Below are 57,671 nucleotides of genomic sequence, written 5' to 3'. Positions count from 1 at the left end.
GCTGTAAGAATTCCGTTATTAGTTAGCCAGTTAGCTAAAGAAAATTATGAAATAAGATGCGTCTTATCAAAAAATGCAGAAAAATTAATAAAACCTCTTTCTCTTTCTATTTTAAGTAGAAACCCGTGCATTTTAGAAAATGATCAATGGTCTGACAGTCAATCAACACCTCTTCACGTAGAACTAAGTAATTGGGCTGATATATTAATCATCGCCCCTTTAACAGCGACAACATTAGCAAAATGGGTAACTGGAAATGCTGAGGGATTGATCCCAAGCATCTTAATAGCGAATATAAAGCCAATTATTGTTGCACCAGCAATGAATACACAAATGTGGCTAAATAAAGCTGTCAAAAAAAATTATGAGAATTTACAGAATTACGAAAATGTTTTGACTTTGCAACCAAGTGAAGGACTCTTAGCATGTGATGCTATTGGCATTGGTAAGATACCTCCAAATGATCTAATCCAATTAGCTCTTGAATTTATAGCTTCACACAAACAAAATGAATATCGCAAAGATTTACTTAACAAAAAAATTTTAATAACTGGAGGTTGTACCTCAGAGAAAATTGATGCGGCAAGACACATTACTAACAAAAGTTCTGGAGCTATGGGCCTACTTCTTTCTCAAGTAGCGAAGTTCAGAGGAGCAAAAGTAAAATATGTTCATGGGCCTCTGAAAATCGATAAGAATCTTACTGATGGAATAAAAAGATATGAAATTGAAACTAGTGTTGATTTAATAAGGGCAATTAATAAAGAAATATCAAATTGCGATTATTTTTTCATGAATGCAGCAGTATCTGATTTCAAGATAACCTGCGATACTTCAGCTAAAATTCCGAAAAATCAAATTAATGCTCATTTGAATCAAAACTTTGAGCTAGTTCCAGATATTTTAAAAACAATTAGTAAATCAAAAAAGGATAACCAAGTTTTTGTAGGCTTTTGTGCTTTTACAGGATCTATCGAAGAAGCACGAATGACAATTAAAGAAAAGATTATCCGAAAGGGTTGTGATTACCTATTTGCAAATCCAATTGATCTTGAAGGCCAAGGATTTGGCTTTTTGGCACAAAATGAAGGTTGGCTATTTGATACTAATAATACAGAACACTACATTAACAAAACATCGAAAATTGATTTAGCAAATAAATTAATAACCCAAATTATTTCATTAAAAAAATAAAAAAAAATTTTTAATTTGTATTTTTTTGTAATCTTAATCATTAAAAATAATGTGATAGCTTAAAATAATTCCAGTTTTTTAAAATCTAAAAAGCTACGGGTTGTTTCGAGGATTTAATAGTTCTATCTTTTATGGTCCTTTCCCTTGTAATATCCGTACTGAACTTATTAGATGACCTTTAATCTATCCTCACAGAAATTTACTGCAACTTTAATTATGAGAATTCGTTCTTTCTTAGCTTTTGTTATTTCAATTTGTATAACTTTTGCTTTCGTACCTGCTAATACTTTTGCTTTTTCTGAAAGAGGAAATGCACAATTCACAGATGTTGTTAACACAGGAAAAGCTAATGATTGCCCATCATTAGACTCATCTCTTGTCGGATCAATATCTCTAGGAAATGGAGATAGCCTTAAAGGAATATGCATGCATCCAACAGAAGTTTATGTGAAAGTGCCAGGGACAAAACGAAAAGCTGCAGAATTTGTTTCTACAAAAATTATTAGTCCTAGAAATAACACCACAGTGACAGAAGTTTATGGAGATATAGATTCAGGAACTTTCACTGAAAAGGGTGGTATTGATTTTCAACTTATTACTGTATTAACTCCTGGTGGTTTAGAGGTGCCATTTGCATTCTCAGCAAAAGATCTTACAGCTGATTTACCTTCATCTATTGAGCCAGGCACTGAGGTTAGTGGTTCAACATTTACACCTAACTACAGAACTGGTGACTTTCTAGATCCTAAGGCAAGAGCTAAAAATACTGGTGTTGAATATGCTCAAGGTTTAGTTGCATTAGGAGGAGATGACGAAGAACTTGCAAAAGAAAATATTAAAGTTGATGTAAACGGTACTGGCGTTATTACTCTTTCAATCAACAATGTAGATTCAGACACAGACGAATTTGCTGGTACTTTTGAAGCTATCCAACCTTCAGATACAGATATGGGTTCAAAGGATCCACTTGATGTAAAAATAATTGGGGAGCTTTACGGAAGAAAGGCATAGATCCTACTTAAGAGAAAAAGAGGGTTAAACCCCTCTTTTTTTTTCAAAATTTTTCTATATTAACTAAAAAAATGGAATTACAACAAAAAACTAAAACAGATACTAATGGACTAATACCGCCTTATGGAGGAGAACTAAAAAATTTAATTATCAAAGATAAAAACCTTAAAAATGATCTTATCTCTAAAGCAACTTATGAGTTTGAATGTAGCGAGAGAAATGCATGCGATGTTGAACTTTTGATGGTTGGAGCTTTTTCTCCATTGGAAGGTTTTATGGATGAAAATAACTACAATTCTGTAATTAAAAATAATAGAAATACAAACGGGTTGCTTTTTGGCTTGCCTATTGTATTTGATTCAAATAATGAAAAAGTAAAAGCTGGAGAGACAATATTGCTTACTTATAAAAAACAAAAAATAGCAGTTTTAGAAGTTAGCTCTAAATGGGAGCCTGACAAATCCTTAGAAGCTAAACTTTGTTATGGTACTAATTCTTTAGATCACCCTGCTGTTAAGATGATTTTTAATGAGAGAGGGAGATTTTACATAGGAGGAAGAGTGTATGGTTTCGAACTGCCAATTAGAGAATTTCCCTGCAAAACCCCAGAAGAGGTTAGATCTACACTGCCATCAAATCATGATGTAGTTGCATTTCAATGCAGAAATCCAATTCATAGAGCACATTATGAATTATTTACTAATGCCTTACTTTCAGATAATGTCTCCTCTAAATCAGTTGTTTTAGTTCATCCAACTTGTGGGCCAACTCAACAAGATGATATTCCTGGAAAAGTTAGATATTTGACCTATAAAGAATTAGAAGAGGAAATATCTGATAAAAGAATAAAATGGGCTTTTTTACCTTATTCAATGCATATGGCAGGGCCAAGAGAAGCTCTTCAACATATGATAATCAGAAGAAATTATGGTTGCACCCACTTTATTATTGGTAGAGATATGGCTGGTTGTAAGTCGTCATCAACTGGGGAAGATTTTTATGGTCCATATGACGCCCAGAATTTTGCGAATAAGTGTGCAGATGAATTGATGATGCAAACTGTTCCTTCAAAAAATTTAGTTTATACGAAGGAAAAAGGATATATAACAGCTGAAGAAGCTAAAGAATTTAATTATGAAATTATGAAACTTAGTGGTACTGAATTTAGAAAGAAATTGAGGAATGGCGAACCAATTCCTGAATGGTTTGCATTCAAAAGTGTAGTAGATGTTCTAAGACGCTCTTAATATTGTTTTATTATTAGTATTATAGATTTATTAAAGATTTTTTATCGTGAACAAACGTTGGAGAAACGTAGGACTTTATGTCCTAGCTGTTATTACTGTAATTTTCATTGGTACTTCAGTTTTTGATAAACCAAGTACTGAAAGTTCTACAAAGACCCTAAGATATAGTGATTTTATAGAGGCAGTACAAGATAAAGAAATCAGCAGAGTCCTTATATCTCCAGATAATGCCACAGCCCAAGTTGTTGAAAATGATGGGAGCAGGTCTGAGGTCAATTTAGCACCTGACAAAGATTTATTAAAAATACTGACTGAGAATAATGTAGATATAGCTGTAACTCCTACAAAATTAGCCAATCCTTGGCAACAGGCTTTAAGTAGCTTAATTTTCCCAGTACTTTTAATTGGAGGCCTATTTTTTCTTTTCAGAAGATCTCAAAGTGGTAATGCTGGAGGTGGTAATCCTGCCATGAGTTTTGGCAAAAGCAAAGCTAGACTGCAAATGGAACCATCTACACAAGTAACCTTTTCAGATGTTGCTGGTGTTGAAGGTGCAAAATTAGAACTCACAGAAGTTGTAGATTTTCTCAAGAGCCCAGATAGATTTACTGCAGTAGGAGCAAAAATTCCTAAAGGAGTTCTTCTTGTTGGCCCTCCTGGTACAGGAAAAACATTGCTAGCAAAAGCAGTAGCTGGAGAAGCAGGTGTACCTTTTTTCTCAATATCTGGCTCAGAATTTGTAGAGATGTTTGTAGGAGTTGGAGCTAGCAGAGTTAGAGATCTTTTTGAACAAGCTAAAAAGAATGCTCCTTGCATTGTGTTCATCGACGAAATAGATGCAGTTGGAAGACAAAGAGGTGCTGGTATGGGAGGAGGAAATGATGAAAGAGAACAAACATTAAATCAACTCCTAACCGAAATGGATGGTTTTGAAGGTAATTCAGGAATAATAATAGTTGCTGCCACCAACAGACCAGATGTTTTAGATTCAGCTTTAATGCGTCCAGGAAGATTCGATAGACAGGTAACAGTTGATAGACCAGATTATGCTGGAAGATTGCAGATATTAAATGTTCATGCGAAAGATAAAACCCTTTCAAAAGACGTTGATTTAGATAAAGTTGCTAGGAGAACACCTGGTTTTACCGGTGCAGATTTAGCTAATCTTTTAAATGAAGCAGCAATACTAGCAGCTAGAAAAGATTTAGATAAAGTAAGTAACGATGAAGTCGGTGATGCCATTGAAAGAGTTATGGCAGGCCCTGAAAAGAAAGATAGAGTTATCAGTGATAAGAAAAAAGAATTAGTTGCTTATCACGAAGCTGGTCATGCACTCGTTGGAGCATTAATGCCTGATTATGATCCCGTAGCAAAAGTTTCAATAATTCCAAGAGGTCAAGCTGGAGGTTTAACCTTCTTCACTCCAAGTGAAGAAAGGATGGAATCTGGTCTTTACTCTCGTTCTTACCTTCAAAATCAAATGGCTGTAGCTCTTGGTGGAAGAGTTGCTGAAGAAATAGTCTATGGCGAAGAAGAGGTAACAACCGGAGCTTCAAATGATTTACAACAAGTTGCCAATGTAGCAAGACAAATGATCACTAAATTTGGTATGAGTGACAAAATAGGTCCAGTCGCTCTAGGTCAATCTCAAGGTGGAATGTTTCTCGGAAGAGATATGAGTTCTACAAGAGACTTCTCTGAAGACACAGCCGCAACAATTGATGTAGAGGTTTCAGAACTTGTTGATGTTGCCTACAAGAGAGCTACAAAAGTTTTAACAGACAATAGAACTGTTCTTGACGAAATGGCTCAAATGCTAATTGAAAGAGAAACTATAGATACTGAAGATATCCAAGACTTGCTCAACCGCTCAGAAGTAAAAGTCGCAAACTATATTTAACGCGGAATTTAAATATTTAATGAATAATAAAGAAGATTCTTTTTCGGAGTACCTGAAAATTGAGTCTTTTTTTTTACTTATAAAACCTGATGATAATATTTACTCAAATACCTCTATAAGAAATTCATTGTTTGAAGAATTAGAAAACTTAATAAAATTAGGATTAAAGAATATTGAAATAAGTTGGTCTAATAACGAAAATTGGTTCGATTTTGTATCCGATATCAAAATTAAATATCCAAGAATTAATTTAGGCTCTGCCTCCATAGTTAATAAGCAATCATTAGAAGATTCTTTAAAAATTGGATTAAATTTTTCGATGATGAAATTTTGGGATAAAGATCTTTTCAATTATGCGCAGTCAAAAAATTATTTATTAATTCCTGGAATTAATAATTTAAAAAATCTTAAGGAAGCGATAGATTTAAATTGCAACATTATCAAAATTTACCCAATACAAAGTAAAGATAGTTCGATAAATATACTCAACTATAAAAATATTGATTTCATTGCGGCTGGAGGACTATCAATCAATGATTTAAAAACTTATAAATCTTTAGGGTATAAAGCAGTTGTAATTGGAGATAAAGCTATCAAAAATAAAAAATTTGATCCAAAAATATATGAATGGCTTAAAAATAATTAAGTTAAGGATAAATATAATTTATTCAACAAAACTACTTCTTATTTATTAAGTCACATTGAGCATGATTTAGAAGCAAATGATCAGCAAGTACTAAAGCTACCATAGCATCAACCATGGGAACTGCTCTTGGTAGAACGCATGGATCGTGTCTCCCTTTTGCTTTCATAAGTACTTCTTTACCTTCAGCATTTACTGTTTTCTGTTCTTTCCCGATGGTTGCTGTAGGTTTAAAAGCTATCTTCATCTCGATATTTTCACCATTACTTATTCCGCCTTGTATACCTCCTGAATTGTTTGATGTTGTTCTTAACTTACTTATATCATCAGACTTGATGAAGGCATCATTATGTTCGCTTCCTTTTAAATAAGTTCCAGAGAAACCTGAACCTATTTCAAAGCCTTTCGTAGCAGGCAAAGACATCAAAGCCTTTGCTAAATCAGCTTCTAATTTATCAAAAACAGGCATTCCAAGACCAGAGGGAACATTTCTTACTAGACATTCAATAACACCACCGCAAGAGTCTCCTTGGCGCTTTAATTCCTTAATTCTCTGGATCATTTCTGTTGATACCCTTACATCAGGACATCTAACAATATTAGAATCAATTTTTTTGAGAGAAATTTTCTCTTTATTTATATCAGAATCAATATCATGTATACGCTTTACCCAAGATAGTATTTCAGTGTTACAGAAGGTTTTTAATAATTGTTTTGCTACAGCACCAGCAGCTACTCTCCCAATTGTTTCTCTAGCAGAGGCTCTTCCACCGCCAGAACTTGCCTGAATTCCATATTTCAGATGATATGTACCATCTGCATGAGAAGGTCTAAATACCTGCTCCAAATTATTATAATCTCCTGGTCTTTGATCCTTATTTCTTACCAACATTGCTATTGGAGTTCCAAGTGTTAACCCTTCCTTTATCCCACTTAATATTTCAATTTTATCTTCTTCATTTCTGGGTGTTGTAATGTCACTTTGGCCAGGTCTGCGCCTATCTAATTCATTTTGTATCATTCTTATATCTATTTCTAACTTAGGAGGACATCCATCAAGGATAACTCCTACTGCACCACCATGTGATTCTCCAAAAGTACTAACACGAAAAATTTTTCCAAAACTACTACTCATAGAAATATCAAATGTTTTATCTATATATAAACATTATATGAAACCAATTGAAAATTAAACAAAAAAAAGCCCCCAAAAGGGGGCTTATAAGTTTAAGAACTTTAAGCTTAACCGATAGCTGGAGCTGAAAGAGCTACTGTTGTAGACTCAGCTGCTGCTAGATCAAGTGGGAAGTTGTGAGCGTTACGCTCGTGCATTACTTCCATACCTAGGTTTGCTCTGTTAAGAACGTCACCCCATGTAGGAACAATCTTACCGTTTGCATCAACAACTGACTGGTTGAAGTTGAAACCGTTAAGGTTGAATGCCATTGTGCAGATACCCATTGAAGTTAACCATACACAAACAACTGGGAATACAGCTAGGAAGAAGTGAAGACTTCTGCTGTTGTTGAAACTTGCATATTGGAAGATCAAACGACCGAAGTAGCCATGAGCTGCAACGATGTTGTATGTTTCTTCTTCTTGTCCGAACTTGTAACCATAGTTCTGAGATTCTGTCTCAGTTGTTTCTCTGATTAGAGATGAAGTAACAAGTGAACCGTGCATAGCTGAGAATAAAGATCCTCCGAACATACCAGCAACACCAGCCATGTGGAATGGGTGCATAAGAATGTTGTGCTCTGCCTGGAAAACAAACATGAAGTTGAATGTTCCAGAGATACCTAGAGGCATTCCGTCAGAGAATGAACCTTGACCGAATGGGTATACAAGGAATACTGCGAAAGCTGCTGAAACTGGTGCAGAATATGCAACACAGATCCAAGGACGCATACCTAAACGGTATGAAAGCTCCCACTGTCTTCCCATGTATGCTGAGATACCGATTAGGAAGTGGAAAATTACAAGTTGGTAAGGACCACCGTTGTATAACCACTCATCTACAGTAGCTGCTTCCCAAATTGGGTAGAAGTGTAGACCAATAGCGTTAGATGAAGGAACAACTGCACCTGAGATGATGTTGTTTCCATATAGGAATGAACCAGCAACTGGCTCTCTAATTCCGTCGATGTCTACTGGTGGTGCTGCGATGAATGCAACGATGAAGCAAGCCGCTGCTGTAAGAAGGCATGGAATCATTAAGACGCCGAACCAACCAACATAAATTCTGTTGTTAGTTGATGTTACCCACTCACAAAACTGTGGCCAACCTTTTAACAGCGAAGAACGCTGCTGCTGAATAGTTGTCATGAGTTCGTAAAGTATGTCTCTAAAGTGAGACGAGTAAATAAAAACGGAAAATTATTCCGCTTCGAAGATTTTAGACCAAAATCGCTAAAAATGTGTAAATATTTTTTCTTTAAGTAAACTTATTTTTTGGAAAACAGGAGAAAAGAACTTCCATGTCTTAAGATTTTCTTTGTTATTGAGGATTCAACTTGGTAATAATCGAATGGCTTCTTAACGGAAAAAGATCTAGAGAGGTGGTTTCCTTAAGAGAGGCAAAGCATAGAAGACTGCAATTAGAGGCTTTTGGAGCTGTTATTTATTGGAGCGAAAGAATTTAGATTTTTAAGTTTTAAAAATTAGAAAAAAAATAAAAGTTTTAAATATTAAATAAACTTATCTATAAAATAAAAAATACTTATTAGATTTCAATGATTTATTGTTCCGGTTTCTTAATTTAAAAACTTTCAAACTCTTTAACCCATTGTTTTTTGGAACAAATCACTTCTTTTTTTGTGTAGCTCATGGCAATTTTTTTTTCCTTATAAGCAACTTCTCCAATAAAAACAGGCCAAATCAATTGGTCCCTTTCATATTTGTGGATTAGTCCTTGGCTATCCAGAAATAATGGATCTCCTTTTTTAATCATTTTCCAATCTTGGTTTATTCTCTCAGGATGAATTATGCCATCAATATCTCCCTTTTCATCTCTTGGATAATCTATACTCCCTTGATGAACGTGAACCACTAATTCCTTTGGAAGTTCTATAAGTTTATTTTTTAATTTATCTATCTCTTCCCTTAGGGAGCTAATTATTAGAGAGAATCTATTTATAATGTTTTGATCATAAAAATTTTGTGCGACAGCTCCTATTTCAATAACTAAACCACATGGCCAAGCTTCTACAAGAAAGCCTGTTTGGGCTTTATCTTTTTCGTGTAAATAAATAGGCAATCCAAATTTGTTCTGCAATAATGCAGCTAAACAAAAATCTTTGGATCTCCTCCCATACATAACAATGCTTGTTCCCATATTTGCAGTAGTAGTGTGCAAATCGATTGCAATTTGACAGGGTTTAGATCCGTCAATTCCAAATTCATCTAATAAAAAATTGGCTCTATTAGTTTCATAAAAGCTATTCTTGTGTTGATCAAAATTCTCACTTTCTTTAAAAGATCTATTTAAATCTACATCTATATATCTGCAACCTTTTTCATAGGCAGCAGGATTCCCTATGATGTACTCATACTCAATACCATTATTTAAACTATTTTCCTTTCTATTAAATTGCTTAACAGCCCAAACAGGATTAATTTCATTCCCATGAGTGCCTGAAACGATAAGTATTCTTTGAACAGTCATTTTTTCTTTAAAAATAAAATTTTATGCAAAATAAATACCTTATAAAGGCCTCCAGAAAATTCTGGTTTTGGTTTTGGACCCAATTAATGAATGGCTTCGCGCCATCAGATTTACATGGTAATTATAAAAGGCCTAAAGGTATAACTATTAATAGTGAATACGATATTAATAATGAAAATGGACAAATTTATTTATTAGTAGGTCATTCTTGTCCATGGTGTCAAAGAACTTTACTCGTACACGAAATAAAAGATTTATTTAAAAAAGTTAAAGTAATTTTTTTAAAGGCAGATATTGAGCATGGCGAATGGATTTTCAATACAAAGATTAAGGGATGTATAAGACTTTCAGACCTTTACAAAAAGGCTAATAAAAAGATTATTTTTAGAGCGACATTACCTCTTTTAATTAGCTTTGTAAAAGATGAAGTAAATATTCTGTCTAATGAAAGTTCACATATTATTAGACTACTCAATTCAATAAAAAGTGAATCGAAATATCAGGCATTAAGTATTAAAGACGGTAATCAAAAATTTTTAGATTTAATTAATAACAGCATTAATGATGGCGTATATAAATGTGGTTTTGCCAGAAACCAGTCAGCTTACGAAAAAGCAAGTAAAAATCTTTTCGCAGCTATAAATGAAATTGAAAATTTACTAAAGAAAAATAAAGGGGACTGGATATTTGGAGAAGATTTAACCTACGCAGATATTTACCTTTTCCCAACGCTTATAAGATGGGAATTGATATATAGCAAACTTTTCAAATGTACTGAACAAGAACTATCAAGTTTTGAAAAGATTATTGAATGGAGATTAAAATTCTTTAAATTATCTAACGTAAATAGGACATGCTTCGACAATGAATGGAAAAAAGATTACTACAAAGCTTTATTCCCTTTAAACCCAAATCAAATAATCCCAGTTTTACCACCGCTAAAGGAAATAATCAAAGTAGAGACCTAAAAAAATAAATAAATCAATTTCAAAAAAAAATGATGTTGTAATGAACACTTATTTAGTTCATAGATAATGCAATTTCATTAGAAATTAACTATGTTATGTATGTCTACTAAAGTACGAAAAGCTTAAAATGAAATCCATTGACGAACACATCCAAAAAGATCAATCGGAAATCGAATCTGCAAAAGCAGAGGGCAATCTTCCAAAGGTCAGACATTTAACTGAAGAGCTAAAAGAACTCGAAGAGTATAAAGATCATCATCCAGATGATAAACATGACCCTAATGCTTTGGAACTATTCTGCGATGCCAACCCGGATGAACCAGAATGTCTTGTTTATGATGATTAATTTTTCTTTCGATAAATAATGCACAATAAAAAAAGGGCTTTAGAGCCCTTTTTTTATTTATTAATTCTATTAGTAATCTCGATTAAAGTCGGATGGACTTCCTGTTAGTGAACATACAACCGACTCTTCATTTTTCATTTCCTTGACTTCTACTATTGGTCTTCCCATTTTCTTCAAAACCTCAATATCTTGAATGGTTTGACATCTAGCTATTATTTTTCCTTGTTGATCAAAGCAAGTATAGAAATTCATATTGTGTTTAAAGATGTATCTTATTTATGACTAATTTTCATTATTAAATCAAGTGTTTTTTTTACAAAAAAATTTTAAATTTAAGTTAGATCCTTTTCCATACTTCAGAAAGCAGTGAAGATAAACCTTTTTTTAAAGATGAAGAAATAACTAAAACTTTCTTTTTAGATAAATCTTCTAACTTTTTTGAAATTATTTCCAAATAATCATCATCTACCAGCTCCATTTTATTCAATACTATTATCCTCTCCTTATCTAAAAGACCTTTTCCATATTTTTTTAATTCCTGCTCAATTATCTCAAAATCATGTAAAGGATTTTCTGCAATTGCATCAATTAAATGAACAAGTATCTTCGTTCTTTGGATATGCCTTAAAAAATCATGGCCTAAACCTACTCCATCAGCTGCCCCTGATATTAATCCAGGAATATCCGCAAAAAGACAACCATTCCCATCAATTTTTCTTACTACACCTAGGTTAGGTATTAGAGTTGTGAAAGGATAATTTGCGATTTTTGGACTGGCAGATGATACAACAGAAATCAAGGTACTTTTTCCAGCATTTGGAAGACCTATAATCCCAACCTCTGCAAGAAGTTTTAGTTCTAATTGAACCTCCCATAGCTCACCATCTTGCCCTTCAGTGAATGATTCTGGAGCTCTATTCTGATTACTTAAATAGTAAGCATTACCATGTCCACCTCTTCCACCAATGGCAATAGTTAAACTCTGTTTATGTTTAGTTAAGTCTCCTAAAATAATACCTGTTTTAATATCCCTTATTTCTGTACCGCAGGGTACTTTAAGGATTGTATCTTCACCTGAAGCACCTGATCTCTTATTAGGACCTCCTTTGCATCCATCTTCAGCAATTATTTCACGTTTGAATTTGAAATCTAATAATGTTTGAAGATTATTATCAGCCATCAAAATAACTGAACCCCCTCTGCCACCATTTCCCCCTGAAGGTCCTCCAGCAGGAACGAATTTTTCTCTTCTAAATGAAACTATTCCATTTCCACCTTTTCCAGCTTTAAGAATAATGTTGGCTTGATCAATAAATTGCACTTAATACGTTTATTAAATTGTTTTCTAGGTATTTTAAATTTTATTTTATCCACGCAATACTGCAACCAGGACCACCCTCATTGTTGGCTGCATCTTCAATCTTATCAACATAATTTAAACCTGATAACCAATTTCTTAGTCCTTTCTTTAATTTCCCTGTGCCAATTCCATGAACAATCCATAACGGTCCATGAAATTTTCTAATTTTCTCTTCAATAATTATTTCGGCTTCATGAACTCTTAACCCTCTTACGTCAATTGTATTTTTACTCGTTCTAATTTTAGAAAAAGAAAAATCTTCTCTTGTAGAGTTGATCTCAATTTTTGACCTTTTGAAATTAGGCTTTTCTCCATTAATACCTTCAAAGTCATTTACAGATAATGTGCTTCTAAATGAACCACATTTAATTTCATAAAAACCACCTTTTTTATCTAAATCTACAATTTGTCCCGTACTATTTAGACTTTTAATCTTTACAAAATCGCCTACCTGAGGGTTCCATGATATTGACTTTTCAGATTTTTTTTGGGTTAAATGTTCCGTCTCAATTTCCTTTAATCTTTTTCCAATAATTCTCGTATCCTCTCCATTAACATTTTTATCTCTTAATTTTTTAATCAAATCTATCACCTCTTTTTTAGCAGATATAATATGTTTTGATAATTTAGACCTTTCAATTTCCTGGATTTTTTGAGCATTTATTTTTTGATATTCATAATTTCTCTTCAGTTCATCATGTAATATTTCAGTCCTTGCAATCAATTCTGCAGCAGCTTCTGCAGAATTTTGTTGTTTAATCCTCTCTTCCTCAAGTCCTTTAATAATATTGTTAATGTTGTCAACTTCTTTTGGCTTTAGATAATTTGCAGCTTCATTTAGTATGCTTTCATCGAGACCAATTCTCTTTGAAATTGACAAAGCATTACTTCTCCCAGGAATACCCCAGTTGAGTATATATTTTGGCTTCAAAGATTCCTCATCAAAGGCAACTGATACGTTTTCAAATCTTGAGTCATTATATTTTAAAGCCTTAATATCTCCATAATGTGTAGTTGCCAAGGTAATATCAGATTTATTTGCAAATTCTTTTAATAAAGCCATCGCAAGAGCACTCCCTTCAAGAGGATCTGTGCCAGATCCAATCTCATCTAACAAAACAACTGATAATCCTTTCTTATAATGAAGTGAATCTAATATCTCTTTTATGCGGGATATATGCCCACTGAAGGTAGATAAATTTTCTTCTAATGATTGATTATCCCCTATATCCACATATATATTTGGACAAAAAGGGATAATAGGATTATTAGTTGAAGGTATCAATAATCCTGCTCTAGCCATAAGTAAAGACAAGCCCAAACCTTTTAAAGCTGCTGTTTTACCTCCAGTATTTGGACCTGTAATGGCTACAACCTTAATATTTCTATTTACATAAAAATCGACAGCTACTGGGGCAGGGGCTCCTTTTTTCTTATGTTCCCAAATCAATAATGGATGAGAAAAACCAATTAAAGAAATAATAGGATTTTTCTCAAATGTTGGAGTTTTCCCTCCAATCCATTTCGAATATCTTGAACGAGTTAGAGCATTTTCTAATCTTAATAAAATGGATGACATTTCAATAAGATTTTTTGAATTATCACTAACAACCTGAGACCATTTCTTAAGCAATTTAAATTCTTCTGCTGTGATCCTAGCCTCTAAAGAAGCAATCTTATTACCTTTAGTTACTACACTTTCAGGCTCAAAATATACTGTATTTCCTGAAGATGAAGAGTCATGAATTATTCCTTTAAATTTATCTACATAATTAACTTTCACTGCTAAAACAGGCCTTCCATATCGATCTCCAATAGTAGTATCTTGCAAATAAGCTAAATTCTTTTGAATAAATTTCTCAACTAATATTTTTCTTTCAACTTTCTTAGATAAAAATTCTTTTCTAAGAATAGATAGTTCATTACTAGCATTGTCTGAAATCCTTCCATTCGATTCAATGCCTTTTTTAAAAATCGTTTCAATATTCTGATGGTCAATTAAATTTTTTGTGAATGATGAAATATAAGGCCTATGTTCAAAATCTAATAACATTTTTTTTAAATTTCTTGCTGCAGCAATTGTTTTCGCTATTTCTAACAATTCAGAAGATGAAATTACACCTCCCTTCGAACAAATTTCAATATTTCTACTAATATCAAAAACACCAGAAAAACTAATTGATTTATCTAAATTTTTTTCTAGCTCATTAATTTCAACAGTTTCATTCAAAAGTCTTTTAGATGCCTCGTATTCTGAAGGTATAACAAAACTTAAAATTGATCGTTTACCCATTTCCGTTGAGGCAAATGAAGATAAATGCGTTTTTAATGAATCCCACTCTAAAAGGTTTATAGATTCTTCTTCTAAGGTGTCATCTGAATATGATTTTTTAGAATAACTTTTCTCTTGCATACAAAAAAAAAGAATCAAACATTCGATTGAATCCCTTCTGGAGGAACATAAAGCATCTCAAGCCAGTTTCCTTCAGTATCCTTCATATAAAAAGATGCTGTTCCATCTCTATGCTCATGTAAAGGACCAACTTTTACACCAGAATTTTTTAAATCATTTTGAATATTTTCCACTTCTTTTTTATTTTCAAAATGAAAAGCAAAGTGAGGTCCTGCAGCTTTGTAGCTAGGGCCTAACAACGCAAGTCCATCTTTCCCTTTACCTGCCTCTAAATAAGACCAATCTTTATCATCCCAAACCAAATTCATACCCAGCTTAATATAAAAAGATTTCGCCCTTTCGAGATTCTCTACTCTTAGCGCAATGTGACCAATCCTATTTACACCTTGTGAAAACTTCAAAACAAAGCAATTAATTTATTTCTTATCTAAGAATAAACCAAATTTTTGTTAATAATGAGTTTTTAAGTATCCTGCAACCATTGAGATGCATCACAAGCATGATAAGTGAGGATTAATTTTGCTCCTGCTCTTTTAAAACTAAGCAATGTCTCTAAAACAATATCTTTTTCATTAATCCAGTTCTTCATGGCAGCAGACTTTACCATGGAATACTCCCCACTAACGTTGTATGCAGCTATGGGCTTATTTGAAAATGTGCTTAGTCTATAAACAATATCCAAATAAGAAATTCCTGGTTTTACCATCAAAATATCAGCTCCTTCATACTGATCCAATGCAGATTCAATTAAAGCCTCTTTTGAATTGGCAGGGTCCATTTGATATGTAGATTTATTGTTTGGAATTACTTTCTTATTATTTTCTCTAGGAGCCGAATCTAAAGCAGTTCTAAACGGACCATAATAAGCAGAAGAATATTTAGCTGTATAACTAATGATACCTACATCACTAAATCCTTCATTATCAAGAGCAGTCCTAATTGCTCCAACTCTCCCATCCATCATGTCACTAGGGCCGATAAAATCTGCTCCAGCTCTAGCTTGAGTTAAAGCTTGTTTTTTTAAAATTTCAATCGTTTCATCATTCAATATTTTTCCAGTTTCATCAACTAAGCCATCATGTCCATCACACGAGTAAGGGTCCAAGGCAACATCTGTCATTATTGCCATTTCTGGAATCTCTTTTTTTAATATTCGAATAGCTTTAGGTATTAAACCGTCCTCATTAAAACATTCTGCTCCATCTTCAGTCTTTAAGCTATCGTTAATTTTTGGGAAAAGAACCACACATCTAATTCCCAATTCCCATGCCCTAGTAACCTCCTTTAATAAGCCATTAATATCCCATCTGTAAGTTCCGGGCATTGCGGAAATTTCCTCTTTGAAATCTTTTTCATGAATAAATAATGGATAGATAAAGTCCGATGCCGCCAAATGGTTTTCTCTAACCATTTCTCTAATTGCCTCAGTTCTTCTTAATCTTCTTGGACGAATAATCGAATTCATTTGAATATTATTAAATTGAAAAATATTTATCTAATACATTAATCGCTTGTCTCGCACATGAATCAATCAGAGACTAGTTTTGTTCAGGAAAAGTAACTAAAATTTATTAAAAAAAAGAAAAAAGTTACAAAAATATTTTGCACAAACTTCATTTTTCACAAATTTACGTCATAAAGAGATAATATCTTTTAGTTAAGTATTTATTTTAAGGAGAGTATCTTTGAAAATAATTAATGGATTTCATCTAAAGAATGTAAGAGGAGATATTCTTGGAGGGATCACAGCCGCAGTGGTGGCTTTACCTCTCGCTCTTGCTTTTGGTAATGCTGCGTTAGGACCTGGCGGAGCAATTTATGGACTATATGGGGCAGTAGTAGTTGGTTTCTTAGCAGCATTGTTCGGTGGAACACCTGCTCAGGTTAGTGGACCTACAGGTCCCATGAGTGTAACTGTTGCTGGCGTAGTAGCAGGCTTAGCAGCAGTGGGGGTTCCAAGAGATCTCTCTGCAGGGCAAATTTTACCTTTAGTGATGGCAGCGGTAGTCATTGGCGGCTTACTGCAAATATTATTTGGGATTCTAAAACTTGGAAAATACATTACTTTAGTTCCATATTCTGTTGTATCAGGATTTATGTCTGGTATTGGAGTCATAATCATTGCACTTCAGATTGGACCACTACTAGGTATTAGCACTCGTGGTGGGGTAGTCGAATCTTTATCTACTGTATTTTCAAATTTCCAGCCAAATGGTGCTGCTATTGGAGTGGCAATAATGACTCTAGGTATAGTATTTCTAACTCCTAGAAAAATAAGTCAATGGGTTCCTTCTCCTCTATTGGCCTTATTGATAGTAACTCCAATATCAATTTTAATTTTTGGAGACGGAGCTATTGATAGAATTGGAGAAATTCCAAGGGGAGTTCCATCTTTAAATTTCCCAAGTTTTAATCAATATTTCCCAATTATTTTCAAGGCAGGATTAGTCCTAGCAGTACTTGGCGCCATTGATTCCTTACTGACATCTCTCGTAGCAGACAATATCTCTCAAACAAAACATAATTCCGATAGAGAACTTATTGGTCAAGGGATAGGAAATGCTGTAGCAGGTCTGTTTTCAGGTTTACCTGGAGCAGGAGCAACCATGAGAACAGTTATAAATGTTAAATCTGGAGGATCAACTCCCATTTCTGGTATGGTTCACTCAGTTGTATTGTTGATAGTTTTAGTTGGTGCGGGACCTTTAGCTGAGCAAATACCAACCTCATTGCTAGCAGGAATTCTTATAAAAGTAGGCCTAGATATTATTGATTGGGGATTCTTGAGGAGGGCGCACAAATTATCTTTAAAAACATCAGTAGTAATGTACGGAGTACTTTTAATGACTGTTTTTTGGGATTTAATTTGGGCAGTTCTAGTAGGTGTATTCATAGCAAATATGCTCACTATTGATTCAATAACCGAAACTCAACTAGAAGGTATGGATGAGGATAATCCTTTATCAAAAGATGATCAAGCAAAAAATGCATTGCCTGCTGATGAAAAAGCACTTCTAGATAGATGTGCAGGAGAAGTAATGTTGTTTAGGCTAAAAGGACCACTTAGTTTTGGAGCAGCTAAAGGTATATCTGAGAGAATGATGCTTGTAAGAAACTATAAGGTTTTGATATTAGATATTACGGATGTACCAAGACTTGGAGTCACGGCTACTCTCGCAATAGAGGACATGATGCAAGAAGCAAAAAATAATTCCAGAAAAGCATTTGTTGCTGGTGCAAATGAAAAAGTAAAGGATAGATTAGCTAAGTTTGGAGTTGAAGGCATTATTGAAACGAGAAAAGAAGCTTTAGAAACTGCTCTAAATGAAATAGCCTAGTAATTTATGGAAATAAATCCAATTCTGCAAAATGTATTAGCCCCGCCAGTTCTTTTCTTTTTGATTGGAGCAATATCAGTACTTTTTAAATCTGATTTAGAAATACCAGCTCCATTACCTAAACTCTTCTCTTTATATTTACTCTTAGCTATTGGGTTTAAAGGAGGCATAGAGATTCAAAAAAGTGGTTTCACTAATCAAGTAGTGCCTACTTTAAGCGCTGCAATACTGATGTCACTAGTAATCCCTCTGATTGGATTTTTAATTTTAAGATTTAAGTTTGATGTCTTTAATTCAGCCGCGATAGCAGCAGCATACGGATCTATTAGCGCTGTTACATTTATTTCCGCAGAAAGTTTTTTGGAAAGTCAAAAAATAGCTTTTGATGGCTTTATGGTTGGCGCCTTAGCTTTAATGGAATCTCCTGCAATAATTGTTGGATTATTACTTGTAAAATTTGCAGCTCCCAAAAATAGACCAAAATCAAGAAAAATGCATCTAAGCGCAATATTACACGAATCACTTTTGAATGGATCAGTTTATTTATTGCTCTCAAGCTTGATTGTAGGATTTCTCACTGCTTTCAGTAATCCTTCAGGAATTGAAAAAATGGAGCCTTTTACTGGACAATTATTCTATGGAGCAGAATGCTTCTTCTTGTTAGATATGGGAATAGTCGCTGCTCAAAGATTGCCAAGACTGAAAAATGCGGGTTCGTTCTTGATTGGATTTGCCATTTTCATGCCTTTATTTAATGCATTTATTGGTGTTATTGTTGCAAGATTTTTATCTTTAGGACCTGGAAACGCACTTTTATTTGTGGTTTTATGTGCAAGTGCCTCTTATTTAGCAGTTCCTGCAGCGATGAGGATGACAGTTCCAGAAGCTAAATCTAGTTATTATATTTCAACTACACTAGGTCTAACTTTCCCATTCAATATAGTTCTCGGCATTCCCATATATATGAGTTTAGTAAATACTATTATCCCACTTTCCCCTTTATAAAAATGAAAAGATTAGACTTAATATTTAGTGAAAGAGAACTAGATGCAATCATTAAAACATTAGAAAAAGCAAATGTTCCTGGATATACAGTTATGAAACACGCTACAGGCAGAGGGCCTGAAAGAGTTGTGACTGAAGATATGGAATTTACAGGATTAGGAGCAAATGCTCATGTAATTGTTTTTTGTGAGCAAGAATTAATAGATAAAATGAGAGATAACATCAGGGACGATTTGAGCTATTACGGAGGAGTCGCTTATATTTCTGAAGCAACACCCCTCTAAATTTAAGAAAAAATATTTATTTTTAAGAATGAATCCAATCTACTCTTATATTTTTTCTACTATTTAAATATCTATCAATTGACATTGCGGCAATACATCCATCAGAAGCTGCAACTACGGCCTGCTTAAATGGTGTATTTCTTATGTCTCCAATAGCCCATACTCCATCAGAATTTGTAGACATAAAGTCATCGACAATAACTCCTCCGTCTTCTTTTAAAGCAATTTGATCGCCTAAAAAATCAGTAATCGGCTTTGAACCACTCATGTAGACAAACACTCCATCTAAATTTAAATTAATAGGATTTTCCTCTTGCTTATTTTTTACAACAACCCCATTAACACCCATATCATCACCTAATATTTCCAATAATCTTGTTCTACTCCAATGTTTTATATTTGAATTATCCATTAGTTCCATAGCTTCTTCATTATCTGATTTAGGATCACTGGATGTAATCCAATGAACAGTTGATGCGAATTTAGTTAGAACAGTTGCCTCTTCAATTGCCTCTTTATTGACTCCAACAACGGCAACTTCTCTATTTTTATAAAAAGCCCCATCACATGTAGCACAATAACTTACTCCTTTGCCAAGAAAATCTGCTTCGCCCTTAAATGATGCAGGTCTACCCATAGCTCCGCTTGCAAGTACAAGTGCTCTAGCTTTAAAAGTACCTTCAGGTGTATAAACCATTTTCCATTCTCCACTAGTGTCTATTCCAAACACTTGTGCTCTTCTGTAGTCCGTTCCATATTGCACAGCCTGTTCTCTCATTAAAGTAAGTAATTTCTCTCCACTTATATCAACTGGAACGCCTGGATAGTTAGCTATTTGATGAGTAATTGCTAAGGCGCCGACAGAAGGGTTTTTATCTAAAATTACTGTCTTTAAATTTGAACGAGACGTATAAAGTGCGCAAGTACATCCGGCCGGACCTCCTCCGATAATAACTACATCTGACTCAATGATTTCCAATTTTAAAAAACTCCTTTTTTAGTAGTTAATTAGATGAGTTCTTGGTTAGAAGATATTTTTAAAGTAAATACCTGAACCTTTATATAGATATAAGTTAAAAGAAAAAAGAGAAAAAAGCTTAATATAGAAACAAACTTACATAGGAAAAACATAAAAAATTGATTATCAAAATGATCAGTTACGTGAAATGTTCTGTATTGATCTATTATTAGGTCATATCGAAAATCAATTGCCGTTGAAACATTATATTTTTCATGACCAACTCTGATTACCTTTTAAAAGCTGCCATTAAGAAAGTAACCGAAAAATTAAACGAGATATTGGTTGAAAAAATTGAAGAAGCAACAAATATTGCTCAAGATGCTCCAGAAATTCTCAAAAAAGAATTTGATAGTTTAAAAGAATCCATAATCGAAGAAGCATCAAGACTGGAAAAAGCAGAAAATATTCAAGAAAATGAGTCTACAAATACTTATCAAGATTCCAAAATAAAAAAAGCTTTAAATGAAATTGAAGGTATCAAAAAACAAATTGATCTCTTTAATAAAACAATAAATAATCAAATTAAATGAGTTATCACATTCTTAATTATCGTTTAAAAAAATTTCATAGGGCCTTTCTTATTTGGATAACTCTGATTTCGCTTTTAATGAATTTATGGATAGATAATATTAGATTTACAATTTTCCAAACTAAGAATAATGAAAAAAGTAGGGTCCAAATTATAAGAGCTAGGTGGTTTACTAATCAATTAATAAAGCTTGGATCAGCATTTATTAAAATTGGACAATTATTATCAGCAAGGCCTGATTTAATTCCTAATACCTGGATACAGGAATTGTCTAAATTACAAGATCAAGTTCCTAATTTTTCATTTGCGCAAGTTGAAGAAACTATAAGAGAGGAACTGGGATCTAAGTTTAATGAAATAGATCAAATAATATGTGATCCGGTTGGATCAGCATCACTAGCTCAGGTCCATAGGGCGACTTTAAAAGATGGTAAGAAAGTAGTATTTAAAGTCCAAAGACCTAATTTAAAAGAATTGTTTATTATCGATTTGGGCATAATGCAGCAAATAGCCGGGTTATTGCAAAAAAATAAGAATTGGAGTCGAGGTAGAAACTGGGTTGAGATTGCCAAAGAGTGTAGGAAAGTTCTCATGAAGGAGCTTGATTTTAATTGTGAAGCACAATATGCAGCAAGATTTAGACAGCAATTTCTTGAAGATGAAAATGTTGCAGTTCCTGAAGTAATTTGGGATATGAGCAGTGAAAAAGTCCTTTGTTTAAGTTATCTAGAAGGAACAAAAATAAGCGATTTAGAAAAATTACAATCACAAGAAATTGATTTACCAAAAATCGCAGAAATAGGAGCCATCAGTTATTTAAAACAATTAGTAAATTATGGTTTTTTTCATGCAGACCCTCATCCAGGGAATCTAGCAGTTTCAAATGAAGGTAAATTAATATTTTATGATTTTGGAATGATGGGCAATATCTCAAATAATCTTCAAACAAGATTAGGGGGAATGGTTAAGGCTGCTGCTTTAAGAGACGCCTCATCACTTGTCAGTCAATTACAAAAAGCTGGGCTAATTTCAAAAGATATTGATATAGGACCAGTCAGAAGATTAGTCAGATTGATGCTTAAAGAAGCCTTAACACCGCCATTTAGTCCAAATATTATTGAAAAATTATCTGGAGATTTATACGAACTTGTTTATGAAACTCCATTTCAACTACCAGTAGATTTAATCTTTGTGATGAGAGCTTTATCAACTTTTGAAGGAGTTGGTAGAATGCTTGATCCAGGGTTTAACCTTGTATCAGTTACCAAGCCTTATTTAATAGAACTTATGACTTCAAATAATCAAACTCCCAACGATTTAATTAACCAATTTGGAAGGCAAGTAGGTGAACTAGGATCTAAAGCTGTTGGCATTCCCAAAAGAATAGATGAAAGTTTAGAAAGATTAGAGCAGGGCGATTTACAATTGCAAATAAGAATGGGAGAGTCTGATAGGCAATTCAAAAAAATGTTTACTGCTCAAAAAACTTTAGGCCATTCAATTCTTATAGGAAGCTTATCAATTGCATCTGCTTTACTAGTAAGCAATAAACAAAATAATTTTGCATTGTTGCCACTTTTTTTTGCACTACCAATAAGTATTGATTGGATAAAGTGTCAATTAAGTATGAGAAAAGGCTCACGTTTAGAAAAACTTAAGCGCTAAAAAACTATATATTTTTGGGACCTAAACCTAAAGCTCCAGCGAATCTTGCTTGATTTCCTAATTCCTCCTCGATTTTTAAAAGCCTATTATATTTTGCAATCCTTTCACTTCTGCTCAAAGAGCCTGTCTTGATCTGACCCGATCTTGTGGCAACAGATAAATCTGCAATTGTTGTATCTTCAGTTTCACCACTTCTATGACTAATAACACTTGTGAAACCAGACATTTTAGCTAACTCAATAGCTTCCAAAGTTTCAGTTAATGTTCCAATTTGATTTACCTTTATTAGGATTGAATTAGCAGATTTTTCCATAATCCCTTTCCTTAATCTTTCTGTATTAGTAACGAATAAATCATCACCTACAAGCTGAACTTTATTTCCTAATTCTTTATTTAATTCTGACCAGCCCTCCCAATCATCCTCAGCTAAACCGTCCTCTATTGAAACTATTGGATAATTAGAAACTAATCTTGAAAGATAGGAAATCATTTCAGAACTATTTAAACTTTTACCTTCATATTTATAAATACCATCACTATAAAATTCAGTACTAGCAGCATCTAAAGCTAAGGACACCTGCTCACCAGGCTTAAATCCGGCTTTTTGAATTGCTTCTAATAATAAGTCCCCTGCTTCTTCGCTTGATGACAAATTAGGTGCAAATCCACCCTCATCCCCTACAGCAGTAGATAGACCTTTTTGATCAAGCAATGATTTTAATGTGTGGAAAATTTCAGTACCCATTCTTAATGATTCACTGAAATTATTAACTCCATGGGGGACAAGCATAAATTCCTGAAAATCAAGACTATTTGGTGCATGAGCACCACCATTTATTACATTCATTAATGGGACTGGAAGGAGATTGGATAATGGATCTCCAAGATACCTATATAGTGGAACGTCTAAAGCATTTGCTGATGCACTGGCAGTTGCAAGACTTACTGCAAGGATTGAATTTGCTCCAAGGTTAGATTTATTAGGAGTTCCATCAATTTCAATCATTAATTTATCTACTGCAGTTTGATCTAAAGCTGACAAACCACATAAAGCCGGGGATATTGTTTCATGAATTTTATTAACAGCATTTAAAACACCCTTCCCCATATATTTGGAACCACCATCCCTTAATTCATGTGCCTCATGAGCACCAGTGCTAGCTCCGCTGGGAACAATTGCTCTACCACTTGCACCACATTCCAAAAATACTTCTGCCTCTACAGTTGGATTACCTCTTGAATCAAGGACTTGCCTTGCTTCAACAGTATCAATAAGAAAATCAATAGTTTCTTTCACAATTTAATTATTACTATTTAAATCCTATTAATAGCTGAACTATTTGGCTAATATCTGAAATAAATATGTTAAACAATTATAATTTTTTATTTCATAACAGTTTAGATATTAGTTAACACTTTTATTAATTCCAAAGTCCCTGCAACCCATCTCATAAAAATATTTTTGAAATTCATCTTACAATTTGAAAATTATTGGATGATTATTAATGCAGATCCTATTTAGAATATTAATTAATAATCAACTGTAGTTTTTATAGTTTATGAGAGAAACCCTTACATCCAGTCCTGAACTATTTAGCGATATCAGTTGGAATCTTCTTTTATTAGGGGAAGAAACCGCAAAAAAATGGGATCATAGCGAATTTAATATTGAACACATAGTTCATACATTGTTCTCATCAAGTGAATTCTTTGCTTTCATTGAAAAATTATCAATAGACCAAGATACAGTTTTAGACATAACAGAAGATTTTTTAGAAGAGACACCAACAAATGAGTCAGATATTTTTACTATCGGAGAAGATTTAGAAATTTTATTAGATAACGCAAATCAGATTAAAACTCAATGGGGATCGAGATTAATAGAAATCCCTCATTTACTAATTGCTCTTGGAAGGGATTTAAGAATTGGAAATTATGTTTTTGAAGAAGGAAACCTTTCAATGGAAAAATTAGAAGAAGAATTAAAGTTTTACCCAAATATTAATCAATCAAAAGATTCTTTTAATTATGGGAATGTAATTGAAATAAATAATCAATCTAATTTTGAATCTGACAAAGAAACTGTAGTTAAAGAAGAAAAATTGAAAAAAGCTATTGTTCCATTACCGAAAAGTAAACTTCAAATTGAAACCAAAAAACAAGTTAGAAAAGATGAAAATGCTCTTTCAATTTATGGAAAAGATTTAACAGAATCAGCTAAAAAAGGCTTACTGGATCCCGTTTTAGGAAGAGAAAATGAGATCAATAATTTAATGAGGGTACTCTGCAGAAGAAACAAAAATAACCCTATACTTATTGGCAATCCTGGAGTTGGTAAAACCTCAATTGCAAAATTACTTGCTCAATTAATTGTAGACAAAAAAGTTCCTGATACTTTAAAGGACTTAAAAATTATTTCACTTGACTTAGGTGCATTAGTTTCTGGGACCAAATTTAGAGGTCAACTAGAGGAAAGACTAAGCTTAATTATGCAGGAACTTAATAATCCAAACCAAGGAATGATTCTATTTATTGATGAAATTCACTCAATATTAAGTTCTGACAGATCTTCTACCGACATCAGTAATATCTTAAAACCTTTACTAGCTGAAGGAGAACTTAGATGTATCGGTACAACAACACCTGAGAAATTTCGTGCAACTATTGAAAAAGATCAGGCATTAAATAATTGTTTTCAAAAGATAGCTGTTAATGAACCTTCATTAGAATTAAGCGCAAAAATATTACAAGGGATCAAAAAGAAATATGAATTACATCATGGCATAAAAATTTCTGAAGAGGCTGTAAACTATTCTGCGAAATTGGCCGATAGATACATCAGCGATAAATGTCTCCCTGATAGTGCAATAGATTTAATTGATGAAGCAGCTGCACAGTTGAAAATCGAGTCTAATAATATGCCTCAAATCATTCTCGAACAAGAAAACAAACTTAATAATATTGATGAAAAATTGAACAATTTGCAAGGAGAAAATATCGAAGCTCAAGAAAAACTATTGAATAATAGAAAACAATCAGAGGCAAAATTGAACGTTCTTTTGGATAATTGGAACAATTTACGTGAAGAAATGGAAGAATTATCTATTTTAATGAGAGAAGAAGATAAGCTAACCAAACAAATAAAAGATAAATCAAATCGCGAAATTGAAAATGATCTAGATTATTTAGAAAAGCTTGAAGAAGAGTTAAGTGAAATAGAGAATGACATACAAAAAGTTGAAGAGAATTTTAATAAAATAAAGAAAAATAGAAATTTCCCTTTTAAATATCAAGTTGAACCTGATGATATTGCAGATGTTATATCAAAAATCACAGGTATTCCAATTTCTAAAGTAGTTTCAAATGAACGTAAGAAATTAGTCAATCTAGAAACAGAACTAAGTGAAAAAGTTATTGGACAAGAAAAAGCCATAGAAGCTGTTTCTGCTGCAATTAGAAGAGCTCGAGTTGGTATGAAAAGTCCTAAAAGACCTATTGGATCTTTTTTATTTATGGGTCCTACTGGTGTTGGTAAAACAGAATTAGCAAAATCTCTTGCAACAGCTTTATTTGATGAAGAAGACGCACTTTTAAGATTAGACATGAGTGAATATATGGAGAAAAATGCCGTAGCAAGACTTTTAGGAGCTCCCCCAGGTTATGTTGGTTATGAAGAGGGAGGTCAATTAACTGAAGCTGTAAGACGTAAACCCTATTCAGTAATACTTCTCGATGAGATAGAAAAAGCACATGCAGAAGTATTTAATATCCTTTTGCAAGTCTTAGATGAAGGAAGATTAACGGACTCTCAAGGAAGGACAGTAGATTTCAAAAATACGGTAATCATTATGACAAGTAACCTAGCTGGTAAATCTATACTGGAGTATTCTCAAAAGATTTCTAAAAGTGAGGGAAAGTTAGAAAAAGATCAACAAACTCTAGATGATTTAATTAGTAATGCATTGTCTTCAATTTTTAGACCTGAATTTTTAAATAGAATTGACGAAGTGGTAAAGTTTGATCCATTATCTATTGATGAACTTCAAAAAATAATTATTCTACAAACAGAAGATTTAAAGAACCTGCTACTTGAACAGAAAATAAATATCGCTATAGACAAAAAAGTTATCAACAAAATTGCAAATGATTCTTACGAGCCTGAATATGGTGCTAGGCCACTTAGCAGGGAACTTAGAAGACAAATAGAAAATCCCTTGGCTGCAAAACTTTTAGAGGATAACTTCAAAAATAAAAAAAATATAACAATTAAACTTAACCCTGCTAAAAAAGATGAGATCGTTTTCAAACCTAGCTGAGGAGTAAATCAATAAGCTAAAATAAAAACTAAAGCATAAAGCTTAATTTCAAAAAAATTTTGTGACAAGTCCTACTACCAATAAAGAACCTCTTAAAAAGGATTCTACTGAAGTTGATGAGCCTAAAAAAAAGAATAATTTTTTTAGATCTACCTACGATGAGCTTAAACTTGTCGTGTGGCCTAACAAACAACAACTTTTTAGCGAATCAGTAGCAGTTATAATTATGGTATCTTTTTCTGCTGCAGCCATTGCTTCTGTTAGCAGATTCTATGGATGGGCAGCCTCGCAAATTTTTGGTTGATTATCTCCCTAATATCCATTAATAAAGATCTTAATTAAGCTTCCAGAAAAATGAGTAATGAATTAACTACAAACCTTGCTTCTTCAAAAGCAAATACAAGCATAGCAAGATGGTATGCAGTTCAAGTAGCATCAAGCTGTGAAAAAAAAGTAAAAGCGACTCTTGAGCAGAGATCAGTAACTTTAGGTGTCAATAATAGAATCATTGAAATTGAAATTCCCCAAACTCCAGGAATTAAATTAAAAAAAGATGGAAGCAGGCAAACTACTGAAGAAAAAGTTTTCCCAGGTTATGTCCTCGTAAGAATGATTTTGGATGAAGATACAATGATGGCTGTTAAAAGTACTCCAAATGTAATTAACTTTGTCGGTGCTGAAGACGGTAGAAGCAGCGGAAGATCTCGAGGTCATATCAAACCTCGACCATTATCAAGACAAGAAGTTAATAGAATCTTTAAGCGCGCATCAGAGAAAAAGGCTGTAATTAAGTTAGATATTGAAGAAAAAGATAGAATCATTGTAACTAGCGGTCCATTCAAGGATTTCCAGGGAGAAGTTATAGAAGTTTCCGGAGAAAGAAATAAATTAAAAGCATTACTTTCAATATTTGGGCGCGAGACTCCTGTAGAATTAGAATTCTCCCAAATCAATAAACAAAATTAATTTCTAATTGTTCTTGTTTATCTAGTAAAATTATGATTTTCTACTCCAGCTTAAATTATCTAATCTAATGGCAAAAAAAATTGTGGCAGTTATCAAGCTTGCTCTACAAGCAGGCAAAGCAAATCCTGCTCCTCCTGTAGGGCCAGCTTTAGGACAACATGGTGTCAATATCATGGCATTTTGCAAAGAATACAATGCAAGGACACAAGATAAAGCTGGTTTTGTAATTCCAGTCGAGATTTCTGTTTTTGAAGATAGAAGCTTTACTTTTATCACAAAAACACCTCCTGCTTCCGTCTTAATAACAAAAGCAGCTGGTATAGAGAAAGGTTCAGGTGAATCCGCAAAAGGCTCTGTTGGGAATATAAGTAAAGCTCAATTAGAAGAAATAGCCAAAACTAAGCTTCCTGATCTAAACTGTTCTAGTGTTGAATCAGCCATGAAAGTAATTGAAGGTACTGCTCGTAATATGGGCGTCTCTGTCACTGATTGAGTTCAATACACAATTTCTCACTATCTAGGGGAGGTTAGTTAATAACCGTTTGCACCCAATATTATTATGAAAAAACTATCTAAAAGAATGGCGGTTCTATCAACAAAGATAGAAGATCGCATTTACGCACCACTTGAAGCTCTTAGTATTATCAAGGAAAATGCTAATGCAAAATTTGATGAAACTATTGAAGCACATATACGTCTAGGTATTGATCCAAAATATACTGATCAACAATTAAGGACCACTGTTGCATTACCACATGGTACTGGCCAGAGCATCAAAATTGCAGTAATTACAAGCGGTGAGAATGTATCGAAAGCTAAGGCTGCTGGTGCAGATTTATTTGGCGAAGAAGATCTTGTAGAAAGCATCAACAAAGGAAATATGGATTTTGATCTACTTATTGCAACTCCAGATATGATGCCAAAGGTTGCAAAATTAGGAAGAGTTTTAGGACCTAGAGGTTTAATGCCTAATCCTAAAGCTGGGACAGTAACTAATGACATTGCTAATGCAATAAAAGAATTCAAAGCTGGTAAGCTCGAATTTAGAGCAGATAAGGCTGGAATCGTTCATGTCCGCTTTGGAAAAGCAAGTTTCACAAAAGAGGCTCTATTTGACAACTTAAAAACCTTACAAGAATCAATTGATAAAAATAAACCAAGTGGAGCTAAAGGAAAGTATTGGAAAACTTTTTATGTAACTTCCACAATGGGGCCTTCAGTTCAAATTGACATAAATGCTGTACAAGATTACCAACCTGAAGGTTAACGCTTTGTAGTATAATTTAATTGCAATAATACGGCCAAAGAAAGTAGGTTGATTTAGTTATTCTAAATTTTTAATTCCTACCGAGGACTCGTCTTAAATTATTTCTTTTTGGATCTAATAAAAGCGGCCTCTTTAAAAGAACTTTGCCGCATTTCCTGCTCTCCCTAAATTACGATCCAAAAAACATCAATGGGCCGAACACTAGAGAATAAGCAAAAAATCGTTACTGAGATTAAATCTCTTTTAGACGACTCGGAAATGGCTGTAGTTCTTGACTATAAAGGTTTAACTATCAAAGAGATGTCAGATTTGCGATCTAGATTGCAAACAACTAACGGCATTTGCAAAGTTACTAAAAACTCATTAATGCGCAAAGCTATTGATGGAGATAGTAATTGGAACGATCTTGAATCTTTACTGACCGGAACAAATGCTTTTGTCTTAATTAAAGAAGATGTTGGTGGTGCTGTCAAAGCAATCCAATCTTTTCAAAAAGACACCAAAAAATCCGAGACCAAAGGAGCTTTATTTGAAGGTAGACTTCTTAGCGATTCTGAAATAAAAGAAATTGCAAGTCTTCCATCTAAAGAAGTATTGATGGCAAAAATTGCTGGCGCTCTTAATGGCGTTGCAACAAAAATTGCGATCTCTATTAATGAAGTACCTTCTGGACTTGCTAGATCACTTAAACAACATTCTGAAAAATCAGAATCCTAAATTCAAAAACTAATTAACTTTTAAGAAAATGTCCGCAAAAACTGAAGAAATTCTTGAATCATTAAAATCTCTATCACTTTTAGAAGCATCTGAGCTTGTAAAGCAAATTGAAGAGGCTTTTGGTGTATCTGCTGCAGCTTCTGCAGGTGTAGTTATGGCAGCTCCAGGAGCAGCTGGCGGTGACGCAGATGGTGGCGCTGCTGAAGAAAAAACTGAATTTGATGTAGTTCTCGAAAGCTTTGATGCAGCTGCAAAAATCAAAGTACTTAAGGTTGTAAGAAATGCAACTGGTCTAGGTCTTGGCGACGCAAAAGTACTTGTTGAATCTGCACCAAAAACAGTAAAAGAAGGAATTGCTAAAGCAGATGCCGAATCTTTAAAGAAAGAGATTGAAGAAGCTGGCGGTAAAGTTACACTTAAGTAAGAGAATATTTTTTCAAGCCGATAGACTTTATATCGGCTTCAAAAATTATGAATATTGATAGTATTGCAATTGAAGCTGCAACAGATGGAGCCTGCAGTGGTAATCCAGGTCCAGGTGGTTGGGGTGGACTAATAATTTTTGACGACAAAAGTGAACTAGAAATAGGTGGTTCCGAGCAAAATACTACCAATAATAGAATGGAACTCACTGCGGCTATAAAAACACTAGAGAAATTAAAAACCTATAAATTAAAGGAGAACTTTAAATTAAGAACTGATAGTAAATATGTAATAGAAGGTTATACAAAATGGATTACTAATTGGAAGAGAAATGGGTGGAAAACAAGTTCAGGAAAATCAGTTCAAAATCTTGATTTATGGCAAAAAATTGATCAATTAAGAATTAATGGCCTTGTAATGGAATATGTTAAGGGTCATAGTGGTGACAAACAAAATGATAGAGTTGATAAAATAGCAACCAACTATAGCAAAGGTATATCTTTAGAAAGTAAATTAAAGGAGTCAGAATCTTCAGCTGACTTTTTTGAAAAAAATGCCCCTTCAGAAATTCAGGAACTATTTTCAAGGAATGAATTAATTCAAAAATTTGCTGACAAAAAGTATTTGTTAAGTTCACCAGAACTATGCACATTATTAGGTAAAGAAAACCACTTAAAAATCAAACTATATTCACTTTTTGAATGGCGTAATTGGAGATTGATTCCTAAAGATAAAAAATATTGGATAATAGAAAAAAAAGAAGCCTAATTTTTTATGAATGAACAGAAAGGGATATTTAAAAATCTTTATAAAAACTTGATTACCCCCGTATTAAAAAGAGACTCTGGAATTGATGCAGAATACTTAACTAACTTATCTCTCAGCCTTTTATCATTCAGTTCAAGAAAATATAATTGGCCTGTAGTTTCATCTATCTTAAAAAATCTAAATGAAGAATTTTCTATAGTCGATAAAAGATTAAATCAGAGCATATGTGGTATAAATTTTTGTAATCCAATTGGTTTAGCTGCGGGTTTTGACAAAAATGGAAATGCTGCAAATGTATGGAAAGATTTTGGTTTTGGATTTGCCGAACTTGGTACAGTAACCAAATTTGCTCAGAATGGAAATCCCAAACCAAGATTGTTTAGATTAGCGGAGGAAGAAGCAGCATTAAATAGAATGGGTTTTAATAACAATGGTGCTGAAAATCTAGTTAAAAACTTTGTAGAACAAGGAATTGAGTTTAAAAAAAATAGAAAGAATATTTGTTTAGGGATAAATTTTGGCAAGTCTAAAATTACAGATTTATCTCAAGCAAAAGATGATTATTTAACTTCTCTAAAATTATTAATTCCATATTGTGATTATGCAGCAATAAACGTAAGTTCTCCAAATACTGAAGGACTAAGAAAGTTGCAGGATCCGATTCTTCTAAAAGAACTTCTTAGAGAAATTAAAAACTTACCTAATTGTCCACCATTATTTGTAAAAATTGCGCCAGATTTAAGCCTTAAAGATATTGAAGATATTTGCCAGTTAATAATTGAGGAAAATATCGATGGGATAATTGCTACTAACACCAGCATAGATAGATTAGGTCTTGAAAATAGGAAGATCAGTCAAACAGGATTATTACTTTCTGAGGAAAATGGAGGATTAAGTGGAAAACCTCTACAAAAAAAAGCAAATCAAATAATAAAACATATTCATAATATTGATAAAAAGATTATTTTAATTGGCGTTGGAGGAATCGATAGTCCAGAGTCGGCTTGGGAAAGAATTTGTTCTGGAGCATCATTAATTCAACTTTATACGGGATGGATATATAAGGGGCCACAATTAGTCCCCAATATACTTGACGGGATTTTAAATCAACTCAATAAACATCAATTATCTAATATAAAAGAGGCCATTGGATCAGATTTAAAATGGGTTAAATAAAAATTAGAAAATAAATAATGAACAACCCGAAAACTTATGATTACTCAACATTAGCCATGCAAATATCAAACTTAAAGCATGGAGGAAATGTATATGCAAATGCAAAAAAATTAAATTTATTACCCTCTGACATCATTGACGCAAGTGCCTCTTTAGTACCCTTTGATCCACCTCAAATACTAATAGATTCATTAAATGCTGGAATTAAAAATCTTGGATTTAGATATTACCCAGAGAGAAACTTGAATGATCTGAAAGAAATAATCGGTAAATTTCATGGGATAAATCCAGACAATATATTGCCTGGAAATGGAGCTTCTGAACTAATAACCTGGGCAGGTTATGAAGCATCCAAATTTGGAATAAGTTGTATTCCTTCTCCATCATTTGTTGATTACGAAAGATCTTTAAATTGTTGGAATAGCAAATTTATACATTGCGAATTACCAAAAAACTGGAATGATATATTTCCTCAATCATTTCCGCTGCATCCAAAAGGTGATGTTATTTGGATAACAAATCCACATAACCCTACCGGCCAATTATGGGAAAAGAATTCATTGGAGGAAGTTGTAAAAAAATATAAATTAGTTATCTGTGATGAAGCTTTCTTATCTATAACACCTAATGGAGAGAAAGAATCTTTAATCCCATTAACCCAAAGATTTGACAATTTATTAGTCTTGAGAAGCTTGACCAAAATCTTCAATATTCCTGGTCTTAGATTAGGTTACGTTATTGGCTCATCGAAAATACTAAAACAATGGGAAATCAATAGAGATCCTTGGCCTTTAAATTCATTTTCTATTAAAGCCGGAATTGATCTACTAAGTAATAAGAAATTCTATGAACAGTGGACAAAACAGATTCACAGCTGGATAAATATTGAAAAAAAAAGAGTATTTGAAAAATTATCCAAAATAGAGAACCTTAAAGTTCATAACTCTTCAACCAACTTTTTTTTAATAGAAAGTAAAAAATCCTTGTTGCCTAATATAAAATACTTAGAAAATAAGGGAATATTGCTTAGAGAATGTACTTCATTTAGATTTCTGGATGAAAAGTGGGCAAGAATAAGTTTGCAGAATAGGAAAAATAACACTCTTTTATGTAAAGAAATTCAGAATTCCTTTAAAAAATAATTAAAAAATTTTCTAATCTCAATTTTAGATTTGATTTTATTATTATTTTCCATGTTCTTCTTCATAATATCTAAAATTTCATAGTAATATTTTCCGTTTTTTGATTTTCTCTTAAAAATTCTTTCTATAGTTTCTTCAAAAACTTCTTTAGAAATTTTACTTTGATTCATTAAAACTGAACCTCCACTTTCGGCAAGAATCATTGCATTTTTCTCCTGGTGATTATTTTTAGAATAAGGAAATGGAATTAAAATTGAAGGTTTTTCAGTTTCTATAAGTTCATTTATTGTTACTGCACCAGATCTCGATATTACAAGATCACAGTTTTGAATCAAAGCTGCGATTTCATTAGTAAATTTCTTTTGAACATAATTATTGGAATTTTTTACATTAAAGGATTGTTGATTACATTCGCCAATAATATGAACTATCCGAAACTGTTTTTTCATTAAAAATTCAAGAGATTCGTTAAGAATGTGATTTATAGCTTTTGCTCCTTGGCTACCTCCCATAACAATCAAAAGAGGTCCCTTTCCTTTTGGGACCCATTCTGGCACGAGATGGGATTTATAGAATTGATCCCTTAAAGGAGTCCCAGTGAAAATAGTTTTACAGTTTCTTAAATAAGAATTTGTTTTCTTAAATCCTAGAAAAACATAGTTACACAAAAAACCAAAATATTTCGTGACCATTCCTGGAATTAAATTTGATTCATGAATAATGACAGGTATCCTGAGAAGTTTTGAAGCAACAATAGTAGGTGCTGATATATAACCGCCAGTCGTAAAAACTAAGTTAATTTTTTTTTCTTTTAAGATCCTAATTATTTGAAAAGTTGACATCAAAATTTCTATATATTGATAAAACAAAAAAATATTTTTTCTTGGTGTCTTTATATTCAAAGTCCTTAAATTATATTTTTTGGGAATAAAATCTGCATCAAGTCTGTGACTAACACCCAACCAATGAATATTCCATTCATCTTCCACTTCTTTAGAAACTGCTAAGGCTGGGAAAATGTGCCCCCCTGTCCCACTGGCTGCAACTAATAAATTATTTTTTTTAGACATAAAAACCTAAAATAGTAGAATAAAATAACTAATAATTAATATGCTTAATTTAAACTTATTCAAGAATATAGGCTTTCTTCTCTACTTATTTGTTTATCTTATTATTCCCTATTCAGCAATAACGCAAACTTTGAAAGTTGATTTTATAAGAAATCTAGAAAACTCCTTAAATACAAGAGATTTAGAATTCATTAGAAAAAATTTTAGAAATGAAGAAAGCCAAAATATACCAAAACAATTTTCAAAGATTATTAATGATTTCCCTAACAGCAAATGGAAGATCAAAAGATTAAAGACTAATATTCCAGATCAAGATATTTTGCGAATAAAAGTTTCTGGGGAAAAAATAGTTAAAGGAGAAATATATATACTCGAATCCAAATTTGATTATTTATTTTCAATCCTAAATGGAAAAATAGAAGAAGGAATTATCAAAAATTTATTCACCACAATAAGAAACGATAATAAAAAAATAGATATTAGTTTTAAAATTCCTGATAGAGTTCTTACTGGTTCAAAATACGATATCGATATAATTCTAAATAAGCCTCTTGAAGAAGAGATTATTGCTGGAGCTATAAAACCTTATCAAGTTAATTCATTGTTTGAACAAGAAATATTATTGGAGCCATTGGCATCTGGAGGGATTTTTAAAATAACAAGAGCCCCTTCAAAACCAGGGATACAAATTTGGTCAGGAATCATAGCTCATCCTGAAGGAATGATTACTTTCACAAAGAGCATTGATATTGTTGATGAGATATAGCCTAAGCGTCGTTTAACGCAGCCACACCTGGTAAAGTTTTACCTTCTAGGAGTTCCAAACTAGCCCCACCTCCGGTAGATATATGAGACATTTTCTCAGCTAATCCTGCTTTTTCAACTGCTGCAACTGAATCTCCACCACCAATTATTGTACAAACTTCAGAAAAAGCACTTAAGTCCGCAAGAGTCGTAGCTATTGCATTTGTACCGTCTGCAAATTTATCAAATTCAAAAACTCCCATTGGACCATTCCAAATAATTGTCTTACATTCTGCAAGAGCATTCTGAAAAACTTTAATGGAATCTGGACCAATATCTAGACCCATCCAATTTCCACTAATTGCGTCAATTTGAGATATTTTACTATTGGCGTCAGGAGAAAATTCATCAGCCAAAACAACATCAGTGGGTAATAATAATTCTACTCCTTTTGCTTTTGCTTTTGCTTCTAAATCTTTAGCAAGCTCAAGTTTATCTTCTTCTACAAGGCTCTTTCCGACATCTAAACCTCTAGCTTTATAAAAAGTGAAAATCATACCTCCGCCAATCATGATTTTGTCACACTTATCTAGTAAAGAATCAAGTACTCCTATTTTGCTACTAACCTTTGACCCTCCAACTATTGCTGCCAATGGGCGATTTGGGGAATCTACTGCTCCTTGTAGGTATTTCAATTCTTTTTCTAAAAGGAATCCAGCTACTGAGGGACTTAAATAATTTGTAACACCCTGAGTTGAAGCATGCGCTCTATGAGCAGCACCGAAAGCATCATTTACATACATATCTGCATGTGATGCTAATTTTTCAGCAAACTCCAGGTCGTTCTTTTCCTCTTCACCAAAAAAACGAACATTCTCAAGTAAAAGAACATCTCCATTAGATAAGCTATTTGATTGTGCAACTGCTTCATCACCAATACAACTGTTAGTAAGAGCAACATGTTGCTCCAACAATTCACTTAATCTTGCTGCTACTGGAGTTAATCTCATTTTTTCATTTACCTGACCCTTAGGTCTACCAAAATGAGCAGCTAAAATGACTTTTGCAGAATGATTAATAAGATATTCAATAGTTGGGATCGCTGCACGAATACGCGTATCGTCGGTTATTTGACCGTCTTCATTTAATGGAACATTAAAATCTACTCTTACAAGAACTTTTTTTCCTTCTAAATGTGTCTTATCAAGACTGGAAAGAGATAATTTTGACATTAAACAAGCTATATTTATAATCTCAAGACCCTAACGTTAATTTGGGCTTATTGGGTTAAAAAGTAGTTACTGTTACCTATGCCTTAATAAATTTTAAGAATTAACGATTATAAAAATTTTTAGTTATTAAATTTATACTAAAATTTAGAAGTAAATACTTTTGAAAGTTATAAAAACTAAAAGAAATACAAAATTTTTATTTGATTTATTGAAGTGGACATACCCAAAATCCAATGGTACCCAGGCCATATCGCAAAAGCAGAAAAGAAATTATCTGAAGTTATCAATAAAGTAGATTTAGTTATAGAAGTTAGAGATGCACGAATTCCTTTGTCAACAGGACATCCACACTTAAATAAATGGATAAATAATAAAAAACATATTCTTGTCATTAACAGATCAGATATGATCTCCCCGAATACAATCAATAGTTGGAATAAATGGTTTAATGCTAAAGATCAATATCCTCTTTGGTGTGATGCTAAAAGAGGAATAGGGATTAAAGAAATTTGTAAGTCAGCCAAAGATTCTAGGTCGTCAATCGACGATAGAAGAATCTCTAGAGGAATGCGAATTAGGCCAATTAGAGCCCTTACACTTGGTTTTCCAAACGTAGGAAAGTCGGCATTAATTAATAGAATCGCAAAAAAAAGAGTTGTAGATAGTGCTAGGAAAGCAGGCGTGACTCGTAATTTAAGATGGATAAAATTAGAAAGTGGTATAGATCTGCTAGATGCTCCTGGTGTTATACCTCCAAATTTAGAAGATCAAAAATCAGCACTTAATCTTGCACTGTGTGACGATATTGGAGAAGCTGCTTATGAAATAGAGAGTGTCGCAATTGGATTTATCAAAATTATATCCACTCTCAACAAAGATAAGAATGCGAATATCTCAGTTAAACAAATATCTAATAGATATGGAGTTGATATTACTAAAGGCTTTAAGAGTCCTTCTGCTTGGATCGACGAAGCAGCTTCAAAACATACCTCAGGCGATAAAAGGAGAATGTCTCATAAGTTATTGGAAGATTATAGAAATCAAATGCTGGGTAAAATTGCTTTAGAAGTCCCACTATGGAATTAAATAATCAAAATTCTTTCGGCATTGGAGAAGGTGAGCTTATAGAAATTATTTATGAGCTACCTCTTCCTATGAGACTAGACAGATGGTTGGTAAGTAAAAGGCCAGAACAAAGTAGAGCAAGAATTCAACATTTTATAAATTCAGGTTTAGTACTTGTAAACTATAAGACTGCGAAAGCAAAGACCCCATTAAAAAATGGCGACAATATTCAAATATGGATGCCTCCTCCAGAACCTCTTATTTATTTGAAACCTGAAAAAATGGATTTAAATATCCTTTTTGAAGACGAGCACATCATAGTAATTAATAAACAATCAGGACTAATTGTTCATCCAGCCCCTGGACACAAATCTGGAACTTTAGTGAATGGATTACTTTTTCACTGTAAAGATCTACCTGGAATTAATGGTAAACTAAGACCTGGGATTGTTCACAGATTAGATAAAGATACCTCGGGATGTATGGTTGTTGCAAAAAGCCAAGAGGCATTAGTAAATCTCCAGAAACAAATTAAAGAAAAAATAGCATCACGCGAATATATTGCAGTAATTCATGGAGCACCGAATTCTGAAGAAGGCCAAATAGTGGGAAACATTGGCAGAGATAAATTAAATAGATTGAAATATAAAGTAGTTGAAGAAACTTCAGGAAGGTATGCCTGTACCTATTGGAAATTAGAAGAAAGATTTGGCAATTACTCATTAATGAGTTTCAAACTAGATACGGGGCGAACGCATCAAATAAGAGTACATTGCGCTCACATTAATCATCCAATTGTGGGTGATCCGTTATATGGAAGATGTAAAAAACTACCATGTAAATTAGATGGCCAAGCTTTACACGCCATTAAGCTTGGACTTATACATCCAATAAATGGTAAAGAAATGATATTTGAATCAGAATTACCATTAGATTTTCAAAAATTACTAAGTGTTCTTAAAGTTAAATAAGATTCAAAGATGAATTTAGAAGCGATTTTGTATACGTGTTTTGAGTTTTAGTGAATATTGTAGAACTTTCTCCTTCATCAACTATCTTTCCGTGATTCATAACTAGCAACCTATCACAAAATCTTTTAGCAATGCCCAAATCATGAGTAATAAAGATAATCGTTAAATTCATTTTTTCTTGCAAGACTCTAAGTAATTCAAGAATCTCTATTTTTACTGAAGCATCCAACATATTAACGCTCTCATCACAAATCAAAATTTTTGGTTTCAACAATAGCGCTCTGGCTAATGAAATTCTTTGCAATTGACCACCAGATAATTGGCTAGGATAAGAATTAAAAAAATCATTATTTAAGGGAAGATTCAAATTTCTAAACATTAATTTTATTTCTTTTTCGATTTTTCTTTTATCTGAAATTTTTTGAATAAAAAATATATCTTCCAAAATACTTTTAATTGTCATTTTCGGGTTCAAACTTGAAAAAGGATCTTGAAAAATAATTTGCACTTTATTGTTCTTTTTAAAAGATTTATTTTTTTTCGATGCATGATTTTTATCATAAATTTTGATTTCACCACCTCTTACTTTAAGAAGTCCAATTAAAGCCCTACATAATGTACTTTTACCACTCCCTGAAGAACCAACTATTCCAAGAGTCTCATTCTCATATAACTTGAAACTAACTTCATTTAAAGCCTTATTCCATTTATTAATGAAAATTGAAGAATTTAATTTATACCAATGTCTTAGGTTATTTACCTCTAGAACGACCTGATCTCGCGCATTATTTTTAATATTTGGTTCTAATACTATTTTTGAAGCATTTACTAATTTTTTCCCGATATCTGATTTTGGTGATTGAAAGATATCTAATATATTCCCTTTTTCAACAATCGATCCCTTTTCAATTATTGCAACTTTTTTACACCACTTTGCTGCAAGATTAATATCATGACTAATTAAAATTAAAGTTGTATCAAATTCATTACATAGATGAATTATTTCTTGCATAATTTCAAAACTTGTTTTGGTATCTAAGCTTGTTGTAGGTTCATCAGCTATTAATAATTTAGGTTTCAAAGCAAGTGCCATTGCTATAGAAACTCTCTGTCTCATTCCGCCGCTAAATTGATGTGGGAAAGAATCAAGTCTACTTTCTTCAATTCCGACTTTTTGAAAAACTTCTCTTACTAATTTTTTAATAGCTAAAGATGATTTAGTTTGATCATGTGTTTTAAATAATTCATATAAATGATCCCCAACTCTCATTAGCGGATTAAGTTTTTTTATAGAGTCTTGATAAATAAATCCAAAATTCTTTCTTCTAAATAATTGTGCATCTTTGTTGTTTATTTTCCTAGGATCTACATTAGAAATCGATAGATACCCTTTAGAAGTGGCCTTTGCAGGCAATATATTTACTAATGTTTTTGCAAAAGTGGTCTTTCCACATCCAGAAGGTCCTATTATGGCCAAATGATCTCCACTATCTATTTCCAAATTAAAATTTTTGATAATAGGTTGCTGTTTTAGACCATATTTAACAGTAAGATTTTTAACTACAATAATTTTTTCTTTATTTTTTTCCATGATTTATAGCAAATTTTTCTAGACATAAATAAAATACATCTAAAGCAATATAAAATGTCCGAGGCAGCTGCAAATTCAAAAGAAAAAAACGAAATTGAAGTTTCCAAAACTATTTTGCCTGAAAATAAAAAATATGAAAGTGAATCTTTGAATTATCAAATAAACATTCCAGATTGGCTTCTTAAAGATATACATAATTTTGAAAAATCAAATAAAGAAAATGATGAGAATCAAAACCTTATAGTAAAGGCTTTTAAACTTGCTTATAAAGCTCATGATGGACAATTCCGTGCGAGCGGCGAGCCATACATTATCCACCCCGTTGCTGTTGCAAATCTCCTTAAAGAAATAGGTGCTAGTTCATCTGTTATTGCTGCAGGCCTTTTACATGATGTAGTTGAAGATACTGGCATTGATTTATCCGAAATAGAAACAAATTTTGGATTAGAAGTAAAAATACTTGTAGAGGGTGTAACAAAATTAGGCGGCATACACTTTAACAACAGGACTGAAGCACAAGCTGAAAATCTTAGGAAAATGTTTTTGGCTATGGCCAGCGATATCAGAGTTGTCTTAGTTAAACTTGCAGATCGACTTCATAACATGAGAACAATTGAATGGCTAAATGATGAGAAAAAACTAAGAATAGCGAGAGAAACAAGAGAGATTTATGCACCATTAGCTAATCGACTAGGAATAAACAGATTTAAATGGGAATTAGAAGATTTAGCTTTTAAATTCCTAGAGCCTAAAGAATATCTAGATCTTAAAGATCAAATCGCCGTTAAAAGAAGTGATAGAGAAAAAAGATTAAAAGTAACTTTGAATCTTATGAAGGAAAACTTGATTTCAGCGGGTTTGAAAAATTTTGAAATAACAGGAAGGCCAAAACATCTTTATGGCATCTGGAGCAAAATGGAAAGACAACAAAAGCAATTTCACGAGATTTATGATGTTGCTGCCCTAAGAATTATCGTGGACAATTCAGATAGTTGTTATAGAGCTTTAGCAGTTGTTCATGATACTTTCAAACCAATTCCAGGTAGATTTAAAGACTATATAGGATTACCAAAACCCAATGGATATCAGTCCTTACACACTTCTGTGATTGGAAGACATCGACCTATTGAAGTTCAAATTAGAACTACTTCGATGCATCAAATTGCTGAATATGGTATTGCTGCTCATTGGCAATATAAAGAGGGTGGTTCTCCTGCTAAAAGTAATGCCGAGAGATTTAATTGGCTAAGACAATTAGTAGAATGGCAACAAGAAGGTAATGAAAGGGATCATAATGATTATTTAGCTTCAATTAAAGAAGATTTATTTGATGAAGAAGTATTTGTAATCACTCCAAAAGGAGATGTTGTTGGTTTAAGGAAAGGATCTACCGCGATAGATTTCGCCTACAGAATCCATTCTGAAGTTGGAAATCACTGTAATGGAATAAGAATTAATGAAAAGCTTTCTCCATTATCTACAGCACTTCAAAATGGTGACTTCATAGAAATTTTGACAAGTAATAATGCTACTCCAAGCTTAGATTGGCTGAACTTTGTAGTTACGCCAACTGCTAAAAATAGAATTCGCCAATGGTATAAGAAAAGCCATCGTGATGAAACGATTAAAAGAGGTAGAGATTTACTTGAAAAAGAAGTAGGTAGAAACGGTTTTGAAGCATTACTTTCTAGTGAAGCCATGAAAAAAGTTGCAAATCGATGCAATTTAAAAACTACTGAAGACCTTCTTGCATCTCTTGGTTTTGGTGGTTTAACTTTGCATCAAGTATTAAACAGACTAAGAGAAGAAATAAAATTACAGACAGAAGATGTAAAAAATGATTCTGACTCTGAAATAGCAAAATCTCTTAAAAGTAATAATAATTTATCCACTAATCAATCTAATACAGCAGCTAAATCACCAATTTCCGGGATAGAAGGTCTTGATTACAGAATAGGTAAATGCTGTTCCCCACTCCCAGGCGAGGATATTATCGGAACTGTGTCGCTCGGCAACCATGGGATAACTATACATAGGGAAGATTGTGAAAATGTAATACCAATTCCAATAGAGAGAAGATTACCTGTCGGTTGGAATCAAGATAATAAAACTGGCGATAATAAGTTTCCAATTCAGCTACGAATAGAAGTAATTGATCGAGTTGGAGTTCTTAAAGATATTCTTATGCGGTTATCTGATAAAGGTATAAACGTTAGTGATGCCAATGTTAAAACTGCTTATGGTAAACCAGCTATTATAAATCTTTGTGTAGGTCTTGAAAGTTATAATCAACTTCACAAAACAATTGAACAAATTAAATCGATGGCAGATGTTTTAGATATCGCCAGAGTTGGACAAAGTTAATTTTAAAATCAGATCAATCTATCTTTTAATTTTTATCTTGTAGATAAAGAAAACAATACTGCCGCAAATCAAAGCTAATAAAATACCTACACAAGATGAACCTAAGAGTAATTTTAAGGAAAAAATTCTACCTTGTTTCCATAAGTCATCAATAACTAAACTTTTTTCAAGAATTTTATTAGAAGGATTATTTAAAAAAATCGAACCAACTTTATAGTTAAAATAATAAAGTGGAATATAAGTAAAAGGGTTGCTGATCCAGGTACCAATTGCAGCTAGAACAATATTTCCCTTAGCTATTTTCGCAAAAAATACTCCCATTAAAGTCTGAAAACCAAAAAATGGAAAGCAACCACTAAATACCCCTATAGCTAAACCTTTAGCATTAAAGAAAGGACTTCCATTCTGACTCCTAAATAATGATAGAATTTTCTTATTGGTAATATCTCTTTTAAATCTCATTCAGAAAGAAAATTTCAAAATTAAATTCTTGATAATCTTACTTAATTATCCATAACAAAGCGAGAAATGGATTCGATAGTTACTACAGAAGATACGATAGCAGCAATTGCTTCAGCTATAAGTATTGGGAAGGGAGGAGTTGCGATAATAAGAGTATCAGGGAAAGACGCAATAAATTCTTGCAAAAAGATTGTTCAAACTAAATCTAAATATGCATGGGAATCACATAGGGTTTTTCGTGGTTTTATTCAGGAAAATAAAAAAAATAAATTTATAGATGAGGTTTTAATTTTAGTGATGAAATCCCCAAATAGCTTCACAGGAGAGGATGTAGTTGAACTTCATTGCCATGGCGGAATTATCATAGTAAATAAAGTTTTAAAGATATTATTATCTAGTAATTCTAGAGTTAGACTTGCAAACCCAGGAGAATTTAGTCAAAGAGCTTTTCTTAATGGAAAAATAGACCTTACTCAAGCCGAGTCGATTAATCAATTAATTAATGCAAGCAATACCAGATCAGCAGAGTTAGCTTTTAGCGGGGTTCAAGGAGAAATAAAGAAAAAAATTGATGATATTAAAAATGACCTTATAAATCAACTTTGCGAAATAGAAGCGAGAGTTGATTTTGAAGAAGACTTCACAGATTTTGATTACACCAAATATCTAAAAAACATTAAAAAAGTCAAAGAAAAAATAGAATTACTTATAGAAAATGCAAAAAGAAATTCATATATTCACAATGGAATATCCATTGCGCTTATAGGTAAAACAAATGTTGGTAAAAGCTCTTTATTAAATTTGCTTGCAAAAAAAGAGAAAGCAATCGTAACTAATATTCCTGGAACAACTAGAGATGTTATTGAAGTTAATTTAACTATTAATGATATTCCAATGAAAATAATTGATACTGCTGGCATAAGAGAAACTCATGAACAAATTGAAAGTATTGGAATTAAAAAAAGTTTTGGGAAAATAAAAGAGTCAGATTTTATAATTTATATTTATAGTCTTGAAGAAGGATTTAATGAAGAAGACAAAAAAATAATACAAGAAATTCCTAAAGAAAAATTAATTACTATTTTGGGCAATAAAAAAGATTTAATTGATTGCAAAAATATTAATTCAAATGAGTTAAAAAACACAATTCTTATGAGTATTAAGAATAATGATGGTGAAAGATTATTAATAAACACAATTATAAAAAAATGCGGATTAAAACAAGTAGAAAATATCAATATATTTTTAAACGAAAGACATCTAACAAATTTGTCTGCTTGCTTATCTAATTTAAATGATACTGATGAAATAATTAAAAATAAATTGCCATTTGATTTGTTATCAATTGAGCTGAGAGATGGAATTCAAAACTTATCTAAAATAACTGGTCAAGAATTAACTGAGGAACTTCTAGATAATATTTTTTCTAAGTTTTGTATTGGTAAATAAATTTGAGTTAAATTACATAGTGATATATAGTTGATTCTCTAACTTCAGTTTAATTTTTATTAATTAATTATTTCTTAGTTTAGTGGATTTAAATACTCCAATAATAAGTAAAATCATTGATAATTGGATCGATGAAGATATAGGTAGGGGAGATCTTACAAGTTCCTCTATTACAGAAGAGAATGGTAATGCATATTGGATTGCAAAAGAAGAGGGTATATTCTGCGGGGTTGAAATTATAAAAGAAATTTTTAGAAAAATTGATTTAAAAATCAGTCCAAAATTTAATATCTCTGATGGAGATAAATTTGTTAAAGATCAAAAACTCTTAGAAATATATGGGCCTTCAAAAAGTTTACTCGCTAGTGAAAGGATCAGCTTAAATATCGCAATGCATTTATCTGGAATATCAACATATACAAAGAATCTTACAGATAAATTAGAAGGCACAAATATAAAATTAGCAGATACTAGGAAAACGACTCCTGGCTTAAGAATATTTGAAAAATATGCATTCAAATGCGGAGGTGGCGTGAATCATAGAATGGGATTATACGATGCTGCTATGATCAAAGAAAATCATATTGCATGGACAGATAATCTTAAGAATGCAGTACAAAATATTCGCCTAAATTCGCCTTTTACAACTCATATTATAATTGAAGCTGAGAATATCGATCAGGCAAAAGAAGCAGTATTAGCAGGAGCGGATAGTGTCTTATTAGATGAACTTAGTCCTGAAATAATCAAAAAAAACGTTCAAGAATTAAGAGAGTTATCAATTAATAGTCTACAAAAAGAAGTCAATAAAAATTTGATAATAGAAGTTTCTGGAATAAACCCTCAAGAAATTAGTAAATATCTAATAAAAGGTATTGATTTGATTTCAACAAGTTCTTCAATTACCAAAAGTAATTGGATTGATTTGAGTATGCGTTATATTAATTAATCATATAGATAAATAATTGAATAATTAATGCTAATCATTTTTAAAGAATTAACAAAACAATTTGAACAATCTCTTTTAGATAGTCTTGAAAAAAATGATAAAAAAGGAGAATTCGCAATTCTTAGCAAGAATTTAATTACACAATCATCAAAAGAGGAATTTGGTGATTATCAATGTAATGTTTGTTTAAGTTTATCTAAAATATATAAAAAGAACCCAAGAGATATTTCTAATGATTTTATTAACCTTTTAAATAAAAATAAAAGCATAGCAAAATTATGTAAGAGTCTAGAAATAGCTGGACCTGGATTTATAAATATAAAATTAAAAGATGAGGTTCTAATAAATGAAATTAAGTCAAATATTCAATGCAATAGGGCTGGCATACCTCTAATTAGAAAAGATTTAGATAGTGGTTTGTCCAATAAAGTTATTGTAGATTTTTCTAGCCCTAATATTGCTAAAGAAATGCATGTAGGGCATTTAAGATCAACAATAATAGGTGACTCAATATCTAGAATTTTCGAGTTAAGAGGTTATGAAGTATTAAGACTCAATCATGTTGGTGATTGGGGAACACAATTTGGCATGCTTATTACTCAGCTCAAAGATTTATATTCAAATGATCTAGAAGAGATAGGAAAGATCAAGATAAGTGATTTAGTTGAATTTTATAAAGAATCAAAAAAAAGATTTGATAACGAATCTGAATTCCAAAAAAGATCTAGAGAGGAAGTAGTTAAGTTACAAAGTGGAGATATTAAATCGATGAAAGCTTGGAAATTATTATGTGATCAATCAAGGAAAGAATTTGATGAAATCTATAAAACTTTAAAAATAAAAATAGAAGAAAGAGGTGAATCTTTTTATAATCCCTTCTTAAAATCAGTTATTGATGATTTGAATTTCGTAAAAATATTAGTAGAAGATCAAGGAGCAAAATGTGTATTTTTAGATGGGATGACTAATAAAGAAGGCCAACCTTTACCGCTAATTATTCAAAAAAAAGATGGAGGTTTTAATTATGCCACCACAGATCTTGCTGCTATAAGATACAGATTCAATAAACCTCCTAATGGCGATGATGCTTCAAGAATTATTTATGTAACTGATCATGGGCAAGCAAATCATTTTGCTGGAGTTTTTCAAGTTGCAAAAAAAGCAAAATGGATCCCAGAAAATTGTCAAGTAGACCATGTCCCTTTTGGGTTAGTTCAAGGAATTGATGGCAAAAAACTAAAGACAAGAGAAGGTGAAACAATACGCCTAAAAGATTTATTAAATGAAGCAGTTAGAAGAGCAAAAGAAGATTTATTGAAAAGATTAGAAGATGAAGATCGTTATGAGACCAAAGAGTTTATAGCAAATACTTCACGAATTATTGGATTAGGAGCTGTTAAGTATGCAGATTTAAGTCAAAATAGGATTACTAATTATCAATTTAGTTTTGATAAAATGCTTTCCCTTAATGGTAATACTGCTCCTTATTTGTTATATACACTTGTAAGAATTTTAGGAATTAAAAGAAAAATTGATTTTGTTTATGAATCTAAAGATTTTCAGTACGTAAATTATGAACATAAATCTGAGTGGAAACTTATCAGAAAATTACTTAGGTTCGATGAAGTCATAATTTCTATTGAAAAAGACTTAATGCCAAATAGATTATGCAATTATCTGTTCGAGCTATGTCAGACTTTTAATAGATTCTATGATCAAGTTCCAATCCTCAAAGAAGAAAAAAATATAAAAATCTCTAGGCTTAATTTATGTGATCTAACTGCAAAAACACTAAAATTAAGCTTAGATATTTTAGGAATTGAAACTTTAGAAAGAATGTAATGAATGATTTTGATCCATTAAATAATCTTTTCCCAAAACCAAGAGAAGAAATAATAAATATGCAGTCTTACTCTGCACCTTTAGAAAATAGAAGAAATTTACTCCGCTTAGACTTTAATGAAAATACTTTAGGTCCAAGTCCTAAGGTTTTAGAGGCATTAAAAGCGATAAAATTAGATGAGATATCAATTTATCCAGAATATAATTTTTTAAAAAAATTTTTATGTGATAAATATCTTGATTCAAGAAAATTTGGTAATGATGAAATCGGAATTTTCAATGGAGCAGATGCAGCAATAAATGCAATTTTCAATTGCTTTGGAGAAAAAGATCAGATATTTCTAACCACAAATCCAACTTTTGGTTACTATTCTCCTTGTGCAGAAATCCGAGGAATGAAAAAAATAAGTTGTTCTTACATTGGAGAAAATTTTCTATTCCCCATCGAAGAATTTAGGGAAAAAATAATAAAGCATAATCCAAAGTTAATATTTATTTGCAATCCAAATAATCCAACAGGAACTGTTCTAAGCTCTCATGAAATAATTAATTTAGCCAATATCAATAACGATTCATTAATAGTTGTTGATGAACTATATGAAAAATTTAATGGAGATAGTCTTCTTGAATCGATAGATTTTGAAAAGAATAAAAATATACTAATAATCCAATCTCTTTCAAAAACTGCAGGTCTAGCTGGTTTAAGAATAGGTTTTACTTTTGGCAATAAAAGTTTAATTCAGTACATTAATAAAGTTACAGGACCATATGATGTAAACAGCTTTGCTATAACAGCTGCATTAGCAGCACTTAAAGACAAATCATATATTGATAATTATGTTTTAGAAGTAAAAAAGGCGAGGGAATGGATTTTAAATAAATTTAAATCAACAAAAATCAGAACTCACTTTAGTGGAGGTAATTATTTCTTAATTTGGCCAAAAAAAGATCCTAAAATCTTAATACAACAGATGAGAGAAAAAGGTATTCTTATTAGAAGTATGGAAAATAAAAAAGATATCGATAATTCTATAAGGGTTAGTATTGGAACAAAAGAACAAATGATTTTTTTCTGGGACAATTACAAAATATTAGATTTAAAAAATTAATTACTGAAAATATAAATTGTATTTTGATCGATTCTTTTAGGTTTTATTTGAAAATCTTTTCCAACATATTTTACTTTAAAATCTTTCATATTTTCGATAAATAAATCAGCATTTGAGAAATCACATTCTTTATTAATTTTTTTACCGCGTTCAAAGTGCACAGGAATAACTACATTAGGTTTTAGAAGCTTAACTATTTTTGAAGCTTCTTTACCATTGTAAGATTTTATTCCTCCTCCAATTGAAATAAACAATATATCTGGACTAGACAAAATAATTTGACTGTTTATATCAATATCACCAGCAGCTCCTCCCATATGAACGATTTTAAGATCATTCTGCTCCCAACTCCAAACAGTTGCCATCCCAAATCTTCTTCCATCTAATCTGTCATGTGGTACAGAAATTCCATTTAATAAAATATCCTCAAATTGATAGATTCCTGGTTCAACGAACATTAATTGATCATTAGGGTTATATCCTTCATCTGGAAGCCTAGAACTAGCCAAAATAAAATCTACGTTGACTTCTTTTGGCTCCTTTAAATTACTTGCACAACCTATTGCTTTAAAGGGATTTATAAGAATAGATTTATCTGAACTAGTAATTAAAAAACTACTATGTCCCAAACTTTTTATTCCTAAGTTCCTTGCCAATAATGAGGTAGGTAAAAAAGAGCTAACTAATATCAAAAATAAAAAGTTTTTAATTTGAGAAATCATAATATTAATTTTTTTTTATTTTACTTTTGTTCAGCCATTTTTAGAAAATTACTAATTAATTTATGACCAAATTGCGTCAACACACTTTCAGGATGGAACTGTACCCCATGTAAATGTTTATATTCTTTATGAGAGATAGCCATAATTGTTGAGTCTTCTAAAGTCGCAGTTATGTCGAAACAAGATGGTAAACAACTTGAATCAACTATAAGACTATGATATCTAGTAGCCACAAATGGAGTCTCGATATCTTTAAACAATCCTTTTTGATTATGAAATATTTTGGATGTCTTACCATGCATAAGTTCTTTCCCAACTATAACCTTACCTCCAAAAGCTTGGGCCAAAGCTTGATGACCTAAACAAACTCCCAAGGTCGGAATATTTTTAGATAATTTTTTTAGTATTGGAAGACAAATTCCAGATTGATCTGGATTACCTGGACCTGGAGATAAGAGAATTCCAGCAGGATTTAGTTTGATAATTTCTTCTAGAGTAATTTCATCATTTCTTTTAACTATTAATTCTTTAGTTATTTCATGCTCAACTGAAAGTTCTCCTAAATATTGAACAAGGTTATAAGTAAAACTATCGTAATTATCAATAACAAGAAACATAGTTATGTGGATTTAAAATAACAACTTAATTTTAGGAACAAAGATATATACAGCAATAATAACAGAATTAATGGAAGCTAATAATACTGCACCTGCAGAAGTATCTTTTGAAATTTTAGCCAAAAAATTAAATTCTTTTTTCACTATTAAATCAACAATTGATTCAATAGATGTGTTCAATATTTCTAATATTAAAACAGACATTATTGTTGCAATCAAAATAACATAATTACTTAGACTAATTTTGAGTAAAAAACCAATTATTAAACTTGTAACTGCAAAAATTAATTGAATTTTAAAATTTCTTGAAGTTTTAAATACATAACAAATACCACTGAAAGCATACTTAAAACTTATAAATACATTACTAGAAGTTTTGTATGATTCTTTTCTATTTTCTAAATAGTTTATTTTTTTTTCCATTGTTTTTTAATCTAATCGAGTAATTAAATATTCTTGGAAATTTAACATATTTTCTAAATCATGCTCATTATTGTGTTCCCATCCCAAAAGATGTAAAAATCCATGACTAGCTAACCAGATCATCTCTCTATAGATTGAATGTTTATATTCATAAGATTGCTCAAGTGCCATCTCTAATGATATAAATATATCTCCCAACTCTATATGATCTAAATTATTTAGAGATTCATCAGAAATAATTGGAAAAGATAGAACATCAGTTGGACCATTTTTTTGCATCCATTTCTTATTCAAAGAAGCAATTTCTTGATTAGATATTATCTGTAGGCCTAATGAAAAAGATTTTTTTTCAAAAATATAATTTGGCAATTCATAATCCTTTTTTTTTAATATTATATTTATCCAAGATAAAAAAACTCTCTCCCAAAAAATAGATTCAAAAATAAGCTTACTTTTAGTATCTTTTAACTTATTTGAATATTGAGAAAAATCATTACATTGAAAAACCAAATCTAAATTTATTTCAGAAATAATTTGTTCTGTCATACATTCTTATACAGGAATATTGGGCTTACCTATTGTGGCTACAAGTATTAATATCCCAATTAAAACTAAAAAGGTTATTGAAAAATGAGAAATACTTTTTGAACCTTTCCTTACCATATTTCTCATAGCAAGCTTTATAAAGCTTGGAGGAGCAACTTTTTTTTCAATATTTTCGTTTTTATTTTTCATTATTTATTCAATAGATTCGTTAGAAGAAATATTTATGCGTAATAATTCATGAATAAATGGTTCAAGTTCACCATCTAAAACATTATCTAAGTCGTTAGTCTCCTGCATAGTCCTGAGATCTTTTACCATTTGATAGGGATGGAAAACATAATTTCTTATTTGATTGCCCCATGCAGCTTCCACAATATCACCTTTAATATCAGCAACTTCTGCAGCTCGTTGTTCTTTAGCAATCACTAGTAGTTTAGACTTAAGAAGTATCATAGCTTTTTCTTTATTTTGTAATTGAGATCTTTCTTGGGTACATCTTACTGAAATCCCTGAAGGCAAATGAACAATTCTCACCGCTGTTTCTACTTTATTAACATTTTGTCCTCCAGCCCCACCGGATCTACTTGTTGTAATTTCTAAATCTTTTTCAGGTATATCAAGTGAAATATTATCATCTAATTTTGGCATAACCTCAACCCCAGCAAAGCTGGTTTGTCTTTTACCATTAGCATTGAAAGGAGAAATTCTTACTAATCTATGAGTTCCTTTTTCATGTTGTAGATATCCGTATGCATATTTTCCATCAATTTCAAACGTTACACTTTTAATACCCGCTTCTTCGCCTTGAGATAATTCATTAATGACAAGACTCATTTGATTATTATCGGCCCATCTTGAATACATTCTCAATAAGATCTCTACCCAATCCTGCGCATCTGTTCCACCCGCACCTGCATTAATAGAAACTACTGCTCCTTCCTTATCGTATTCACCACATAACAATCTTTCAAATTCCCATTTATCTAAATTCTCTCTTAATTTCTTTAGGCCCTGCTTGGATTCCAAAATCATTTCCTCTTCTGGTTCTAAAGAATAAAGCTCAAGAGAGGCATTAGCATCAGAAATAAAAGTTTTCCATTTATCCAACAATTCGAGTTGAGCCTTAACATCATCAAGGATTAACATTTGTTTTTTCGCTTCTTCTTGATTCTCCCAAAATTCAGGCTGAGCAGAAATTTGCTCTAACTCTCTCCTTTTCGCTTTTAATCTTGGAACGTCAAAGACAATCCTGAGCATTACCCAGGCGCTCTGTTAGTTCCGAAAGATCTTTTTTGAAATCTGTAATATCTATCAAAATAGAATTTAATCGTTATTTATAATCTAACAGGCACTTTTGTTTAATAGTATAAACTAAGTATTATTTTAAAAAAATGTCCAAAGTTGAAATTTATACTTGGCAATATTGCCCATTCTGTATTCGAGCAAAATCTCTACTCAAGAAAAAAAATATAAATTTTACAGAATATAAGATTGATGGCGATGCAGATGCCAGAGCATTGATGACTGAAAGAGCTGATGGTAGGAGAACATTACCACAAATATTCATAGATAACGAGGGTATTGGAGGCTGCGACGATCTCTACACATTAGAAAATGAAAATAAATTAGACGCATTATTAGCCTAGATCTTATGAAATTTCTATTCGTAATAGATCCAATAAAAAATATAAACCCCTTAAAAGATTCATCCGCTGCTTTAATGCAAGCATCATCCAAAAAAAATATTGAAATCTGGAGTTGTACTCCTCAAGACCTTGAAGCTAGAGGTGATGAAGTATGGGCTTCTTCCGTAAAAGTTGGAGTCAATCCGTGGATTTCTTTCAAAGAGAATGATTGTATCCCTCTCGCCGAATTTAATTGCATTTGGATGAGAAAAGATCCCCCTGTTAATGAGGCTTATTTGTATGCAACACATCTTTTAGAAGTTGCCGAAAGAAAAGGAGTAAAAGTAATTAACAAACCTTCATCATTAAGAGCATGGAATGAAAAGTTAGGTGCTTTGAGATACAGCCACTTAATGGCACCTACAATAGTTGCGAGTAAGGTAAAAGATCTTATTAATTTTGCAAATATAAATAATGAAGTAGTTATAAAACCTCTGGGAGGAAAAGGTGGTCAAGGTGTTATAAGGATAAATAAAAATTCTCCAGGAATTAAATCAATCATTGAATTAATCACTTCTCAAGAAGAATTACCCGTTATGATGCAAAAATTTATTCCTGAAGTCATAGATGGTGATAAAAGAATAATTATCGTAAATGGTGAAGCAATTGGATCTATAAATAGGATTCCTCAAGGAGGCGATTTTAGGAGTAACTTAGCGATGGGAGGGAAAGCTCAACCAACAATATTAACAGAAAAAGAAAAAAGTATCTGCTCAGAATTATCTCAACACTTTAAAGATGAAGGTTTATTTTTTGTAGGTATTGATGTAATAAATGGAATGCTGAGCGAGATTAATGTTACCAGTCCAACAGGTTTAAGAGAAATAGAAAATTTATCCAATAAGAATGTTTCAGTGGAAGTAATTGAAAAATTAGTGGAAATTATCTAGGATTTTTAGCGAAAAATATTTGTTTTACTATAGTTTCAAATTTTAATTTAATCTCATCTATTTCTTTATCTAAAACTGAGCCTGAAACTATACCTGAACCGGCAGTAAATTCAATATTTTCTTCAATATATCTTGCACCTCTTATGGCTAAAAGAAATGATGCATTTCCTGATGCATCAACCCAACCCATTGGAGAAGCATAATTTCCTCTAGGAAAAGACTCAAGAGTGTTTATCCAATCCAATGCTGCATTTTTTGGGTATCCACAAACAGCCGGAGATGGATGTAAGTTTTTAAGTAATTCAAAAGGACATAAATTTTCAACTTTTGAGAAAATAAGTGTTTGCAAATGAGAAATATCTCCGAATGAATTTACCTTGATATCACTTTTTTTAAAGTTTTTTATTTTTGAAACTTCTAAACATTTAATCAAATACTCTGTTACATAATTATGTTCCTTTAAGTCTTTAGTACTTTTTAGTAATTTCTTAATATTTGAATTAGTAGAGATAGTTCCAGCGAGAGCCTCCAAAGTTAAATTAGGTTTAGTAAAAGAAAATACTTTTTCTGGAGATGCTCCAAACAAAATATCCTTACTATTTCTTTTCCAAACGTATCTGCATGTATTTGAATGATTCTTTTTTAATCTTTTTAAAATTTCTACTAAATCTAATTTATTTTTAAATTTTATTTTAATCCTATTCGCTAAAACTATCTTTTCGAGAATACCTTTTTCTACTAATTGAATTCCTTTATTTAATACTTTTTTCAAATTTTTATTAGAAGTTTCTAAGGAGTGCAAGAAATCATCAATAATAGGAAAATCAAAACTAGTTTTTAAGCCAGATGATTTTATTAATTCTGGCTCAGAATTAATAACTTGATTTCTAATTGTCCATATTTCTTCAATTAATGTTCTTAATGATGATTTACCTTCAACATGACCATTGATTCTTAACCAGCAATTCTTATCACTTTTAGTAATTAATATTTTTGGCAAGATGGCTTCCAAACAAGGGATATCTGAAGGTAAATTCTTATTATTCAAATTTTCAGAAAAAGAAAATAAATATATTATTTTTGAAAGTGCAGAATTATGTGATTCATTAGTTAAGTTAATTAAATTTTTAAAATTCTCAGAATTAAACTCTTTTGCCACCTCAAATCTTTTTGGACCATCCAAAGTAACATATTTACATTTCTCAAAAGCAATATATGAAATACCATTAGATTCCTCCCAAAATGAAGAAAAAGAATATTTATTTATCAACAATTCATATACTTGTAATAAATCAATAAAAGGAATCTCAACACAAATACTTACTAATCCAGAATTCTCCACTTTCTTATCGAAAGAGGAAAATATATCTTTTAAAAAATCTGTTAAGTTTAAATCATTTTTCATTACTTATTGAAAATAACTAAAAATCATGCAATAAAGTAAAAAATGTAACTCAATTTATAAACTACATTTAATAATGATCGAATTTTATGAGTTAAATAAAAATGGACGAAGATAAAAAAAAATTATGGAAACAAGCGATAAAATGGCCTCTTTATTCTGTTGCCATACTTCCGGTTTTAATAACAGGGGCTTATATACTCAATCAATATGAGAAGGTAAAAATTTATAATTTGATTGCATTTACTTTAGCTGCAATTTTTATATTACTTTGGGAAAACCTAACTAATGATTTATTCGACGCAGAAACAGGAATCGATGAATTTAAATTCCATTCAATTGTAAATCTTATAAAAAATAAAAAAATAATTTCATTTATTGCATATTCATCTTTAGTTATTGGTTTAATAATAATTTCAATTATTTCATTATCAACAAGTATAAACATTTTGATTTTGGTAGCATCTTGCTGCTTCTTAGGATATTTATATCAAGGACCTCCTTTTAGATTTGGCTATCAAGGTTTAGGAGAACCATTATGCTGGCTTGCATTTGGACCTTTTGCCTACTCCGCAGTCTTAATTGCATTAAATCCTTTTAATATTTACTTCGAAGATATTCCCTGGAAAATTTCTTTATTACTTGGATCAGGACCTTCATTAGCAACAACTCTTGTATTATTTTGTTCTCATTTTCATCAAATTTCTGAAGATAAAAAGCATGGGAAAAATTCACCTTTAGTTCGCCTAGGAGCAAAAAAAGGTTCTCAATTTGTGCCTTGTATAATTTTTACAATATATATTTTTCAACTTTTAACTATAATTACTGGATTTATTCCAGTGTTTTGTATCCTTTATTTGATTAGTTTTCCTCAAGCAATAATACTTATAAATTTATTAAGATCTTCATATAAAAAACCTTCTGCAATAAAAAATTCCAAATTCGTCGCAATAAAATTTCAAACTCTTAATGGAGTTGGCTTAATCACAGGATTAATCTTTAATTATTTGATTAATAAATGAACTTAATATTTAAAAAAAAATCTTATAGCTTTAAGTTATCCACAAAAGTAGAAAATTCTAAAACGACTTATCTTACAAAACTTGGTTGGATAATTAAATTAACAAGTAATGATAAAAAAATTGGGTTTGGAGAAGTTTCACCACTTCTAGAAGAAGACTTAAAAAAATGTGCAAAACAACTAAATATGATCCCTGAGAATGTAGAAGTATTAAATTTATCTGAGCAAATAAATATTTTTCACCCATGCATTCAATCTGCAATAAATTCTGCATTAGCTGAGATAAATGGAAAAATAATTTTTAAAGAAAACTATGCCTTTGATGAAATTGATAAAACAGCCATACTTTTAAAGTCTAAAAATGTAATTTCAGAGCTAAATGAAATTAAAAAAAAACAATCTAATATTGGAAAATCATTAACCATAAAATGGAAAGTAGCATTAAGAGATAACCATGAGGAAGAAGCAAATTTAGAAGAAATTTTAAGCCAAATAGGTAATAATATTTATTTGAGAATAGATGCTAATGGTTCTTGGGAGAGAAAGATAGCCAATAGATGGGCTGATATTTTGAAAGATAATAAAAATATAGATTGGATAGAACAACCTCTCTGTGTTGACGATATTGAAGGAATGAAAAAACTTAACAAAAAAATTCCAATAGCCTTAGATGAATCACTTTTAAAATTTCCAACTTTGATTGATGAGTGGAAGGGTTGGCAAATTCGAAGGCCCTCTCAAGAAAATAATCCAGTTAAGCTTTTAAGAGAATTAGAACATAAAAAAGCTTTAATATCTATAAGTACATCATTTGAAACTGGAATAGGTAAGAGATGGCTTTATCATTTATCGTCTTTACAATTACAAGGACCAACTCCAAAAGTTCCTGGTTTAGCAATGAATAAATTCCCTAATTCGTTTCTATTTTTAAATGACTCAAAAAAAATATGGGATCAATTATGAAAAATAAAATTTATACTATTGAAGTTGAAAATAACGAACCTCAATCTGTAGAGAAAATTATTGAAAAAATTAGAGAGAATAAAATTATTTATGTAAAAAGCAAATTTTATGAAGACAAATATGTATTAGATGCAATTACTGAAAATGGACCGGCAATTATCTTAAACAGTAGTGGGAGTTCTGGAACACCAAGACAATGTTTTCACCATTTAGATAATCTTAAATTATCTGCAGCTGCATCGGGTCAATGGCTAATAGAGCAAGGATTTGAATTGCAAAACTGCTTAATTTTAAATACTTTACCCCTGAACCATATAAGTGGATTAATGTCAATTTTTAGAAGTCAAACTTGGGGATGTGATTGTATTAATATTTCTCCAAATTTTATAAAAAACACTCGAAAACTTTTACTTTTTACAATTAAATCTAAAAAAAACAAAAAACACTTGATTACGTCATTAGTACCTACGCAATTACAAAGACTTTTAGCACAAAAAGATGGAATTAGTTGGCTAAAAATTTTTGATCTAATTTGGGTCGGTGGAGCTTCAATTTCAGACGAAACTGCAGGACAATGTATACAAGAAAAAATAAAATTAGCTCCTTGTTACGGCTCAACTGAGACTTCGGCAATGGTTACGAGTTTAAAACCAAAAGAATTCTTAATGGGTTTTAAAAATGTTGGAGAAATACTACCTGATACAAAAATAAGAATTAACGAACAAGGATTAATCGAAATTAAATCAGCCAGAATTGGAATCGAAATAATAGACTCTTCAAAAACGAAAAATTTCAAAAATAAAAATGGGTGGTGGTGCACCGGTGATTTAGGTGAAATTAATCAAATCAATAATTCTTTATATTTAAACTTTCTTGGAAGAAGTGATAACGCATTTAATTCAGGAGGAGAAATCGTTTTTCCAAAAGTAATTGAATCTAGATTAAATGATTTCATTATGAAAGAAAATATCCCAATTAATAAATTCAATATTTCAAAAGTATCTAACAAATTATGGGGAAATAAAATTGAAGTAATTGTTGAATTTAGAGAACTTACAAATAATAAAAATATTGAAATTTATTTAAATTTATTAAAAAAATTTTCTCAAAGTTGGCCTAAACATGAAAAGCCTGAAAAGTGGATTGTTAAAAGCAAAAATACCATTACAGAAAAAATAAACTATAAATTTA

At 31.7% G+C, this 57,671-nt stretch carries 57 protein-coding genes (2 of these 57 cut by a window edge); 36 read left to right on the top strand and 21 right to left on the bottom strand.

The window, feature by feature from the left end:
- The 5 genes from coaBC to HA148_RS01185 all read left to right on the top strand — a co-directional run.
- Window positions 1-1,194, top strand: the 3' portion of a protein-coding gene (coaBC, locus tag HA148_RS01205; protein ID WP_209129501.1) for a bifunctional phosphopantothenoylcysteine decarboxylase/phosphopantothenate--cysteine ligase CoaBC. It extends 63 nt beyond the left edge of the window; only the last 1,194 of its 1,257 coding nucleotides appear in the window; the start codon falls outside the window, past its left edge; its stop codon occupies window positions 1,192-1,194.
- Window positions 1,195-1,410: 216 nt separating this feature from the next.
- A complete protein-coding gene (locus HA148_RS01200) occupies window positions 1,411-2,205 on the top strand; it encodes a photosystem II manganese-stabilizing polypeptide (protein ID WP_209130225.1) in 795 nt (264 codons plus the stop codon).
- A gap of 71 nt (window positions 2,206-2,276) precedes the next feature.
- Complete coding sequence (sat, locus tag HA148_RS01195; RefSeq protein WP_209129499.1) at window positions 2,277-3,452, top strand: sulfate adenylyltransferase; 1,176 nt, start codon at window positions 2,277-2,279, stop codon at window positions 3,450-3,452.
- A gap of 46 nt (window positions 3,453-3,498) precedes the next feature.
- Entirely contained in the window at window positions 3,499-5,352 is a 1,854-nt protein-coding gene (gene ftsH / locus HA148_RS01190; protein WP_025939914.1) for an ATP-dependent zinc metalloprotease FtsH, read from the top strand.
- Between the two features lie 19 nt (window positions 5,353-5,371).
- Window positions 5,372-5,998, top strand: a complete 627-nt coding sequence (locus HA148_RS01185; protein WP_209129497.1) for a bifunctional 4-hydroxy-2-oxoglutarate aldolase/2-dehydro-3-deoxy-phosphogluconate aldolase — start codon at window positions 5,372-5,374, stop codon at window positions 5,996-5,998.
- 31 nt (window positions 5,999-6,029) lie between these two features.
- On the opposite strand, the gene aroC is transcribed toward HA148_RS01185, so the two are convergent.
- Entirely contained in the window at window positions 6,030-7,130 is a 1,101-nt protein-coding gene (gene aroC / locus HA148_RS01180) for a chorismate synthase (protein ID WP_209129495.1), read from the bottom strand.
- A gap of 107 nt (window positions 7,131-7,237) precedes the next feature.
- The gene (gene psbA / locus HA148_RS01175; protein WP_002805533.1) at window positions 7,238-8,320 is read right to left on the bottom strand and encodes a photosystem II q(b) protein; all 1,083 of its coding nucleotides are present in this window, start codon (window positions 8,318-8,320) and stop codon (window positions 7,238-7,240) included.
- Between the two features lie 188 nt (window positions 8,321-8,508).
- Here psbA and HA148_RS09605 point away from each other — a divergent pair, with 188 nt between their 5' ends.
- Entirely contained in the window at window positions 8,509-8,637 is a 129-nt protein-coding gene (locus HA148_RS09605; RefSeq protein WP_257008958.1) for a hypothetical protein, read from the top strand.
- Window positions 8,638-8,753: 116 nt separating this feature from the next.
- Here HA148_RS09605 and HA148_RS01170 read toward each other — a convergent pair whose 3' ends face one another.
- On the bottom strand, window positions 8,754-9,659 hold the full coding sequence (locus tag HA148_RS01170) for an aspartoacylase (RefSeq protein ID WP_209129493.1): 906 nt from the start codon (window positions 9,657-9,659) through the stop codon (window positions 8,754-8,756).
- Between the two features lie 23 nt (window positions 9,660-9,682).
- Here HA148_RS01170 and HA148_RS01165 point away from each other — a divergent pair, with 23 nt between their 5' ends.
- Together HA148_RS01165 and HA148_RS01160 are read left to right on the top strand one after the other, a co-directional pair.
- Window positions 9,683-10,627, top strand: coding sequence for a glutathione S-transferase family protein (locus HA148_RS01165; RefSeq protein ID WP_209129491.1), 945 nt, complete (start codon window positions 9,683-9,685; stop codon window positions 10,625-10,627).
- Between the two features lie 127 nt (window positions 10,628-10,754).
- Window positions 10,755-10,973, top strand: coding sequence for a CP12 domain-containing protein (locus tag HA148_RS01160; RefSeq protein ID WP_019480078.1), 219 nt, complete (start codon window positions 10,755-10,757; stop codon window positions 10,971-10,973).
- Window positions 10,974-11,042: 69 nt separating this feature from the next.
- Here HA148_RS01160 and HA148_RS01155 read toward each other — a convergent pair whose 3' ends face one another.
- From HA148_RS01155 to hemB, 5 genes are all read right to left on the bottom strand, one after another.
- A complete protein-coding gene (locus HA148_RS01155) occupies window positions 11,043-11,225 on the bottom strand; it encodes a hypothetical protein (RefSeq protein WP_011817712.1) in 183 nt (60 codons plus the stop codon).
- 85 nt (window positions 11,226-11,310) lie between these two features.
- Window positions 11,311-12,294: a GTPase ObgE gene (gene obgE, locus HA148_RS01150; protein ID WP_209129488.1), complete on the bottom strand. Its 984-nt coding sequence runs from the start codon at window positions 12,292-12,294 to the stop codon at window positions 11,311-11,313.
- A gap of 40 nt (window positions 12,295-12,334) precedes the next feature.
- Entirely contained in the window at window positions 12,335-14,746 is a 2,412-nt protein-coding gene (locus HA148_RS01145; RefSeq protein WP_209129486.1) for an endonuclease MutS2, read from the bottom strand.
- A gap of 14 nt (window positions 14,747-14,760) precedes the next feature.
- Window positions 14,761-15,147: a VOC family protein gene (locus HA148_RS01140; RefSeq protein ID WP_032523985.1), complete on the bottom strand. Its 387-nt coding sequence runs from the start codon at window positions 15,145-15,147 to the stop codon at window positions 14,761-14,763.
- 62 nt (window positions 15,148-15,209) lie between these two features.
- Window positions 15,210-16,211: a porphobilinogen synthase gene (gene hemB / locus HA148_RS01135; RefSeq protein WP_209129484.1), complete on the bottom strand. Its 1,002-nt coding sequence runs from the start codon at window positions 16,209-16,211 to the stop codon at window positions 15,210-15,212.
- Window positions 16,212-16,431: 220 nt separating this feature from the next.
- Here hemB and HA148_RS01130 point away from each other — a divergent pair, with 220 nt between their 5' ends.
- The 3 genes from HA148_RS01130 to HA148_RS01120 are packed head-to-tail and all read left to right on the top strand — an operon-like array spanning window position 16,432 to window position 19,373.
- On the top strand, window positions 16,432-18,084 hold the full coding sequence (locus HA148_RS01130; RefSeq protein ID WP_209129482.1) for a SulP family inorganic anion transporter: 1,653 nt from the start codon (window positions 16,432-16,434) through the stop codon (window positions 18,082-18,084).
- Window positions 18,085-18,090: 6 nt separating this feature from the next.
- Window positions 18,091-19,089: a sodium-dependent bicarbonate transport family permease gene (locus HA148_RS01125; RefSeq protein ID WP_209129480.1), complete on the top strand. Its 999-nt coding sequence runs from the start codon at window positions 18,091-18,093 to the stop codon at window positions 19,087-19,089.
- Between the two features lie 2 nt (window positions 19,090-19,091).
- Window positions 19,092-19,373 carry a P-II family nitrogen regulator gene (locus HA148_RS01120; RefSeq protein WP_002805886.1) on the top strand — a complete coding sequence of 94 codons (282 nt, stop codon included), beginning with the start codon at window positions 19,092-19,094 and terminating at the stop codon, window positions 19,371-19,373.
- 22 nt (window positions 19,374-19,395) lie between these two features.
- On the opposite strand, the gene HA148_RS01115 is transcribed toward HA148_RS01120, so the two are convergent.
- The gene (locus HA148_RS01115) at window positions 19,396-20,352 is read right to left on the bottom strand and encodes an NAD(P)/FAD-dependent oxidoreductase (RefSeq protein ID WP_209129478.1); all 957 of its coding nucleotides are present in this window, start codon (window positions 20,350-20,352) and stop codon (window positions 19,396-19,398) included.
- A gap of 254 nt (window positions 20,353-20,606) precedes the next feature.
- On the opposite strand from HA148_RS01115, the gene HA148_RS01110 reads away from it, so the two are divergent.
- Together HA148_RS01110 and HA148_RS01105 are read left to right on the top strand one after the other, a co-directional pair.
- Entirely contained in the window at window positions 20,607-20,924 is a 318-nt protein-coding gene (locus tag HA148_RS01110; RefSeq protein WP_209129476.1) for a hypothetical protein, read from the top strand.
- On the top strand, window positions 20,921-22,588 hold the full coding sequence (locus tag HA148_RS01105) for an ABC1 kinase family protein (protein ID WP_209129473.1): 1,668 nt from the start codon (window positions 20,921-20,923) through the stop codon (window positions 22,586-22,588). The genes HA148_RS01110 and HA148_RS01105 overlap by 4 nt, the downstream gene beginning before the upstream one ends.
- A gap of 4 nt (window positions 22,589-22,592) precedes the next feature.
- On the opposite strand, the gene eno is transcribed toward HA148_RS01105, so the two are convergent.
- A complete protein-coding gene (eno, locus tag HA148_RS01100) occupies window positions 22,593-23,885 on the bottom strand; it encodes a phosphopyruvate hydratase (RefSeq protein WP_209129471.1) in 1,293 nt (430 codons plus the stop codon).
- Between the two features lie 262 nt (window positions 23,886-24,147).
- Here eno and HA148_RS01095 point away from each other — a divergent pair, with 262 nt between their 5' ends.
- The 10 genes from HA148_RS01095 (at window position 24,148) to HA148_RS01050 (ending at window position 33,363) form a co-directional block, all read left to right on the top strand.
- A complete protein-coding gene (locus tag HA148_RS01095) occupies window positions 24,148-26,904 on the top strand; it encodes an ATP-dependent Clp protease ATP-binding subunit (RefSeq protein WP_209129469.1) in 2,757 nt (918 codons plus the stop codon).
- 61 nt (window positions 26,905-26,965) lie between these two features.
- Window positions 26,966-27,208, top strand: coding sequence for a preprotein translocase subunit SecE (gene secE, locus HA148_RS01090; protein WP_209129467.1), 243 nt, complete (start codon window positions 26,966-26,968; stop codon window positions 27,206-27,208).
- A 50-nt stretch (window positions 27,209-27,258) separates the two neighbouring features.
- The gene (gene nusG / locus HA148_RS01085) at window positions 27,259-27,870 is read left to right on the top strand and encodes a transcription termination/antitermination protein NusG (protein ID WP_209129465.1); all 612 of its coding nucleotides are present in this window, start codon (window positions 27,259-27,261) and stop codon (window positions 27,868-27,870) included.
- Between the two features lie 67 nt (window positions 27,871-27,937).
- Window positions 27,938-28,363, top strand: a complete 426-nt coding sequence (rplK, locus tag HA148_RS01080) for a 50S ribosomal protein L11 (protein WP_025890328.1) — start codon at window positions 27,938-27,940, stop codon at window positions 28,361-28,363.
- A 66-nt stretch (window positions 28,364-28,429) separates the two neighbouring features.
- Window positions 28,430-29,137 (top strand): 50S ribosomal protein L1, encoded by a 708-nt coding sequence (rplA, locus tag HA148_RS01075; protein WP_209129462.1) that lies wholly within the window; start codon window positions 28,430-28,432, stop codon window positions 29,135-29,137.
- A 189-nt stretch (window positions 29,138-29,326) separates the two neighbouring features.
- The gene (gene rplJ / locus HA148_RS01070) at window positions 29,327-29,854 is read left to right on the top strand and encodes a 50S ribosomal protein L10 (RefSeq protein WP_011817695.1); all 528 of its coding nucleotides are present in this window, start codon (window positions 29,327-29,329) and stop codon (window positions 29,852-29,854) included.
- Between the two features lie 28 nt (window positions 29,855-29,882).
- Window positions 29,883-30,278: a 50S ribosomal protein L7/L12 gene (gene rplL / locus HA148_RS01065; protein WP_209129460.1), complete on the top strand. Its 396-nt coding sequence runs from the start codon at window positions 29,883-29,885 to the stop codon at window positions 30,276-30,278.
- A gap of 47 nt (window positions 30,279-30,325) precedes the next feature.
- Entirely contained in the window at window positions 30,326-31,045 is a 720-nt protein-coding gene (gene rnhA / locus HA148_RS01060) for a ribonuclease HI (protein WP_209129458.1), read from the top strand.
- Window positions 31,046-31,051: 6 nt separating this feature from the next.
- Window positions 31,052-32,221 carry a quinone-dependent dihydroorotate dehydrogenase gene (locus HA148_RS01055; protein WP_209129456.1) on the top strand — a complete coding sequence of 390 codons (1,170 nt, stop codon included), beginning with the start codon at window positions 31,052-31,054 and terminating at the stop codon, window positions 32,219-32,221.
- Window positions 32,222-32,238: 17 nt separating this feature from the next.
- Complete coding sequence (locus HA148_RS01050; RefSeq protein WP_209129454.1) at window positions 32,239-33,363, top strand: pyridoxal phosphate-dependent aminotransferase; 1,125 nt, start codon at window positions 32,239-32,241, stop codon at window positions 33,361-33,363.
- Here HA148_RS01050 and HA148_RS01045 read toward each other — a convergent pair.
- Entirely contained in the window at window positions 33,342-34,433 is a 1,092-nt protein-coding gene (locus HA148_RS01045) for a UDP-N-acetylglucosamine--N-acetylmuramyl-(pentapeptide) pyrophosphoryl-undecaprenol N-acetylglucosamine transferase (RefSeq protein ID WP_209129452.1), read from the bottom strand. The two genes, HA148_RS01050 and HA148_RS01045, sit on opposite strands and share 22 nt — an antisense overlap.
- 40 nt (window positions 34,434-34,473) lie before the next feature.
- Between HA148_RS01045 and HA148_RS01040 the strand changes: the two genes are divergently transcribed.
- Window positions 34,474-35,199 (top strand): hypothetical protein, encoded by a 726-nt coding sequence (locus HA148_RS01040; RefSeq protein WP_209129450.1) that lies wholly within the window; start codon window positions 34,474-34,476, stop codon window positions 35,197-35,199.
- A gap of 1 nt (window position 35,200) precedes the next feature.
- Here the strand turns inward: HA148_RS01040 and HA148_RS01035 are convergent, their stop codons facing one another.
- The gene (locus tag HA148_RS01035; RefSeq protein ID WP_209129447.1) at window positions 35,201-36,409 is read right to left on the bottom strand and encodes a phosphoglycerate kinase; all 1,209 of its coding nucleotides are present in this window, start codon (window positions 36,407-36,409) and stop codon (window positions 35,201-35,203) included.
- Window positions 36,410-36,622: 213 nt separating this feature from the next.
- Between HA148_RS01035 and ylqF the strand changes: the two genes are divergently transcribed.
- Both ylqF and HA148_RS01025 read left to right on the top strand, forming a co-directional pair.
- A complete protein-coding gene (gene ylqF, locus HA148_RS01030; protein ID WP_209129445.1) occupies window positions 36,623-37,495 on the top strand; it encodes a ribosome biogenesis GTPase YlqF in 873 nt (290 codons plus the stop codon).
- Window positions 37,486-38,445 (top strand): RluA family pseudouridine synthase, encoded by a 960-nt coding sequence (locus HA148_RS01025; RefSeq protein WP_012007000.1) that lies wholly within the window; start codon window positions 37,486-37,488, stop codon window positions 38,443-38,445. The genes ylqF and HA148_RS01025 overlap by 10 nt, the downstream gene beginning before the upstream one ends.
- Here HA148_RS01025 and HA148_RS01020 read toward each other — a convergent pair.
- Window positions 38,438-40,036 (bottom strand): ABC transporter ATP-binding protein, encoded by a 1,599-nt coding sequence (locus tag HA148_RS01020; RefSeq protein ID WP_209129443.1) that lies wholly within the window; start codon window positions 40,034-40,036, stop codon window positions 38,438-38,440. The genes HA148_RS01025 and HA148_RS01020 overlap by 8 nt on opposite strands.
- Before the next feature lie 54 nt (window positions 40,037-40,090).
- Between HA148_RS01020 and HA148_RS01015 the strand changes: the two genes are divergently transcribed.
- Complete coding sequence (locus tag HA148_RS01015; RefSeq protein WP_209129441.1) at window positions 40,091-42,400, top strand: RelA/SpoT family protein; 2,310 nt, start codon at window positions 40,091-40,093, stop codon at window positions 42,398-42,400.
- Window positions 42,401-42,418: 18 nt separating this feature from the next.
- Here HA148_RS01015 and HA148_RS01010 read toward each other — a convergent pair whose 3' ends face one another.
- Window positions 42,419-42,862 carry a DUF2062 domain-containing protein gene (locus HA148_RS01010; RefSeq protein ID WP_209129439.1) on the bottom strand — a complete coding sequence of 148 codons (444 nt, stop codon included), beginning with the start codon at window positions 42,860-42,862 and terminating at the stop codon, window positions 42,419-42,421.
- A 66-nt stretch (window positions 42,863-42,928) separates the two neighbouring features.
- Between HA148_RS01010 and mnmE the strand changes: the two genes are divergently transcribed.
- The 4 genes from mnmE (at window position 42,929) to HA148_RS00990 (ending at window position 48,211) form a co-directional block, all read left to right on the top strand.
- On the top strand, window positions 42,929-44,311 hold the full coding sequence (mnmE, locus tag HA148_RS01005) for a tRNA uridine-5-carboxymethylaminomethyl(34) synthesis GTPase MnmE (protein WP_209129437.1): 1,383 nt from the start codon (window positions 42,929-42,931) through the stop codon (window positions 44,309-44,311).
- 82 nt (window positions 44,312-44,393) lie between these two features.
- On the top strand, window positions 44,394-45,260 hold the full coding sequence (gene nadC, locus HA148_RS01000; protein WP_209129435.1) for a carboxylating nicotinate-nucleotide diphosphorylase: 867 nt from the start codon (window positions 44,394-44,396) through the stop codon (window positions 45,258-45,260).
- A 27-nt stretch (window positions 45,261-45,287) separates the two neighbouring features.
- A complete protein-coding gene (gene argS, locus HA148_RS00995; protein ID WP_209129432.1) occupies window positions 45,288-47,102 on the top strand; it encodes an arginine--tRNA ligase in 1,815 nt (604 codons plus the stop codon).
- The gene (locus tag HA148_RS00990) at window positions 47,102-48,211 is read left to right on the top strand and encodes a pyridoxal phosphate-dependent aminotransferase (protein WP_209129430.1); all 1,110 of its coding nucleotides are present in this window, start codon (window positions 47,102-47,104) and stop codon (window positions 48,209-48,211) included. Before argS ends, HA148_RS00990 begins: the two co-directional genes overlap by 1 nt.
- On the opposite strand, the gene HA148_RS00985 is transcribed toward HA148_RS00990, so the two are convergent.
- The 6 genes from HA148_RS00985 to prfB form a co-directional block, all read right to left on the bottom strand.
- A complete protein-coding gene (locus HA148_RS00985; protein WP_209129428.1) occupies window positions 48,208-48,933 on the bottom strand; it encodes an MBL fold metallo-hydrolase in 726 nt (241 codons plus the stop codon). The genes HA148_RS00990 and HA148_RS00985 overlap by 4 nt on opposite strands.
- Before the next feature lie 20 nt (window positions 48,934-48,953).
- A complete protein-coding gene (locus tag HA148_RS00980) occupies window positions 48,954-49,550 on the bottom strand; it encodes an anthranilate synthase component II (RefSeq protein WP_209129426.1) in 597 nt (198 codons plus the stop codon).
- Between the two features lie 12 nt (window positions 49,551-49,562).
- The gene (locus HA148_RS00975; protein ID WP_209129423.1) at window positions 49,563-49,973 is read right to left on the bottom strand and encodes a diacylglycerol kinase family protein; all 411 of its coding nucleotides are present in this window, start codon (window positions 49,971-49,973) and stop codon (window positions 49,563-49,565) included.
- 6 nt (window positions 49,974-49,979) lie between these two features.
- On the bottom strand, window positions 49,980-50,519 hold the full coding sequence (gene ybeY, locus HA148_RS00970; RefSeq protein WP_209129421.1) for an rRNA maturation RNase YbeY: 540 nt from the start codon (window positions 50,517-50,519) through the stop codon (window positions 49,980-49,982).
- A 6-nt stretch (window positions 50,520-50,525) separates the two neighbouring features.
- Window positions 50,526-50,708, bottom strand: a complete 183-nt coding sequence (locus tag HA148_RS00965; RefSeq protein WP_002807789.1) for a DUF3285 domain-containing protein — start codon at window positions 50,706-50,708, stop codon at window positions 50,526-50,528.
- Window positions 50,709-50,711: 3 nt separating this feature from the next.
- Window positions 50,712-51,834, bottom strand: a protein-coding gene (gene prfB, locus HA148_RS00960; RefSeq protein ID WP_209129419.1) for a peptide chain release factor 2 whose coding sequence is annotated in 2 segments (ribosomal slippage) — window positions 50,712-51,758 and window positions 51,760-51,834 — 1,122 coding nt in all. Because the reading frame shifts where the segments join, the coding sequence is not laid out codon by codon here.
- 76 nt (window positions 51,835-51,910) lie between these two features.
- Between prfB and grxC the strand changes: the two genes are divergently transcribed.
- Window positions 51,911-52,165: a glutaredoxin 3 gene (gene grxC, locus HA148_RS00955; protein ID WP_209129417.1), complete on the top strand. Its 255-nt coding sequence runs from the start codon at window positions 51,911-51,913 to the stop codon at window positions 52,163-52,165.
- A gap of 5 nt (window positions 52,166-52,170) precedes the next feature.
- On the top strand, window positions 52,171-53,094 hold the full coding sequence (gshB, locus tag HA148_RS00950) for a glutathione synthase (RefSeq protein WP_209129415.1): 924 nt from the start codon (window positions 52,171-52,173) through the stop codon (window positions 53,092-53,094).
- On the opposite strand, the gene HA148_RS00945 is transcribed toward gshB, so the two are convergent.
- Entirely contained in the window at window positions 53,087-54,499 is a 1,413-nt protein-coding gene (locus tag HA148_RS00945; RefSeq protein WP_209129413.1) for a chorismate-binding protein, read from the bottom strand. The two genes, gshB and HA148_RS00945, sit on opposite strands and share 8 nt — an antisense overlap.
- A 101-nt stretch (window positions 54,500-54,600) precedes the next feature.
- Here HA148_RS00945 and menA point away from each other — a divergent pair, with 101 nt between their 5' ends.
- The 3 genes in view from menA to HA148_RS00930 are tightly spaced (each overlapping or abutting the next) and all read left to right on the top strand, a layout consistent with a single transcriptional unit that may run on beyond the window.
- The gene (gene menA / locus HA148_RS00940; protein WP_209129411.1) at window positions 54,601-55,518 is read left to right on the top strand and encodes a 2-carboxy-1,4-naphthoquinone phytyltransferase; all 918 of its coding nucleotides are present in this window, start codon (window positions 54,601-54,603) and stop codon (window positions 55,516-55,518) included.
- Window positions 55,515-56,480, top strand: coding sequence for an o-succinylbenzoate synthase (locus tag HA148_RS00935; RefSeq protein WP_209129409.1), 966 nt, complete (start codon window positions 55,515-55,517; stop codon window positions 56,478-56,480). The genes menA and HA148_RS00935 overlap by 4 nt, the downstream gene beginning before the upstream one ends.
- Window positions 56,477-57,671: the 5' portion of an AMP-binding protein gene (locus HA148_RS00930; RefSeq protein ID WP_245151970.1), read on the top strand. Its footprint extends 8 nt past the window's final position; only the first 1,195 of its 1,203 coding nucleotides appear in the window; the start codon lies at window positions 56,477-56,479; the stop codon falls past the right edge of the window. The genes HA148_RS00935 and HA148_RS00930 overlap by 4 nt, the downstream gene beginning before the upstream one ends.

The sequence above is a fragment of the Prochlorococcus marinus XMU1405 genome (assembly GCF_017696275.1).
Taxonomy (GTDB): Bacteria; Cyanobacteriota; Cyanobacteriia; order PCC-6307; family Cyanobiaceae; genus Prochlorococcus_A; species Prochlorococcus_A marinus_AB.
The sequence above is the reverse complement of the archived record's forward strand: the minus strand, read 5'-3'. Positions and strand labels throughout refer to the sequence as shown.

Excerpts from the sequence above, each read along its gene's own strand:
- HA148_RS01095 (WP_209129469.1), top strand. The coding sequence starts at position 24,148 with ATGAGAGAAACCCTTACATCCAGTCCTGAACTATTTAGCGATATCAGT.
- HA148_RS01025 (WP_012007000.1), top strand. The coding sequence starts at position 37,486 with ATGGAATTAAATAATCAAAATTCTTTCGGCATTGGAGAAGGTGAGCTT.
- aroC (WP_209129495.1), bottom strand. The coding sequence starts at position 7,130 with ATGAGTAGTAGTTTTGGAAAAATTTTTCGTGTTAGTACTTTTGGAGAA.
- HA148_RS01040 (WP_209129450.1), top strand. The coding sequence starts at position 34,474 with ATGCTTAATTTAAACTTATTCAAGAATATAGGCTTTCTTCTCTACTTA.
- HA148_RS00985 (WP_209129428.1), bottom strand. The coding sequence starts at position 48,933 with ATGATTTCTCAAATTAAAAACTTTTTATTTTTGATATTAGTTAGCTCT.
- rplA (WP_209129462.1), top strand. The coding sequence starts at position 28,430 with ATGAAAAAACTATCTAAAAGAATGGCGGTTCTATCAACAAAGATAGAA.
- ybeY (WP_209129421.1), bottom strand. The coding sequence starts at position 50,519 with ATGACAGAACAAATTATTTCTGAAATAAATTTAGATTTGGTTTTTCAA.
- mnmE (WP_209129437.1), top strand. The coding sequence starts at position 42,929 with ATGGATTCGATAGTTACTACAGAAGATACGATAGCAGCAATTGCTTCA.
- HA148_RS01055 (WP_209129456.1), top strand. The coding sequence starts at position 31,052 with ATGAATGAACAGAAAGGGATATTTAAAAATCTTTATAAAAACTTGATT.
- HA148_RS01145 (WP_209129486.1), bottom strand. The coding sequence starts at position 14,746 with ATGCAAGAGAAAAGTTATTCTAAAAAATCATATTCAGATGACACCTTA.
- grxC (WP_209129417.1), top strand. The coding sequence starts at position 51,911 with ATGTCCAAAGTTGAAATTTATACTTGGCAATATTGCCCATTCTGTATT.
- rnhA (WP_209129458.1), top strand. The coding sequence starts at position 30,326 with ATGAATATTGATAGTATTGCAATTGAAGCTGCAACAGATGGAGCCTGC.
- HA148_RS01035 (WP_209129447.1), bottom strand. The coding sequence starts at position 36,409 with ATGTCAAAATTATCTCTTTCCAGTCTTGATAAGACACATTTAGAAGGA.
- HA148_RS01110 (WP_209129476.1), top strand. The coding sequence starts at position 20,607 with ATGACCAACTCTGATTACCTTTTAAAAGCTGCCATTAAGAAAGTAACC.
- hemB (WP_209129484.1), bottom strand. The coding sequence starts at position 16,211 with ATGAATTCGATTATTCGTCCAAGAAGATTAAGAAGAACTGAGGCAATT.
- HA148_RS00945 (WP_209129413.1), bottom strand. The coding sequence starts at position 54,499 with ATGAAAAATGATTTAAACTTAACAGATTTTTTAAAAGATATATTTTCC.
- HA148_RS00965 (WP_002807789.1), bottom strand. The coding sequence starts at position 50,708 with ATGAAAAATAAAAACGAAAATATTGAAAAAAAAGTTGCTCCTCCAAGC.
- HA148_RS01045 (WP_209129452.1), bottom strand. The coding sequence starts at position 34,433 with ATGTCTAAAAAAAATAATTTATTAGTTGCAGCCAGTGGGACAGGGGGG.
- HA148_RS01170 (WP_209129493.1), bottom strand. The coding sequence starts at position 9,659 with ATGACTGTTCAAAGAATACTTATCGTTTCAGGCACTCATGGGAATGAA.
- sat (WP_209129499.1), top strand. The coding sequence starts at position 2,277 with ATGGAATTACAACAAAAAACTAAAACAGATACTAATGGACTAATACCG.
- rplJ (WP_011817695.1), top strand. The coding sequence starts at position 29,327 with ATGGGCCGAACACTAGAGAATAAGCAAAAAATCGTTACTGAGATTAAA.
- HA148_RS01155 (WP_011817712.1), bottom strand. The coding sequence starts at position 11,225 with ATGAATTTCTATACTTGCTTTGATCAACAAGGAAAAATAATAGCTAGA.
- HA148_RS00975 (WP_209129423.1), bottom strand. The coding sequence starts at position 49,973 with ATGGAAAAAAAAATAAACTATTTAGAAAATAGAAAAGAATCATACAAA.
- HA148_RS00980 (WP_209129426.1), bottom strand. The coding sequence starts at position 49,550 with ATGTTTCTTGTTATTGATAATTACGATAGTTTTACTTATAACCTTGTT.
- HA148_RS00990 (WP_209129430.1), top strand. The coding sequence starts at position 47,102 with ATGAATGATTTTGATCCATTAAATAATCTTTTCCCAAAACCAAGAGAA.
- nusG (WP_209129465.1), top strand. The coding sequence starts at position 27,259 with ATGAGTAATGAATTAACTACAAACCTTGCTTCTTCAAAAGCAAATACA.
- psbA (WP_002805533.1), bottom strand. The coding sequence starts at position 8,320 with ATGACAACTATTCAGCAGCAGCGTTCTTCGCTGTTAAAAGGTTGGCCA.
- HA148_RS01010 (WP_209129439.1), bottom strand. The coding sequence starts at position 42,862 with ATGAGATTTAAAAGAGATATTACCAATAAGAAAATTCTATCATTATTT.
- HA148_RS01120 (WP_002805886.1), top strand. The coding sequence starts at position 19,092 with ATGAAAAGATTAGACTTAATATTTAGTGAAAGAGAACTAGATGCAATC.
- HA148_RS00935 (WP_209129409.1), top strand. The coding sequence starts at position 55,515 with ATGAACTTAATATTTAAAAAAAAATCTTATAGCTTTAAGTTATCCACA.
- HA148_RS01125 (WP_209129480.1), top strand. The coding sequence starts at position 18,091 with ATGGAAATAAATCCAATTCTGCAAAATGTATTAGCCCCGCCAGTTCTT.
- HA148_RS01165 (WP_209129491.1), top strand. The coding sequence starts at position 9,683 with ATGCAAAATAAATACCTTATAAAGGCCTCCAGAAAATTCTGGTTTTGG.
- menA (WP_209129411.1), top strand. The coding sequence starts at position 54,601 with ATGGACGAAGATAAAAAAAAATTATGGAAACAAGCGATAAAATGGCCT.
- HA148_RS01185 (WP_209129497.1), top strand. The coding sequence starts at position 5,372 with ATGAATAATAAAGAAGATTCTTTTTCGGAGTACCTGAAAATTGAGTCT.
- HA148_RS01015 (WP_209129441.1), top strand. The coding sequence starts at position 40,091 with ATGTCCGAGGCAGCTGCAAATTCAAAAGAAAAAAACGAAATTGAAGTT.
- HA148_RS01200 (WP_209130225.1), top strand. The coding sequence starts at position 1,411 with ATGAGAATTCGTTCTTTCTTAGCTTTTGTTATTTCAATTTGTATAACT.
- rplL (WP_209129460.1), top strand. The coding sequence starts at position 29,883 with ATGTCCGCAAAAACTGAAGAAATTCTTGAATCATTAAAATCTCTATCA.
- HA148_RS01105 (WP_209129473.1), top strand. The coding sequence starts at position 20,921 with ATGAGTTATCACATTCTTAATTATCGTTTAAAAAAATTTCATAGGGCC.
- HA148_RS01160 (WP_019480078.1), top strand. The coding sequence starts at position 10,755 with ATGAAATCCATTGACGAACACATCCAAAAAGATCAATCGGAAATCGAA.
- rplK (WP_025890328.1), top strand. The coding sequence starts at position 27,938 with ATGGCAAAAAAAATTGTGGCAGTTATCAAGCTTGCTCTACAAGCAGGC.
- HA148_RS01020 (WP_209129443.1), bottom strand. The coding sequence starts at position 40,036 with ATGGAAAAAAATAAAGAAAAAATTATTGTAGTTAAAAATCTTACTGTT.
- HA148_RS01050 (WP_209129454.1), top strand. The coding sequence starts at position 32,239 with ATGAACAACCCGAAAACTTATGATTACTCAACATTAGCCATGCAAATA.
- argS (WP_209129432.1), top strand. The coding sequence starts at position 45,288 with ATGCTAATCATTTTTAAAGAATTAACAAAACAATTTGAACAATCTCTT.
- gshB (WP_209129415.1), top strand. The coding sequence starts at position 52,171 with ATGAAATTTCTATTCGTAATAGATCCAATAAAAAATATAAACCCCTTA.